Raw genomic sequence first — 55,850 nt, 5'->3', positions numbered from 1 at the left:
GGCTGTGATCGAGGTGGGGTTATAACATGGCAGGCGGCGAAGCCGGTCCTCAAATGCGCCGCCGCTGGCAAGTGAATGCGGCCGAGCTGGGCCGGGCACTCCCTACAGCGCCGACAGCTTCAGCTCCACCCGTTCGGCCGGGAAGCGCGACTCGGAAAACTGGATCGGCTGGCCGTCCGGCGTGACGTTGACGGCGACCGTGACCAGCACGATGGCGCCCGGCTGCAGGTCGAGGTCGGCAAGGTCCGCCGCATCGGCATGGCGCGCCGACAGCACGGTCGATTGCCTGAGGTAATCGTCTATGCCGAACCGCGCCAGCGAGGCGGTGATCGAGCCGGTCTCGGCCATCGCGGCATCGATGCCGGCAAAGCGCCGGGCTTCGAACCAGCCCGCCGCGCGCGACACCGGCCGTCCATCGGCTTCGCCGCGTGTTTCCAGGCGGATCACATCGGCTCCCCTGGCAAGGCCAAGGCCCTGGGCGACGCGCTGGCTGGCCGGCTCGACCGACGAGGCGAGCAGGACGATGTGCCGTTCCGTCGTCTGCGCTTGCAGCCCTGTCGAAAACCGTGTGCGCGCCCCAATCGGATAGGACAGCCGCTTGCGCGACAGCACGAAGGTGCCGCGCCCCTGCTCGGCCCGCAGCACGCCTTCCCTTACAAGGGCTGATATGGCGCTGCGCACCGTGTGGCGATTGACGCCATAGCGCTCTGCCAGCGCCACCTCCGGCGGCAGCGCTGCATTCTCCGTGAAATCGCCGATGGCGATCGCATGCAGCATCTTGTCGGCGATCTGCCGCCACAGCGAAACGCCACTGCGCCGCTCGATGCTGTCCGCCGCCAGCCGCCCGACCATCATTGCCCCCAACCTTCCAGCGCCCAGTCTTCTATCGCTGTCATCCACCCGTCATGGACACCCGTTAGATAATAGGTATAATTTGTATAGTTGTCTATATCAATAGACAAATTTAGCCACGAGGACCACAGCTCATGCGAGGACAGGAAGCCCGCGACCAGGCCGAGCGCAAGGCCGCCATGGCAACCCTTGCGCAATCCAGCGGCGATGACATCGTCCGGCTCTGGAATGAGGCCGGACTGCCTTCGGACGCCGAGCTGCTGCGCGGCCCCGAAACCGGACTGGTCACCCTGCGCGGCCGCATCGGCGGCGGCGGCGCGCCCTTCAATGTCGGCGAGGCGACCGTCACCCGCGCCACGGTCAGGCTACCCACCGGACAGGTCGGCCATTGCTATGCCCTTGGCCGCGACAAGCAGAAGGCGAAGCTGGCGGCTATCGCCGACGCCCTATGGCAGGACCCTGCCCGCCGCAATGAGGTCGAGACCGGACTGATAGCGCCTCTGCGGTCGGCTCTGACCATGGCGCACGAAAAACGCCGCGCCGAGACGGCGGCAACGAAGGTCGATTTCTTCACCATGGTTCGCGGAGAAGACTGATGGACATTGCAGCGCAATCGATCGAGGGCGGGTTCGCCGATCCGGTCTTCAACGCCCAGACCGTGTTCCGCGCCGTGATGGACGCAATGGCTCGGCCGGGCAGCGTGCAACCGCTGCCGGCCTTCGCCCGCCCGCCGGTGCCGCTCTCGGCTACCGCCGGCGCCATCGCACTGGCGCTGTGCGACAATGACACGCCGCTCTGGCTCGACCCGGCTTTGCAGGCCTCCACCGCGATCAGATCATGGCTTGGGTTCCATACCGGCGCGCCATTGGCCAACACACCGGCCGATGCGCATTTCGCCTTGATCGCAGCACCTGCCGAGATGATGGCGCTCGATGGCTTTTCGCAGGGCACGCAGGATTATCCCGACCGCTCGACCACGCTGATCCTGCAGGTCAGCGATCTGGTCTCCGGCACGCCGCTATTGCTCGAAGGTCCTGGCATCGAAACCAGCGCCACGATCGCGCCGGCGCAGATGCCACGCCATTTCGTCGAGCAGTGGAAGCAGAATATCAAGCGCTTTCCGCGTGGCGTCGACATCATCCTCGTCACATCAGGCGGCATTGCCTGCCTGCCGCGCACGACGCGCATCAAGACGATGGAGGCGTAAGATGTATGTCGCGGTAAAAGGTGGCGAAGCCGCAATCGCCAACGCCCACAGCCTGCTTGCCGACCGACGCCGCGGCGACCGTTCGGTGCCGGCGCTTCGCCTCGACCAGATCGTCGAGCAGCTGGCGCTCGGCGTCGACCGGGTGATGAGCGAAGGCTCGCTCTACGATCGGGAGCTGGCCGCCCTAGCCATCGTCCAGGCGCGCGGCGACATGATCGAGGCGATCTTCCTGGTGCGCGCCTATCGCACCACGCTGCCACGCTTCGGCTACTCCAAGCCGATCGACACCGCCACCATGCTGGTCGAGCGACGTGTGTCGGCGACCTACAAGGATCTGCCCGGCGGCCAATTGCTCGGGCCCACCTTCGACTACACGCACAGACTGCTCGATCCCGAGCTTGCCGCGGGGGCCGAGGTCGCCGAGCCCTTGCTGCGCGAGACGGAAGCGCAAGCCATGCCGCGCGTTTCGGCCATCCTCGCCCGCGAAGGCTTGATCGAACCGGATGGCGACATGCCGCAGGACCATGTCCCCGGCGACATCACCCGCGAGCCGCTGGAATTCCCAATGGCGCGCGACATCCGGCTGCAGGCGCTGTCGCGCGGCGATGAGGGGTTTTTGCTGGCGCTCGGCTATTCCACCCAGCGCGGCTATGCCCGCAACCATCCCTTTGTCGGCGAGATCCGCATCGGCGAGGTCGAGCTCGAGCTCGACGTTCCCGAACTGCCCTTCGCTGTCCCGCTCGGCACTGTCCGTGTCACCGAATGCCAGATGGTCAACCAGTTCAAAGGCTCAGCCAAGGCGCCGCCGCAGTTCACCCGCGGCTATGGCCTCGTCTTCGGCCAGAGCGAGCGCAAGGCGATGGCGATGGCGCTCTGCGACCGGGCGCTGCGCGCGAAGGAGCTCGGCGAGGATGTCGTCGCCGCGGCCCAGGACGAGGAGTTCGTCATCTCACACTCCGACAATGTCCAGGCGACCGGCTTCGTCGAGCATCTGAAGCTGCCGCACTATGTCGATTTCCAGGCCGAACTCGACCTCGTGCGCCGCATGCGCGCCGAACACGACGCCCACCAAAACCCCGTGAAGGTCGAAGAGAAGCGGGAGGCCGCGGAATGATCGAAGGGCTTTCCCACATGACCTTCATCGTCCGCGATCTCGAGCGGATGACCAAGATCCTCGAGGGCGTATTCGACGCACGCGAAATCTATGCCAGCGATGCCGAGCAGTTCTCGGTGTCGCGCGAAAAATTCTTCCTGATCGGCGACATCTGGGTCGCCATCATGGAGGGCGAGCCCTTGCCGGAGCGCAGCTACAACCACATCGCCTTCAAGATCGATGACGCCGATTTCGACCACTATGCCGAGTGCATCGGCAAGCTCGGCCTCGACATGCGCCCGCCGCGCCCGCGCGTCGAGGGCGAGGGCCGCTCGATCTATTTCTACGACGACGACAACCACATGTTCGAACTGCACACCGGCACGCTCAATGAGCGGCTGGCGCGCTACGCCAAGGGATTTGAGGTCGCATCATGACCGACATCGCCACCTACAACTTCGCCTATCTCGACGAACAGACCAAAAGGATGATCCGCCGCGCGATCCTCAAGGGCATCGCCATCCCGGGATATCAGGTGCCGTTCGCCTCGCGCGAAATGCCGATGCCCTATGGCTGGGGCACTGGCGGCGTCCAGGTCACCGCTTCGATCATCGGCCCAGACGATGTGCTCAAGTTGATCGACCAGGGCGCCGACGACACCACCAACGCGGTCTCGATCCGCGCCTTCTTCAAGAAGGTCGCCAACGTCGCGGTGACGACTGACACCGCCAGCGCCACCATCATCCAGACCCGTCACCGCATTCCCGAGCATCCGCTGACGGCGGGCCAGGTGCTGGTCTACCAGGTGCCGATCCCCGAGCCGCTGCGCTTCCTTGAACCGCGCGAGACCGAAACCCGCAAAATGCACGCGCTGGAGGAATACGGCCTCATGCACGTCAAGCTCTACGAGGACATCGCCAAGCACGGCCGCATCGCCACCACCTATGCCTATCCGGTCAAGGTCGAGGGCCGCTATGTGATGGACCCCTCGCCGACGCCGAAATTCGACAATCCCAAGATGCACCGCTCGCCGGCCCTGCAGCTGTTCGGCGCCGGCCGCGAAAAGCGAATCTACGCGGTGCCGCCTTTCACCGAAGTGGTCAGCCTCGACTTCGAGGATCATCCGTTCGAGGTCCAGACCTTCGACCAGCCCTGCGCGCTGTGCGCGGCCGAGAACGTCTATCTCGACGAAGTCATCCTCGACGACCATGGCGGTCACATGTTCGTCTGCTCCGACACGGACCATTGCGAGAAGCGGCGGGCGGACGGCCATCGCGGCCACCTTGCTCCAGAAAGCCATCTTGCCTCGGGAACAAGGGAGCCGGCGCAATGACCGACGAACCGCTGCTGCGTGTCGCAGCACTTTCTAAATTCTACGGTTCGCGCGTCGGCTGCGACAACGTCTCCTTCGACCTGTGGCCGGGCGAAGTCCTGGCTGTCGTCGGCGAATCCGGCTCCGGCAAGACGACGCTGCTCAACTGCCTGTCGACCCGGCTGCTACCGAGCTCCGGCACCGCCAGCTACCGCATGCGCGACGGCCAGTTCCGCGAGCTCTACCGCATGAGCGAGGCCGAGCGCCGCTTCCTGATGCGCACCGACTGGGGTTTTGTCCATCAGAACCCCGCCGACGGCCTGCGCATGACGGTGTCGGCGGGCGCCAATGTCGGCGAGCGGCTGATGGCGGTCGGCGACCGTCACTACGGCAGGATCCGCGCCACCGCCGTCGACTGGCTATCGCGCGTCGAGATCGACGAGGACCGCATCGACGACGAGCCCCGCGCCTTTTCCGGCGGCATGCGCCAGCGCCTGCAGATTGCCCGCAACCTCGTCACCGGGCCGCGCCTGGTGTTCATGGATGAGCCAACAGGCGGCCTCGATGTCTCGGTGCAAGCCCGCCTGCTCGACCTGCTGCGTGGTCTGGTCACCGATCTCGGTCTGGCGGCCATCGTCGTCACCCACGACCTTGCCGTGGCGCGGCTCTTGTCGCAGCGCATGATGGTGATGAAGGACGGCCGCGTCGTCGAAAGCGGCCTCACCGACCGCGTGCTCGACGACCCGCGCGCGCCTTACACGCAATTGCTTGTTTCCTCGATTTTGCAGGTTTGACGATGGCGCCAAAGCACCCCCCTCTGGCCTGCCGGCCATCTCCCCCTCAAGGGGGGAGATTGGCTATCGTCCTCGGTTTCGCCACTCTCCAACGTCGCAGAACAAGCGCAACGAGAAAGCTGCCGATCTCCCCCCTTGAGGGGGAGATGCCTGGCAAGGCAGAGGCGGGCGTTGGCCCGCAAACGAACGACAATTGGAGGCCCTTCTGATGGCAACCCCCCTCGTTGTCTCCGACGTCGCCAAGAGTTTCACCATGCACCTGCGCGACGGCATCAAACTGCCTGTTGTCGCCGGTGTCTCGTTCTCGATCAGGGCTGGCGAATGCACCGTGCTCGGCGGTCCTTCCGGTGCCGGCAAGAGCTCGATCCTGAAGATGCTCTACGGCAACTACGCCGTCGACGAAGGCCAGATCATCGTCACGCATGATGATGGGCTGATCGACCTCGCCACCGCCAGCCCGCGCACCGTGCTGGCCATACGCCGGCAAACGATCGGCTATGTCAGCCAGTTCCTGCGCACCGTGCCGCGCGTCTCGGCGCTCGACGTCGTCGCCGAACCGCTGGTCGAGCGCGGCGAGGATCGCGAAGCCGCAAGGGACAAGGCCCGCGCCTTGCTGGCGCAGCTCAACCTGCCGGAGAAACTCTGGGCCTTGCCGCCTGCGACCTTCTCCGGCGGCGAGCAGCAGCGCGTCAACATCGCGCGCGGCTTCATCACCGAGCATCCGATCCTGTTGCTCGACGAGCCGACAGCCTCGCTCGATGCCAGGAACCGCGATGTCGTGATCGAACTCATCGCCGCCAAGAAGGCTGCAGGTGTCGCCCTGCTCGGCATCTTCCATGACCACGATGTGCGCGAGGCGGTTGCCGACCGCATCATCGACGTCACCGCTTTCGCGCCCGGAAAAATCGCCGCATGACCAGGAAATTATCCGAGACGCCGTTGATCCATCCGACGGCGGAGGTGCAGAACTCGACGCTCGGCCGTTGGACCGAGATCGCCGACCGCAGCCGGGTCTCGGAAAGCGAACTCGGCGACTATTCCTACATGATGCAGGACTGCGCCGTCTGGTGCGCGACGATCGGCAAGTTCGCCAACATCGCGGCCAGCGTGCGCATCAACGCCACCAACCACCCGACCTGGCGGCCGACGCTGCACCATTTCACCTATCGCGCCTCCGACTACTGGGACGATGCCGAGCACGAAAGCGAATTCTTCGCCCAGCGCCGCGCCAAGCGGGTCACCATCGGCCACGACACCTGGCTCGGTCACGGCTCGACCATCCTGCCCGGCGTCACCATCGGCGATGGCGCCGCGGTCGGCGCCGGCGCTGTCGTCTCGAAAGATGTCGCGCCCTATACGATCGTCGCCGGCGTGCCGGCAAAGCCGATCCGCGAGCGCTTCGATCGCCGCACGGCCGAACGCTACCAGGCGCTGGCCTGGTGGGACTGGGACCATGCAAGGCTGCGGGCCGCGTTGGATGACTTCCGGGAGCTCGAGGCCGAGGCGTTCTTGGAGAAATATGGCGGATAGCGACGCCAGGAACGGGCTGTCACTGACGCTGGGCAGCGGGGGCAAACCGCCCCCGCCCCTGCTATCCGCATGACGTGCCTCTCGACACCGGCATCGACGCCATGACGGCCCTTGTCTGGAACGCCTGAAGGACGGCCTCGCCATCGCCGGCGCGCGACGGGCGAGTATATGCGCATCAAGTGGTGCCGTCTGGCCACCGGCGCCAGCTCGCCAGGCCTGCATTCCACATCACCTTCGACTGCTGATCCTGGGCCGGCCGCAGACTCCGGCCTGTGGAGCGTAACAAAACTGACATCAACGCGACACGGCAGGTTCATGTGGCTGCGCTAGGCGAATGCCTAACGATCAATGGTCCCGGACTGGAACCTGCCCCCATGCCAGCAAATTCCGCCACGCTCGAAATCCGCGGTGTCACCCGACGATTTGGCAAGAACACTGCCGTCAGCGACATCAACATCGCGATCCCGCAGGGTCAGATGGTTGGCATTATCGGCCGTTCGGGCGCCGGCAAATCAACCCTCCTTCGCATGATCAACCGTCTCATCGATCCCAGCCAGGGGTCGATTTTTTTTGACGGCGCCGAGGTCTCGAAGCTGAGCGGCTCGCCGCTGCGGCGCTGGCAGCGCGACTGCGCCATGATCTTCCAGCAGTTCAACCTGGTGCCGCGCCTCGACGTGCTGACCAATGTGCTGCTCGGCAAGCTGAACCACCGCTCGACCATCACCAACCTGTTCGGCATGTTCTCGCGCGCCGAATGCGCCGAGGCGATCGCGGCACTCGAGCGGCTCGACATCGCCCGCACCGCGCTGCAGCCCGCCGGCACCTTGTCGGGCGGCCAGCAGCAGCGCGTCGCCATCGCTCGCGCCATGATGCAGCAGCCCCGGGTGATCCTCGCCGACGAGCCGATCGCCTCGCTCGACCCGCTCAACGCCAAGGTGGTGATGGATTCGCTGCAGGACATCAATCTGCGCGAAGGCATCACCGTCGTCACCAATCTGCACACGCTGGACACCGCCCGCACCTACTGCAACCGCATCATCGGCATGGCTGCCGGCAAGGTCGTCTTCGACGGCCCGCCGGAAGAGCTCAACCGCGAGGCGGTGCGCCTCGTCTACGGCGCCGACAGCAATGGCCAGGGAATCTCCGAGGCCATCACCTCGACCAGCGTTGCCTTCAGCCGAAAGATCGCCGCATCCGCCGGACCGCTCGAGCCCGCATTCCCGGGATATTGAGAGCGGTTGGGATCGCCAGCCCACGTCAAGGGCACCTGTCAAAATCGATAACGCTGCCGGCGCGGGGCCGGAACCTACAGGAGAAATATCCAATGTTCAGGAAGATGGTCTTTGGCGCCGTTTCGGTGCTCGCCATGGCGACCAGCATGGCCCATGCCGCCGACATGAAGGAATTTCGCGTCGGCATTCTCGGCGGCGAAAACGAAACCGACCGGCTGCGCAACTACCAGTGCCTCGCCGACCATTTGAAGACCGAATTCGGCTTCGAAAAGGTCTCGCTGTTCCCCGCCGCCGACTATGACGGCGTCATCCAGGGCCTGCTCGGCGGCACGCTCGACTTCGCCGAACTCGGCGCTTCCGGCTACGCCAGCGTCGCTCTCAAGGACCCGAAGGCGGTCACCCCGATCCTCACCACCCAGCAGACCGACGGCGCCACAGGCTATTATTCGATCGGCCTGGCGCTGAAATCCTCCGGCATCACCGACATCAAGTCGGCCAAGGGCAAGAAGCTCGGCTACGCCGATCCGGATTCGACCTCCGGCTACCTGATCCCGCTGACCCAGATCCCGAAGGATACCGGCGCTTCGAACGAAACCTTCTTCGCATCGACCCAGTTCAACGGCGGTCACGAGAACAACGTCCTGGCCGTGCGTGACGGCAAGGTCGACGTGGCGGTGGACGATTCTTCCGGCATCGGCGACTTCAAGGACGGCTACACCTCGGGCACCTTTCACAAGGAAGTCGCCAAGGGCGCCGTCGACCCCAACGACTTCGTCGAGGTCTGGCGCTCGGGCCTAATCCCGAACGGCCCGCTGGTCGTGCGCACCGCGCTCGGCAGTGAAATGACGGCCAAGCTCGCCGACTTCTTCACGCAGTTGCCGAAGAAGGACAAGGCTTGCTTCGAAGGCGTCGAGGGCGGCGACTTTACCGGCTACGTCCCGGTTAAGGCGGACTTCTACAACGTCATCGTCGAAGCCCGTAAGGCAGCCATCGGCGGCTAACGGCGAAATCAGGAAGGGCGGCGTCGAGAAAACGCCGCCCTTCTTGCATGTCCGATCATGACCCTTTCCGTGACAGCCCCTTCCGGCGCCACTCATCAGATGGCCGACGCCTGGCGTCGCCAGACGTCGCTGCGCCGGCTCTACACCGCCATTGGCGTCGGCCTGCTCATTGTCGCGCTCGGCAGCACCATGTGGTTCGCCGACGAGGCCAATGCCGGGCATTTCTTCGACCGGTTGCCGCATTTGCTGGATTTCCTGAGCTGGCTCGTCCCCAAGGATTGGAACGATGTCTGGCGGGCGATGTTCGACATCGCTTCCCCGCATGACACCGGTACCCAGGAATTCAATTTTCCGCTTGGCCGCTCCTATGTCTGGGGCAGCTTCTACATCCCCGAATATTTCGAGCTGATGCTGACCACGCTCAACGTGGCCCTGGTCTCGACCTTCATCGGCTTCGTCTTCGCCGTGCCGTTCTCCTTCATCGCGGCGCGCAATTTGACGCCGCATCCGGTGCTGCGGCTGATCGTCAAGCGCCTCATGGAACTGCTGCGCGCCTTTCCCGAGATCGTCATCGCCGGCCTGTTCGCCGCCATCGTCTCGATCGGCCCGATCGCCGCCATCATCGCCATCGGCCTGCATTCGATCGGCGCGCTGGGCAAGCTGTTCTACGAGATCAACGAGAACATCGACATGCGCGCCGAGGAAGGCCTGAGGGCCGTCGGCGCCAACTGGTTCGAGCGGGTGCGCTTCGCCGGCCTGCCGCAGGTGCTGCCCAACTTCATGTCCTACACGCTGCTGCGTGTTGAGATAAATGTCCGCATTTCCACCATCATGGGCGCGGTCGGCGGCGGCGGTATCGGCGAGGAGTTGAAGCTGTCGATCTCGCGCGGCTTCGGCGCCAAGACGATAGCCCTCGTGCTGCTCCTGTTCACGACGATCTTCATCGTCGACCAGTTCTCCGCCTGGCTGCGCCGCAAGCTGGTCGGCGAGCAGGCTTTCGTGATGAGCGCTTGACCATGGCCACCATGACCGCCGATCAGATCCAGTCGATCGAAGAGCGCTTCCCGCAGGTGTTCCAGCGGCCGTTCCACAAGCGCTTCGGGCCGCTGATGCTGCTTGGCGGCATCTTTCTCTACCTGCTGTACGCCTTGTGGTTCTTCAACCTGCCGCAGGTCATGCGGGAATCGCACTGGGAGCGCCTGCCGCTGTTCCTGACCCAGTGGATCAGCTACGACGTGCAGCCGATCTTCCGCCTCGATGAACCGCAGATCACTGCCAAATATCCACGCTTCTCCGTGCTCGGCCCGAACCCGGATCCGGACTGGGTCAAGACCAATGCCGATGGTTCGGTGACGATCCTGATCGACGGCACCGCCAAGTCGATTACCTTCACCAAGACGCAAGCGACGATAATTGCCAACGGTGAGACCGTTGCGGTCGCACTCGGCACCGGCAAGCCGCTGATCTCGGGACCGGTTCCCGGCTGGATCACCGCGCATGAGGATGAGGTGGTCGCCGACATGGGCTTTGCCGGCGAGGCCCGCGTCGCCGTTGACCGCGTCAGGATACGCAAGCGGTTTCTAGGCTGGGCAAACTTCATCTTCGACGCGCGTTCGCCTTTCTTCGGCAAGTCGGCAAGCGAAGTCGCTTCGCTGATCGTCTCCGGGCCGGAACTGAAACCGGGCACGTCAAATCTGGCGCTGGCCGGCGACAACATCTGGAACAACGCCCAGTGGCAGCATGGCGATGTCTGGACCAAGCTGCTGCAGACCATCGTTATGGCCTTTCTCGGCACCATGCTGGGCGGCATCGTCGCCTTCCCGCTGGCCTTCTTCGCCGCCCGCAACATCACGCCCAGCCGGCTGGTCAACCAGGTGCTCAAGCGCTTCTTCGATTTCATGCGCTCCATCGACATGCTGATCTGGGCGCTGTTCTTCACCCGCGCCTTCGGGCCGGGACCGCTGGCTGGCAGTGCGGCGATCTTCTTCACAGAGGTCGGCACGCTCGGCAAAACCTATTCCGAGGCGCTGGAGAACATCGACGACAAGCCGCGCGAGGGGATTACCTCGACCGGAGCCAACGGCCTCCTGGTGCAGCGCTACGGCGTGCTGCCGGAAGTGGTGCCGGTGTTCATCAGCCAGACGCTCTATCAGTGGGAATCCAACACCCGCGGCGCCACCATCATCGGCGCTGTCGGCGCCGGCGGCATCGGCCTGAAGCTGTGGGAAGCGATGCGCACCAACTCCAACTGGGCCAACGTCTTCTACATGGTGCTGCTGATCCTGCTCGTCGTCTTCATCTTCGACAACATCTCCAACTTCCTGCGCCGCCGGCTGAGCCGGACCATCCACGACTACAACAGGATCCAGGCTGAGCAGGGGTAGGCTTGCGATGCAGACGCGCAAGTCGTCTCGACCGGCGCCAAAGGATCGACCCCCACTCCGTCGAGCTTCGCTCGACACCTCTCCCCCGATCGACGGGGTAGAGGAAAGCGCCAGGCTGTCCGAGCCGACGCCTGTCCTCTTAGGCCGAGTGTCCCCCAGGCCGAGGCTTCCTTCCTCTCCCTCCGGAGGGGGGAGAGGTGGCTCGGCGAAGCCGAGACGGAGTGGGGGAACCACCTGGCAACCGCCGCAAACGCAAATAGAAAATGGGCCAGGGCGCCTAAGCCGCCTTCTTCCACCCGCTCTTGATATGCCTATACCCCTCCCGATAGACCGCGTCCGGCGTCTCTGAGAAATCCCGCCACACCTTGGTCGCCGCCGCCAAATCCTTGAGTGAGCGGCCGAACGCCTCGATCGTCAGCCAATCGTCATAGCCGCTCTTGCGGATGGCGGAAAACGTTTCGGTCCACGGAATGTTGCCGCGCCCCGGCACGCCGCGATCGTTCTCCGAGATATGGATATGCACGACATTCCTGCGGTGTTTCGTGTAGGCGCCGATCGGGTCGGCCTCCTCGATATTGGCGTGGAAGGTGTCGTACATCGCCTTGATGTGCGGCCGGTCGATGGCGTCGATATGCTCCGACAGGTCCGCCATCGTGTTGAGCAGGTAGCATTCGAAGCGGTTCAGCGCCTCGAGCCCGATGGTGACGCCCTTGTTGCCGGCATGGTCGCCGATGGCGCGCTGCGAGCCGACGGAGCGCTTCTTCTCCGCGGCCGTCGGCCCAGAGCCGGAAAAGGACCCGAGCGTCGAATGCAGAGGGCCGCTCAGCGTGCTGGCGCCAAGCGCCTGCGCGCAGTCGATCGCCCATTTCATGTAGTCGACACCGGCCTTGCGGGTTGCCGCGTCGGCCGCGATCAAATTCATCGCCGGATCGCCCATGGCCGAAACCGCAGTCCGCTCCAGCCCGATGCGGTCGAGCAGATCGCCGAGCTTTTTATAATCGTCCGGCGTGCCGGCGAAGATCGGTATCTCGACGCCATCGAAACCGGTCGCCTTGATGTCGCGCAGCAGCGGCTCGTGTTTCTTCGACACCGCCGTCGTCCACAAGAACATGCACATGCCGATTTTCATCGACGACCCCTCCCTTTGACGGCGCACTGGCTGTTCCGCCGCTTCGCGCCATGCCCCCTCATCCGGCCGCTTCGCGGCCACCTTCTCCCCGCTGGGGAGAAGAGACTTGGCGTCGCGCCATCTCCTCCTCCTCTCCCCTCGGGGAGAGGTCGGATTGCCCCGAATTGCCCTTCGCAATTCGGTTGGCAATCCGGGTGAGGGGGCCTTCGCTACCCGCCGTGCGACTACAGCTTCGTCCACGCCCCATTTTTCTTCGACGATTTCACGCAGGCCTCGATGAAGGCCATGCCCTCGACGCCGTCCTGGATGGTCGGGAAGACGACGTCCTTGGGCGGCTTGCCGCCCTTGCGGCGCGCTGCCCGGATGGCGCGCGCGGCCTCCTGGTAGATGTTGGCGAAACCTTCGAGATAGCCCTCGGGATGGCCCGACGGGACGCGGCTGACACGGCCCGCCACCGGCAGCGCGCCGGCGCCATTGCGGGTGATCAGTTGCTTTGGCTGGCCGAACGGCGTGTACCAGAGATAGTTCGGGTCGGCCTGCACCCATTCCAGCCCACCCTTCGAGCCATAGATGCGCAGCTTCAGCCCGTTCTCATGGCCGGGCGCCACCTGGCTTGCCCAGATCATGCCCTTGGCCGGGTGCGTCTTGCCGGTAGGCTTGAAGCGCAGCATGACGTTGACGTTGTCATCCAGTAGCCGTCCCGGCACGAAGGCGTCGAGATCGGCCGACAGGGAGTCCAGTTCCAGCCCCGAGACGAAGCGGGCGAGGTTGTAGGCATGCGTGCCGATATCGCCCAGCGCACCGCCGGCACCTGCCTGCTTGGGGTCGGAGCGCCACGCCGCCTGCTTCTGGCCTGTCGCCGCCAAATCCTCGGTCAGCCAGTCCTGCGGATATTCGGACTGCACGATGCGGATGTCGCCGAGCACGCCCTTGGCGACCATTTCGCGTGCTTGCCGCACCATCGGATAGGCGGTGTAGTTGTGCGTCAGCACGAACACCTTGCCGGTCTTCTCGACTATCGCCGCAAGCTTTTTCGCCTCGGCCAGCGTCGTCGCCAGCGGCTTGTCGCAGATGACGTGGATGCCGGCCTCGAGGAAAGCTTTTGCCGCTGGCACATGCACATTGTTGGGCGTGACGATGGCCACCGCCTCGATGCCGTCGGGGCGCTTCGCCTCGGCCTTGGCCATCTCGGCATAGGATGCGTAGCTGCGTGAGGGGTCGAGCCCCAGTTCGGCGGCCGAGGCCTTGGCACGGGCCGGGTCGGCTGACAAAGCGCCGGCAACCAGCACGAACTCGTTGTCCAGCCGCGCCGCGATCCGATGCACCGCGCCGATGAAGGCGCCTTGCCCGCCGCCGACCATGCCGTAGCGGATCGGGCCGCCTCCCGTTTCCGACTTCGATGCGCCGACCATATCTTGCTCCTCGCTGTTGCTTACCCCCCTTGAGGGGAGGTCGATCCGCGCAGCGGATCGGGTGGGGTCGTTGAGGCAGAGCGCGGTGTGAACCGACCCACCCGGCCTTTGGGCCACCCTCCCCGCGAAGGGGAGGGAAAATCGAGCTAGATTCCCATCATGGCGCGCAGCAACTTCTTGTCGGTGGTGCCAGCGGCGAAGTCGTCGAATGCCTTTTCCGTCACCCGGATGATGTGGTGCTCGATGAAAGGCGCGCCTTCGGCCGCACCATCCTCCGGATGCTTCAGGCAGCACTCCCACTCCAGCACCGCCCAGGAATCATAATTGTACTGCGTCAGCTTGGAGAAGATGCCGCCGAAATCCACCTGTCCATCGCCCAGCGAACGGAAGCGCGCGGCGCGGTTGGTCCAGCTCTGATAGCCGGAATAGACGCCTTGCCGGCCGGTCGGGTTGAACTCGGCGTCCTTGACGTGGAACGCCTTGATGCGCTCGTGATAGATGTCGATGAATTCGAGATAGTCGAGCTGCTGCAGCAGGAAATGCGACGGATCGTAATTGATGTTGCAGCGCTTGTGGCCGCCGACCGCGTCGAGGAACATCTCGAAAGTGGCGCCGTCGAAAACGTCTTCAGACGGGTGAATTTCATAGCCGACATCGACGCCGTTGTCCTCGTACACGTCGAGAATCGGCTTCCAGCGTTTGCCGAGCTCGCCAAACGCTTCCTCAATGAGTCCAGCCGGCCGCTGCGGGAACGGATAGAGGTAAGGGAAAGCCAGCGAGCCGGTAAACGACACTGAAGCATTCAGGCCTAGATTACGCGATGCTTTGGCGCCGAACTTCATCTGCTCGACAGCCCACTTCTGCCGGGCTGCGGGATTGTTGTGCACCGATGGCGGCGCAAAGCCATCCATCTGCGCGTCATAGGCAGGATGCACCGCCACCAATTGCCCCTGCAGATGCGTCGACAATTCCGTGATCTCGACGCCGGCGTCGGCGCAAATGCCTTTCACCTCGTCGCAATAGGCCTTGGAAGAGGCCGCCTTCTTGAGATCGAACAGCCGCGCGTCCCAGGTCGGGATCTGCACGCCCTTGTAGCCGAGACCGGCCGCCCATTTGGTGATCGACGCCAGTGAGTTGAACGGCGCGGCGTCGCCCGCGAACTGCGCCAGAAACAGCCCCGGGCCCTTCATTGTCGTCGGCATCGGCATCCTCCCTCATTTCTCTCGCGACCGAGCATAGCGCCGATTGGAAACAGGGCCAGCCACTTTGGTCTTTTCTCAACGGGCGCTTGCACGCACCACCATTCTGGTATTACCAAATGTGGAATTTTGGTCAAGCCTTGCAATGCGCCATCATGACCCCAAAACCACCCGGCGCAGGCATATATATCTCAATATAATCAAGGAAATACTCCACAGCGAAAGTTGCATCCCGGCGCTTCTTGCCGATCCGGATAATTTGCTGTAGACCTCGCTTCAGGCCCAATTGGTCGAACCAGTTTGCGAGAAAAGGCTGGGAACGCCTTGGGGAGGAACCTTTGTGTCGCCTTTTGGCGATGCATGTCGCAGGCGAACCATAGAGACGAGTTGGGAAGGACAGACCATGCATCTTTCGACGCACAACTGGATGCGCGCGGAACCCTTGGAAACGACGCTCAAGCGCATCAAGAAATTCGGCTATGAGTCGATCGAGATTTCCGGCGAACCCGAGCAGTACAAGACCAGGGAGACCCGGGCGCTGCTGAAGGAGCATGGCATTCGTTGCTGGGGCGCGGTGACCCTGATGCTGGGCGAGCGCAACCTTGCCGCCAGGAACCAGGGCCAGCGCGAGCGTTCCGTTCAGTATGTCAAGGACGTGCTGACCATGGTCAGCGAACTCGATGGCGAGATCATCACGCTGGTTCCGGCGACCGTCGGCAAGGTCGTGCCTGACGGCACCGAGGAAGAGGAATGGAAGTGGGTCGTCGACGCCACCCGCGAATGCTTCACCCACGCCAAGAAGGTCGGCGTCAAGATCGCTGTTGAACCGCTCAACCGCTTCGAGACCTATCTGTTCAATCGCGGCGCCCAGGCGCTGGCTTTGGCCGACGCGGTCAGCCCCGAATGCGGTGTCTGCCTCGACGCCTACCACCTCCATATGGAAGAATTTAACGTCTATGACGCGATCCGGCAGGCCGGAAAGCGCCTGTTCGACTTCCATGTCGCCGACAACAACCGCTTCGCCGCCGGTCTCGGCCAGATCGACTGGCCGAAGATCGTCGCTACCTTGCGCGAGATCGGCTACGACGGCGCGCTGACCAACGAGTTCGTCGCGCCCGTCGACCGGACGCCGGCGGCCCCCTATCCCGACATGGTCGAGCGCAATCCGGTCGATATCTCGCCCGAACAGCTGAAGTTCATCCAGGACCACGGCTCCAGCGTGCTCACCGAGAAATTCTACACCGACCAGATGCGCATCAACGCCGAAACGTTGCTGCCGCTGATCAAGTAGTCGACTGCCTCAGGGAAATTCGCCCTTCCGCCCTGACCGGCGCAGGGCTGGGGAAGAATATGCGTATCAAGTCCGTCCAAGCCTGGTGGATCCGCGTTCCGATCGAAGCCGCTCGGCAGCACCGCAGCGACTTCGGTCAGGTGACGACCTTCGACGCCGCCATCCTGCGCATCGAGACCGATGACGGGCTGGTCGGCTGGGGCGAAGGCAAGAACGCCGCCGGCAGTGCCGGCAGCTACGGTGCACTCGTCCACATGCTGAACCATGAAGTCGGGCCGCAGCTGGTCGGCCGCGATCCGGCCGACATCGGCATCATCTGGGAGATGCTCTACAATGGCGTGCGCCACGACAGCGCCGCACGCGGCGGCCACGCCATGCCGCAGCTGGCGCGGCGCGGCATGAGCATCGCCGCGATCAGCGCCGTCGACATCGCGCTGTGGGACATTCTTGGCAAATCGCTTGGCGTTCCTGTCTGGCGGCTGCTCGGCGGCCGCAAGCTCGATCGCATGCCGGCTTACGCGTCCGGCGGCTGGGCGGCCGCCGACGCCATCGGCGAGCAGTTGAAATCCTATATCGCCAAGGGCGGTTTCAAGGCACTGAAGATGCGGGTTGGCGCCATGGACGGCGCGGCACACATTTCCGCCACCCGCGTGCGCGCCGCACGGCAGGCGCTCGGCCCCGATGTCGAACTGATGGTCGACGCGCACGGCACCTACACGGTGGCTGAAGCCAAGCGCTTCATCCACCTTGTCAACGATTTGGACCTCGCCTGGTTCGAGGAACCTATCATCGCCGACGATAAGCCGGGCATGGCCGAAGTGCGGGCAAGTGGCGCCGTTCCGATCGCCACAGGCGAAAGCGAGGCGACCCGCTACGCCTTCCGCGACCTTGCCGTGCTCAAAGCCGCCGACATCTTCCAGCCCGATCCCGCCTTCTGCGGCGGCATCAGCGAGGCGATGAAGATCGGCACCATCGCCAGCGCCTTCAATCTGCGCTTTGCGCCGCATTTGTGGGCCGGCGCGCCCTGTTTTTTCGCAGGCTTGCATGTCTGCGCCGCCTCGCCGTCGAGTTTCACCGTCGAATATTCGCTCGGCGCCAACCCGATGATCCATGATCTGGTCGAAGAGACTGTCGAAGCCAGGGACGGCATGATAGCGATCCCGGAAAAACCGGGTCTGGGATTCACCATTTCGGAGCGGTTCCTGGAGGCGCACGCGCAACGCGGTTGACTATGAAAGAAAAGAACCTTCTCGCGGAACTCGCTGCCTACCTGTTCTCCCATTCGGACAAGGAGAGCGGCCGAACGCCATCGGAGCGCGAACTGGCGGAGCATTTCGCCGTCAGCCGCGGTCAGATCCGCGAGGCGCTGGCCATCCTGGAGGCCATGCGCATCGTTGAGCGCCGGGCCAAGTCCGGCATCTACATCGACACCAAGCAGGCCAGTGTGGAGGCCATGGCGCTCTTTGCCCGCGCGGGCCTGCCGCTCGACCCGATCCAGATCTACGAGACGGTCGAACTGCGCAAGATCCATGAGATCAAGGCGGCCGAACTTGCCTGTTCGCGTGCCACAGAGGAGAATTTCGAGCGGCTGCGCGAAATCCTGAAGGCTTCGGAAGAGCGCATCGCCGCCGGCGAAGGGCTTGCCAGGGAAGACCGCGAATTCCACCTCGAAATCGTGCGCGCCACCAAGAACAGCGTCTTCCACAATGTCTGCAGCGTCTACTACATGATGGGCGAGCAGCGCCTGCCGATCTATTTCAACGACCCCGAGCGCAACGTGCGCTCGCATGCCGAGCATATCCAGATCTATGAGGCGCTGCTGCGCCGCGACGGCAATCTCGCACAGGCGCTGATGAGCGCCCATCTGCAGGGCGCTGAGAGCTACTGGAAGGGCCTGATCGAGGGCCATGGCGAGGAGCCGCAAAGCCCGGCGCTCGAAAAAGCCTGACCGACATGGCTCGTATCCTCACGACGCACCCTCTGCACCCGCGCGCCTCGGCTATGCTCTCCGGCGCCGGCGAGCTCGTCGTCGCCTCCGCCATCGATCCGGCCACGCTGGCCGCCGAGGCGAAAAATGCCGACATCGTCATCGTGCGCGCGCCGCTGCCCCCACAGCTTTTCGACGGCGCAAAGCTGCTGCGGGCGGCAATCCGTCATGGCGCCGGGCTCGACATGATCCCGATGGAAGCAGCGACGGCCGCCGGCGTGCTGGTGGCGAATGTGCCGGCGGTCAATGCCCGATCGGTGGCCGAACACGTCATGTTCGTGGCCCTCGCCTTGCTGCGCAACTTCCGCGTCGTCGACCGCGACCTGCGCGCCAAAGGCTGGCTTGCCGGCCGCGAGCACGCCAACGCCAACAGCGAGCTTGCCGGCAAGACGATCGGCATTGTCGGCCTCGGCGCCGTCGGCCAGGCGGTCGGCCATATCGCCGCGCACGGCTTCGACGTGAAAGTGGTGGCAACGACGCGCAGCATGCAGCCGGCGCCGGACAAGGTCGGCTTCCTGTCGATCGACGCTCTCGTCGAGCAGAGCGACATCATCGTTCTGTGCTGCCCGCTGACGCCGGAAACGCGCGGCCTGATCAACCGTGAGCGGATCGCCCGCATGAAGCCGCAGGCGCTGCTGATCAACGTGTCGCGCGGACCGGTCGTCGACGACGACGCGCTGATCGAGGCCTTGCAGAAACGGCGCATCGGCGGCGCCGCGCTCGACGTGTTTGCGACGCAGCCGCTGCCGTCGAACCATCCCTATTTCGGCTTCGACAATGTCATCATCACGCCGCACATGGCGGGGATCACCGAGGAATCGATGATGCGCATGGGCGTCGGCGCGGCGGGCGAAGCCCTGCTGGTGCTGGCGGGCAAGCTGCCGGTCAATCTGCGCAATCCAGAAGTGGTCGATCACTATCGGCGGCGGTTTCCGGCGAGCCTGTAACCCATCGCGGTTTCGCCCCAATTCTCCGCGACGTTGAGAGCCATGCCCGGTCTCGCCTTCCTCTTTGTCGCTGCCTGTTCGCTCTGTGCCATGCCGGCATTCGCGGCCGAGAGCAGTTATGTCTATTGCGACAACGGGCTGCGCTGCTTCAAGGCGCCCTGCCCGTCCAACAGCGCACTCGACCTTGCCACCGGGGCGATCATCAAGGGCGTGTCGATCGACCCCAGCGGATTGCCGCAGGCCGACAAGGCGATAACCGATCTTTCCGACGCGCTTCATGCTGGCAAGATCGTCGTCAGGGGCTCGATCGAGCACCGCACCCAGACGATCGCCGGCAAGGAGTACAATTTGCCCTGGCTGGTCGCGACCCGTATCGTACGGACCGCCAAGGACAGCGAACGCAAGCGCTGCTCGTCGCGCTGATGGGCGGTTCAGCCCTACTCACGCGCCAAGCAGCTGCTCCACCTCTGCTGCTATGCGCAGCAGGCGTTGGTCATGGCCGTTGCGCGCCACCAGCATCAAGCCGGCGGGCAGCTGAGTGCCCGGCATCGGCAGCGAGATCGCGCAGAGATCGAACTGGTTGGCAACCTGCGTGTTGCGCAGCAGCAGGCCTTCGGTGCGGTCACGCAACTCAGGGTGGTCAGCCATCGAGACGATAGTCGGCGCCGTCACCGGTGTGGTCGGCAAGGCCAGCACATCGACCGAGGACAGCCGCTCGTCCATGGCGGCGGCGAGCGCTGTACGACGGCGCATTGCCCTGATGTAGACAGGCGTCGGCAGCATGGCTGCCCGCGACAAAGGTCCGCTGACATGCGGGTCGACCGGCACCGATGCCCCTGTCGCCAGCCAGTCGGCATGCACTTCGGCCCCCTCCATCGCGGCGATCGAACCACGCTTGGTGGCCGCGCGCAAATCGGCAAGCAGATCGTCGATCGACAGATCCTCGATCCGCGCGCCCGTCTGCTCGATCTTGCCAAGGCAGCGGTCGAACGCGGTCGCCACCTCGTCTTCCGTCTCTTCGAAAAGGACGCCGCGCGGAATGCCTATGCGAAGCCCTGCCAGGGCAATCGGCGTCAGCGCGGTCGGCACCTCACCGGCCATCACGGCGTCGGCGGCGGCACACTGGGCGACGGTTCGGGCAAGCGGACCGATCGAGTCCAGCGTGGCCGACAGTGGGAACGCGCCGGCGAGCGGCACACGTCGCGCCGTCGGCTTGAAGCCGACGACACCGTTGAGTGAAGCCGGAATGCGTATCGAACCGCCGGTGTCGGAACCGATCGATATTTCGCTCGTGCGCTCGCCGACGGAAACGCCGGCGCCTGAGGAAGAACCGCCCGGAATGCGATTGGTGTCCACGGCATTGCCAGGCGTGCCGAAATGCTGGTTGTCGCCGATCGCGGTGAAGGCGAATTCGGTCATGTTGGTCTTGCCGGTGATAACCGCGCCGGCCTGCCGCAGCCGGCTGACGATCGCGGCATCGCCCAGCGGAGGTGCTGTGGTCTTGAGCATCAGCGAGCCGGCCGTGGTTGGCTCGCCGGCGACATCGAACAAATCCTTGATCGAGACGATGGTGCCGTCGAGCGGCCCGAGCGTCACGCCGGCTTGGCTGCGCGCATCGCTGGCATCGGCCGCGGCCCTCGCGGCTTCGGCATAGAGCTTCGTGAACACACGCTCTTCGCCGGCACGGGCGGCGAGGCGCGCAAGGATGATTTCCAGATGATCACGGACGGATTGCATTTTCGGTGTCGGACTCCGGACGCCTTGAACGTCTTAAGGGATAGCGGCCAGTGCCTGGCTTGCCGAGACTTAACCCGGCGCAGACGGTTTTGCACCCTGTCGAATGCGAGGAAAATCCGATGCTCTACAAAGGCAGCTGCCACTGCGGCAAGGTCGCCTTCGAATTCAAGGCCGAACTGACCAGTGCCATCAGGTGCAATTGCTCGATCTGCTCGCGCAAGGGCGCCCTGTTGTGTGCCATCCCGCACGGGACCTTGCGGGTCCTGGCCTGGGGCGACGATTTGGGCACCTACACATTCGGCAATCATGCCATCGCGCACCGGTTCTGCCGGGCCTGCGGTATCCATCCCTTTGCGGAGGATGTCCGCGAGGGCCGTGAACGCAGCGCCTACATCAACATCAACTGCGTGGCCGATCTCGACCCCTCGATCCTGTCGGTCTTCGATTTCGATGGGCGGTCGGCCTGAGTTCGTTCGTCGCTGCCGTCACAACGGCGTCGGCCCGAAAACCGTGATGGTTCTCGGGCCGACGCGCAGGTGTCAGGGAAGCCTGATTGCGGCGAGGCTACTCGGCCTGCTTCGGGCCGCAGGAACACCACGCTGGCCGCCAGCAATGTCGCCGCGCCGCAATAGGCGAAGGCACTGGCGACGCCGGTGTGGTCGACCAGCAGGCCGCCGAAGACGGCGCCGAGCGCGATCGCCACCTGGAACGTCGCCACCATCAGTCCGCCGGCGCTTTCTGCCTGGTCGGGTGCTGCCCGCACCAGCCAGCTCTGCAGCCCGACCGGAACCGCGCCGAAAGCAAAGCCCCAGACCGCAACGGCGGCAGCGGCGATCGTCGGCGAAGCTCCGAAAACCAGCATCGAGGCGGCGGCCGGTGCGATCAGCAAGGGCGCCAGCCCAACGGCTGCCTTGAGGCTGCGCTCGGCCAGGATGCCGCCGGCGACATTGCCGAAGAAGCCGCCAATGCCATAGGCCAGCAGCACCAGCGAGATCGTCTCGATGTCGAGCACGGGGACCTTCTCGAGGAAGGGACGGACATAGGTGAAGCCGGCAAAGTGTCACGAAGCGACCAGCAGCACGACCAGCAGCGCCACCCGGATCGACGGACGCTTCAGCACGTCGAGCAAGGTGCGGAAGCTTGCCACACCCACGGGGGGCAATTTCGAAATGGTGGCCAGCTGCACCAGCAGCGCCAGGGCGGCGACCACGGTCGCAATCATGAAGGCCGTGCGCCAGCCCCAGATGTCACCGACATAGGCGCCGACCGGCGCCGCACAGACGGTCGCCAGCGAAACGCCGGTCAGGATGATCGACATGGCGCGCGGCATCAATCGCATCGGCACCAGCCGCAGCGTGGCCGTGGATCGCCGAGTCTGGATGAATTGCCAAGCCTTCCGGACGCAATGCCATTGCCGGGCCACCCGCATGCAATAGCTTGCCAGAACCAGGCAGCGAGAGGCCGGCGGCAAGCCGGTCCGAAGAGGAGAACCAATGCCAAATCATCCGAAGCTCATCGCACTCGCCGTCATGCTTGCGGTTCCCGGGCGCGCCTTTGCCCTCGAGGACAGCTACCTGCCGGCCGACAAGATCCCCTATGTGGCGGAAGTACCCGACCAGCCGCATCGTCTTGGCCCTTTGTGGGGCGAGCGGGCCAAGGGTCCGGCAGGCACGTTGCTGAAGGTTCCCGGCAACTGGCGCGCACCGGTCCATGCGCACACCGCGGATTATCGTGCGGTGGTCATAAAGGGGATGTGGGCGCACTGGCAGATGGATGGCGGCGAGGCGACCAAGGTCGAACTGCCTCCTGGATCCTACTGGACCCAGAAAGCCAATGAGATGCATGACGACGCCTGCGTCTCCGACACGGAATGCGTGATCCTGCTGATCAACGACACGCCCTACGAAACCTACTTCCAGAAATAGGCTGGGATGCGGCTACGAGGCGTGACGCAAGCTGACGCCGCTGCCCTTGTCGAACAGCACCACCTTGTCGGGGTTCCAGGCAAAGCGCACCGCCTGCTCGATGGCGACGTCGGTCCTGGCCGGCACGGTTGCACGCAGTGTCGCGTCGCCGACGCGCAGCGTCAGGATCTTTTCGACGCCGTGGTTCTCGACGTCGTGGACACGCGCCTCGACCGGCGCGCCGCTCTCGAGATAGACGTCCTCGGGACGAATGCCGAAGACGAGCGGGCGACCGTCGGTCGCCCCGCCCGCTTTGGCTCCCCCTGAAAAAGGCAATTCGAAATTCAGCGGCGCCATCACCGCGCGGCCGTTCACGAGCTTGCCGTCGATGAGGTTCATCGGCGGCGAGCCGACGAAGCTCGCCACATAGGTGTCGCGTGGATTGTTGTAGATCTCATGCGGTGTGCCGGTCTGGACGATTCGGCCATGGTTGAGCACGCCGACCTTGTCACCCATCGACATCGCCTCGATCTGATCGTGGGTGACGAACAGGAAGGTGGCGCCGAGCTGTATCTGCAGGTTCTTCAGTTCAGTCCGCAGCGCCTCGCGCAGCTTGGCGTCGAGCGCAGACAGCGGCTCGTCCATCAGGAACACACGCGGCTTGCGCACAATGGCGCGGCCGATCGAGACGCGCTGCATCTCGCCGCCGGACAGCCGATCCGTCTTGCGGTCGAGCAGATGCTCGATCCGCAGCGTACGGGCGGCACGGTCGACACGGTCCTTGATCTCGGCGTCGGGCAGCCGGCGAATTTTCGGCTTCAGCGGGAATTCGAGATTTTCGCGCACCGTGTAGCGCGGATAGAGCGAATATTGCTGCAGCACCAGCGCCACGTCACGCTCGGCCGCACCCCAGTCGGCAACGTCGACGCCGTCGATGAAGACCTGGCCTTCGCTGGGCTTTTCCAAGCCGGCGATAAGCCGCAGCGTCGTCGTCTTGCCGGCGCCCGTCTCGCCCAGCAGCACGAAGAACTCGCCATCGGCAATATCGAGATCGAGCCCGGTGAGCGCCGTGTGGTTGCCGAAGGTCTTCGAGATGTTCTTGAGCTGGATATGGGCCATCAGAGTCTCACCTCGAGCGACTTGCCGCTTGCCTTGTCGAAGAAATGCGCCTGGGTCGGGTCGATCCTGGCGAAGACCCTTTCACCGGGTCCGGCAACGAAGCCGCTCTTGGTGCGGGCCCGCAGCAACTCGGTTCCGACCTTGAGATCGACGATGTCGAAGGAGCCGAGCGGCTCGACGATATGTGTGTCGACAGGCACGAAGCCCTCGGTCGCCTCGCGCCGGATGAGCACGCCTTCCGGCCGTATGCCAAGCGCCAACTGGCCGCCGGCATGGCCGTTGAGCTTCGACAGCAATGCCTGCGGAAATTCGAAGCCAGAAGCCGCGCCGCCGACCGTTACCGAGACCGCGGATCCGGTCTCGGCGACTGCGGCATCGGTGACATTCATCACCGGGCTGCCGACGAATTGCGCCACGAACAGATTTGCCGGTTGCGAATAGACCTCGTCGGGCGTGCCGACCTGTTGCAAGACGCCTGCGTGCATGATGACGATGCGGTCGGCCAGGCTCATGGCCTCGATCTGGTCGTGCGTGACATAGATGGTGGTCGAGCCCTGCTTGATGTGCAGCCGCTTGATTTCCGCGCGCATCTCCTCGCGCAGCTTGGCGTCGAGCGCGCCGATCGGCTCATCCATCAGCATGGCTTTCGGCCGCCGCACCAGAGCGCGGCCAATGGCGACGCGCTGCATGTCGCCACCCGAGAGCGCCGACGGCTTCTTGTCCAGCAGGTCGGTGATCTGCAGCGTCTTGGCGACGGAGCGCACCTCGCTGTCGATCTCCGTCTTGCTCTTGCGCGTGGCGCGCAAGGGGAAGGCGATGTTCTCGTAGACGCTCATATGCGGATAGAGCGAGAACGACTGGAACACCATGGCGATGTCGCGGTCGGCGGCCTTCAAATGCTGCACCGGCTTGCCGTCGATGAAGATGTCGCCCTCGTCGATGGTTTCCAGCCCGGCGATGGCGCGCAGCGTCGTCGTCTTGCCGCAGCCCGATTGGCCGAGCAGCACGATGAACTCGTTGTCGGCGATCTTGAGGTTTAGGTCCTTGATGACCTGGACGGCGCCGAAGAATTTCTGGACGCCGCGAAGCTCGATCTGGGTCAATGCTGTGCTCCCGGATTGCGCACCTGGCCGGTGCCGGCCTTCTCCTCGGGCGCGATCTTGGAGGTTACGTTGAAGCCGACGAGCCCGATCAGGATGATGGTCAGGCCATAGCTGTGCAGCAGCATGTTCCAGGGCTGGCAGAGCGCGACGATGCCGAGCACCATCAGTATCTGCGACCCAGGCTCAAGGTATTTCTGGTTGAAGGCGCGAAAACTCATTTGCGGATCGCTCCGAAGGACATGCCGCGCAGCAGATGATTGCGAAGCAGGAAGGTGAAGATGGCGACCGGCAGCAGGAACAGGAAGGTTCCGGAGGCGATCACCGTCCAGTCCGGCAGGCCCGAACCGACCTGGCTCGGGATGAAGGGAGGCGCGGTCTGGGCGCGGCGGTTGGTCATGATCAGCGCAAAGGCGTATTCGTTCCATGCGGTGATGAAACAGAACACGGCGGTGGCGGCGATGCCCGTGGCGGCCTCCGGCAGCACGATCTTGAAGAACGCCTCCATGCGCGTGTAGCCGTCGACAAGCGCGGCCTCCTCATATTCCTTCGGAATCTCGTCCATGAAACCCTTCATCAGCCACACGGAGAAGGACAGGTTGAAGGCGGTGTAGAGAATGATCAGGCCCAGATGCGTGTCGTTGAGCCCGACTGCCCGGTACATCAGGAACATCGGGATGGCGACCACCACCGCCGGCAACATGCGCGTCGACAGGATGAAGAAGAGCAGGTCCGCCTCCCCCTTCACCTTGAAGCGCGAGAAGCCATAGGCGGTGAATGTCCCCATGCCGACCGCCAACACCGTCGAGGTGATGGCGATGATGAGCGAGTTCAGGAAGCGGCTCGGATATCCCGACCATTGCACCTGGCCCTTGCCGTCGCGCACGATCTTCTCGCCGCCGTCGAACACGACGCGTTCCCACCACGGGGCGGCGGCATATTCTTCGGCCGACGGCGGGCTGCGCAACTGTGAGCGCTTTGTGAAAAGTTTGACGAAAGGCGAGATGGTCGGCTCGAACATCACCGTCGGCGGGATCGTCGTGGCCAGGTTGCGTGGCTTGAACGAGGTCGCCACGATCCAGTAGATCGGCGCCAGGAAGATGATCGTCACCAAGAGGACGACGACAATAGCGACCTTGTTGAGCGCCCGTTCACCCGAAGTCTGGACGGCCGCCATCTCAGCGCTCCTTAACTTTGTTGAGGTATTTCACATAGATGTTGGTGATCGCCAGCACCATGATCAGCACGATATAGGCAAGCGCGCAGGAGCGCCCCGTCTGCCATTCCTGGAAAGCCATCTTGTAGAGACGGATGGAAATCACCTCGGTGCTCGGCTGCGTCGACAGCACATAGGCAAGATCGAAAGTCTTGAAGGCTTCCATGGTGCGGAAGATGACCGCGATCATTAGGATCGGCGCGACCAGCGGCAGCGTGATGCGGAAGAAGGTATAGAACGGCCCGGCGCGGTCGATCGCGGCAGCTTCGTAAAGATGCTTCGGCACCGCCGAAAGCCCGGCGAGCGACAACAGCATGACGAAGGGCGACCACATCCAGATGTCCGTGAACGCGACCGCGTAGAGCGCCATCTTCGGGTCGCCGAGCCATTGGAATTTGCCGAGGTCGAGCACGTAGTTGATGACACCCCAGGACGGATCGTAGAGCAGCTTCCAGAACAGGCCGACCACCGCCATCGAGAGCATCATCGGCAAGAGCAGCAATGTCGTGATCAGGCCCTTGAGCGGAATGGTGCGATTGAGCAGCATTGCCGTTCCAAAGCCGACGACAACCTGACCGACGACCGAGACGATGACGTATTTCGCGGTCACCGCGAAATTGTTCCAGATATAAGGGTCGCTGAGGAGCTCGCGATAATTCTTCAGTCCGACGAAATTGGCCGGCGCATTGGTCGATGCGCGGAAGTCGGTGAAGGAATAGCCGAGCGAATAGATCAGCGGAAAGATGTTGAAGACGATCAGGAACACGATCGTCGGGATGATGAAGAGGTTGCGTATCGAAATGTCGCTGAGGCCGCGAGAGGCGGCTCTGGAGGAGGTATTCAGCGGTGTGATCATTGTGGTCGCCAAGACCTGCTCCCATTCCTGAAAAAGAAAACGGAGGAGGCGCAGGCCTCCTCCGCACTACATGTCGGTTATTGGCCGCGGCCGTATTTCTTGAACGTGGCGTCCCAATCCTTCGCCAGCGCATCCAGCATTTCCTTGGCCGTACCATCGCCGTTTACGATGTACGGATAGACACGCTGGTTGAGCTGCTGCAGCAGTTCCGCATACTCCGGCACCGCCCAGAAGTCCTTGACCTTGAACATCGTGTCGTAGAAGGCCTTGTTGTAGGGCGTGGCGTTCTGGAACTCGGCCGATTCCAGCACGGCCTTGTTGCAGGTGTAGCCGCCGAGGGCCGCCCACTTCTTCTGCGTATCGTCCTGGATGAACCACTTCAGGAATTTCATCGCCTCTTCCTTGTTGTTGGAATAGGAGACGACGGAAATGCCCTGGCCGCCGAGCGCGGCGAACTGCTCGCCACCTGGACCTGCCGGGTTGGCGAAGAAGCCGGTGTTCTTGGCGTTCGGGTTCGACGCCTCGTTGATCAACGAGGGGAAGAAGGCGAAGTAGTTCATGCTCATCGCCGCCAGGCCTTCGGTGATGGCCTGGTTGTTCTCGACGAAAAAGGCGTTGGTCCAGCCCGGAGGCGTGAAGCCGAACAGCTTGCGGTAGTTTTCCGCCGCGGCCACCGCCTTGTCCGAGTTGATGATGCCGTCGACCTTGTAGGTACCGAAGTCGCCGAGCTCACCGCCATACGAGAACAGCGCGTTCTCGAAGCCCATCGCCAGGCCGTCATACTGGTTCTGGGTGTAGATGGCGATGCCGTAGCGGTTCTGGTCGGGCCTGTTGAAGAACTCCGCGATGTCGGTCATTTCCTTGAAGGTCTTCGGAACGGCAAGGTCGTAGCCATACTTGGCCTTGAACGCTTCCATTTCCTTCGGATCCTCGAACCAGTCCTTGCGGTAGGCCCAGCCCACGGCGTCGCCCTCGGCCGGGATCGACCAGTACTTGCCGCTGTTGCCGGGATATTCGGAGTAGAACTTGACCGTCGCCGGAGCCATCTTGTCGAGAACCTTGTTCTCTTTGACGAAGTCGGTGAGGTCGACATAGTGACCGCCCTCGGAGGCGGCACCAAGCCATTGCGAGTCGCCGACGACCAGGTCATAGGCGCTGCCCTTGGCGTTGAACTCGGTAAAGGCCTTGGTCTGGAAATCGGCCCACGGGGTGGTTTCCACCGTGATCTTGACGCCGGTTTGCTTCTCGTACTCGTTGCCGAGCTCCTGCAGATAATTTGCGGGATCCCATTCAGCCCAGAAGATGGTGAGTGACTTTTCCTGCGCGTAAACGGACGTTCCGCAGGCAAGCGTTAAGCCGATACCAGCAAGTACGCTGGTCACTAACTTGCGCATAATGATTTCCTCCCTTGTGCGCGTTCTACCTTATCGTGCGAGCCGGCAACGTGGCCGGCCCTGGTAGTTCCTCCCGTGATCGCACCTTTCCGGTTTCGAGCCTCCTCGCCCCGCCGGAAAATGGATCGCAGCCCTCACTTTCGATCCGCTTTTCTGATCCAATCTGGTATTACCAATTTTGCATGCGCGTCAAGCCCTTTCTTGGCAGCTTGACGCGGCCATTTCCATCGGATTACCGCTTTATCTGCCTGTTTTACCAAGATTTTCCTACTCAGTGATATGATCGGGTATTGTCCAATACCCCACCCAACCGCTAAGATCAGTAGTGTGCATGCCAATCTGGTCGAACCAGTTAGGCTCTATTTCACGACTGCCTTCGGATCGAGGCTGCCTCCTTCATCGACCGATTCCGCCACTGCCGCACGCACCAGCGCCCCGGCCGCCCACTGTGCGACCGACATCGTCCGGCGGCTGTCCAGCCCCCAGATATCCTTGAGCACGATCAGCACCTCGACGCCGAAGATAAGCGACAGCGCCTGTGCCAGCCGCTTGAAGTCGCGCGGCGGCAAACGGCCCTTGAGCGGCGCGATCGCATCCTTCAGCAGGTCGATGCGGTGGCCACGCGTAAAGGCGGGCTCACCGCCCAGCGTGCCGGCCTGACGCCGCGCCCATTGATCGAGCGACAGCTTCAGTGCTGCCTTGAACGTAGCCTCGAAGGCCTCGATGCGCGGCATGGCCGTGTCGAACAGCTCGGCGACCCGGCGCTCGGCATCGGCGGAGGTCGATTGCCAGGTGAGGATTGGCCCCAGCCCCTCGTCGACGACGGCCTGCACCAGTGCCGACTGGCTCGGGAAGTAACGATAGGCGGTGGCGCGGGAAACCTCGGCCGCCTCGGCGACCTCGCTGACTGAGGGCGTGACGCCCGCCTGCATCAGCCTTGTTGCCGTCTCCAGCATCAGCCGTTTGGTCCGCGCGCGCGGCCCACGTTCGGGCACTGGGCCGGTTGCCCGTTCAGCCTCGTCGCTCGCAGCGGATTGTTGACGTGAGACATTCATACCAATACGATACGCGCGTCTCAAAAATTTGCAATGGCGTCCGCATCGTCGAGTGGCCCGGGCAATGAGCGATGGGGGCGGCATCGCGCCTGCCAAGATTGGGAGAGCGCAATGAAGCGTATTTATGTGGTGGGTACCGCGGACACCAAGGGCGAGGAACTCGCCTTCCTGGCCGATGCAATCACGGCTGCGGGCGCCCTCGTTTGTCGTGTCGATGTCGGAACGCGCGACGCAACCATCCCCGTCGATATCAGCGCGAGGGAAATCGCCGACCATCATCCCGGCGGCAGTGAAACCGTGCTCGGCGGCAATGATCGCGGCGCCGCGGTCGCCGCAATGGGCATCGCCTTCGCCCGCTTTGCCCAATCGCGCAACGACATCGCGGCCATGATCGGCATTGGCGGCGGTGGCGGCACATCGATCGTCACGTCGGGCATGCGCGCCCTGCCGCTCGGCCTGCCCAAGATCATGGTCTCGACGCTCGCCTCCGGCGATACCGCACCCTATGTCGATGTCTCCGACATCATCATGATGCCGGCGGTGACCGACATGGCCGGGCTGAACCGGCTCTCCCGCGTCGTGCTGCACAATGCCGCCCAGGCGATATCAGGCATGGCGGCGAGGCCGGCGCCGGCGCCCGACGGCAGGCCGTCGATCGGCCTTACCATGTTCGGCGTCACCACGCCTTGCGTGACGGCTATCGCCGATCAGCTCCGCTCGACCTATGATTGCATGGTCTTCCACGCCACCGGCACCGGCGGCCGCAGCATGGAGAAGCTGGCCGACAGCGGCCTACTGTCCGGGATCATCGACATCACCACGACCGAAGTCTGCGATCTGCTGTTCGGCGGCGTGCTGCCGGCGACGGAGGATCGTTTCGGCGCCATCGCCCGCACCGGGCTGCCCTATGTCGGCTCCGTCGGCGCGCTCGACATGGTGAACTTCTGGGCGCCTTCGACCATCCCGGAACACCATCGCGGCCGGCTGTTCTACGAGCACAATCCCAATGTCACGCTGATGCGCACCACGGCGGACGAATGCCGCGCGATCGGCGAGTGGATCGGCACTAGGCTCGCCCGTTGCGGGGGGGCGGTGCATTTTCTGATCCCGGAAAAAGGCGTCTCGGCGCTCGACATCGAAGGCGGCGCCTTCTTCGACCCGGAAGCCGACGCCGTTCTGTTCGAAGCCATCGAGCGCACCATCCAGCCCAACGGCAAGCGGCGCGTGACGCGCCTGCCGCTGCATATCAACGACCCGGAATTCGCAAGGGCTGCAACAGCGGCCTTCCTCGACATCGCCAGACAGTGAGAGACCTCAAAAAATGCCCGCCATACCGCGCAAGGACATCTTGAAGAAATTCAGGGGAATGATCGACAAGGGCGTGCCGATCGTCGGCGGCGGCGCCGGCACCGGCCTGTCGGCGAAGGCCGAGGAGGCCGGTGGCATCGACCTCATCATCATCTACAATTCCGGCCGCTACCGCATGGCCGGGCGCGGCTCGGCCGCCGGCCTGCTCGCCTATGGCAATGCCAACGAGATCGTCAAGGAAATGGCCTACGAGGTGCTGCCGGTGGTCAGACACACGCCGGTGCTGGCCGGCGTCAACGGCACCGACCCGTTCGTCATCATGCCGCTGCTGCTGGCCGAGCTGAAGACGATGGGCTTTTCCGGCGTGCAGAACTTTCCCACCATCGGTCTGTTCGACGGAAGCATGCGGCAAAGCTTCGAGGAAACCGGCATGGGCTTCGGCCTCGAGGTCGACATGATCGCCGAGGCGCACAAGCTCGACCTCTTGACCACGCCCTATGTCTTCAACCCCGACGAGGCCCGCGCCATGACCAAGGCCGGCGCCGACATCATCGTCGCCCATATGGGTGTGACGACGGGCGGCTCGATCGGCGCGACATCGGCCAAGTCGCTCGACGACTGCGTCGTCGAGATCGACGCCATCGCCAACGCGGCGCGCTCGGTGCGCAAGGATGTCATCCTGCTTTGCCATGGCGGCCCGATTTCGATGCCCGACGACGCCCGCTACATCCTCTCCCATGCCAAGGGCCTGCACGGCTTCTATGGCGCAAGCTCTATGGAACGGCTGCCGGCGGAAGCCGCGATCGCCAAACAGACGGCCGATTTCAAGGCGGTGACACTTGGTGGTGACAAGACCACGAAGAAAAAGAAGGGATGATGAGACGATGACTGACACGAGCAAGGTATTTGTCTACCCGAAGGACGTCAGCGCCTTCGGCTTCGACTGGGGCAGACTGGCGCTGACGGTGGCGCCCGAGGTGAATGGTGCGACCCGCTTTTCCGGCGGCGTCGTCGACCTGCCCTCCGGCAAGGGTCACACACGCCACAATCATCCCGGTGCCGAGGAAATCATCTTCGTCATTTCGGGCCATGGCGAACAGATGGTCGAGGACGAGAAGGGCAATCCGGTGATCGAGAAAGTCGGTCCCGGCTGCACCATCTATGTGCCGGAAAGCCGCTTTCATTCGACACTCAACACCGGCGACGGGCCGATGCAGCTTTTCGTCGTCTATTCGCCGGCAGGGCCTGAACTGGTTTTGCGCGAGCTGCCGGATTTCAGGCTGATTCCGCCGGGACAGTGATGAACTCGTTCTAGGGCAGCGCTGCCCCTCATTGTCCTGCCGGACATTTCTCCCCGTATAGTGGCGGGGAGAAAGACGCAGTCATCGGCGCTTTCGCTAGTTTTCAACGCCGCAAATAGGCGCCGAGGGCGCGGCTGCCCTCTTCTCCCCGTCACTATACGGGGAGAAGGTGCCGGCAGGCGGATGAGGGGCAGCGCCAGCCTTGGGTTCTATAAAATCCCACCCTGGTTCCACCCCCGCCCCCGATCACCGAACATCACATAGCCGGTTTCGGTGACCGCCAGCGTATCCTCCAGCTTGATGAAGCCACGCGTCGGGTGGAGCATGGTCGTCTCCACCGACAGCACCATGTTCTTCTCCAGCGGCTTGGCCGCATAGGTGCCTTCATAGGTCACCGGATGGTTGGTCATCAGGAATGGCGCTTCATGCGTGATCAGCCCCATGCCATGGGCGAAGAAATCCGTGTAGGGCGCGACCTTCGAAGCCTTCAGCACGCCCTCAGCGTGCGAAATCATGTCGCCGCCCAGCGTGCCCGCTTTGACTTTTGAGAAGGCCGCCTGCTGCACCGTCTCGACCTCGGCCAGCAGATCTTCCAGTTCGGCATCCGGTTCGCCGAGAATGCCCATCCGGCAGAGGTCGCCGATATAGCCATGATAATTGCCGCCGGAATCGATCGACAGCACCTCGCCTTTCTTCCACGCCTGCGGTGAAGCGGCGCGGTTGTGGCTGGCGCCCAGCGTCAGCAGGCAATATTCGAAATGAATGCCGCGATTGGTTTCCTCGCGCCGCAGATGCTCGATGATCTCGCTCTTGGTCGTGCCTTCGCGCGCCCAGGCAATGGTCGCCAGCATGGAATCGGTGATCAGTTCGGAGGCCGTGCGCAGCTTCTCCAGTTCGGCATCGGTCTTGATCGCGCGCATGCGCTCCAGCATGTCGGTCGCGTCGATCAGCCTGGCGTCCGGCAACGCCTTGCGGATCAGCGTATAGGCGTCCGACGGCAGGAAGCCGGGCTCGATGCCGATGCGGGCGCCCGCCTTGCCGATCTTCTGCAGATGCTCGACAGCGAGATTGGCGGCGTCGAGCGTGCCCCAGCAGGCAGCGTGCAGCGTCGGCGTCCAGAACGGGTTGTTCTGATGCTCGCCGCCCTCCATGCGGTTGCCGATATAGGCGGCATGGTCCGGCCCGCCCTTTTCGTACACGACGATCGGCAGGTATCGGCTGTGGCCGATCGCATCCATGGCGGCGAAGAAGATGAACTTGTAACCGCCCAGCAGATATTGCGTGTTGTGCTTGGAGGTGGCGAGCAGCACATCGATGCCGGCCTCCTCCATCAGCCGGTCGACCCTTGCCTGGTCGAACGGGATATTGCCGACGGCATTCTTGCCCGGAGCAATGTTCATCTCTCTCTCCCTGAATTGCCTGGGATCGCCGGCCGTTCCGCTCGCGATCCCCTGGCTATGGCTCAAATCTGCACCATTTTGCCCGTTCTGGTCCAGCCAGAAATAGGACAAACAGCACTGTTCGATGTCATCATATGGTCGCCCGACGCATATTCAATCAATCTGGTCCTACCAGATTGATTGAATTGAGCCGCATGTTCCAAACTGGTCCAGCGGACGAAAATTTCAAAGCCAAGCGAGGATGCGCCAATTCCGTCTCTGGCGAAACCCTCGGCAAGGCTCATAATCGCCGCCGCAAGGGATGCTGGCGGGCTTGCCGGCGTCCGAGGGGTATTGGCGCACCCGACCGGGTCGCGGAGAGGACGGAGTTCGATCATGTCAGGTTTCACGATTTCCAGACGCACGATGCTTGCCGGCTCGGCAATGCTGCTGGCCTCCACCGCCATGCCGGCACCGAGCTGGGCGCAGACGCCGAAGAAGGGTGGACGGCTGGTGCTTGCCGCCGATTCCGAACCACGCAACCTCAACCCGGCGATCGTCGCCTCCAACGGCGTCTTCTTCATCTCCAGCAAGATCGTCGAAACGCTCGCCGAAGCCTCCTACGACGGCAAGGACGGGCTCGCGCCACGGCTGGCGCTGAGCTGGGAGGGTGCCGCCGACGGGCTCTCGGTGACGTTCAAACTGCGCGACGGCGTCAAATGGCATGACGGCAAGCCGTTCACCTCGGCCGACGTCGCCTTCTCGGCGCTGCAGATCTGGAAGCCGCTGCAGAATCTCGGCCGCACCGTGTTCAAGGATCTGGCCAGCGTCGACACCCCGGACGATCTCACCGCCGTGTTCAAATTCGCCAAGCCGACGCCGTTCCAGCTGATCCGCAACGCGCTGCCGGCGCTGAGCAGCGTGGTGCCGAAGCACATCTACGAGGTTGGCAAGATCGAGGACAACCCGGCCAACAACGCGCCCATCGGCACCGGACCGTTCAAATTCGCAGAGTACAAGGCCGGCCAATATTACCGGCTGACCAAAAACACCGACTACTGGGGCAAGGACGAGCCCTATCTCGACGAGATCATCTATCAGGTGCTGCCGGATCGCACGTCCGCGGCGAGCGCGCTGGAGGCCGGAGAGATCCAGCTCGCGGCCTTTTCCGCCGTGCCGCTGGCCGACCTCGACCGCATCTCGAAAGTGCCGGGCCTGAAAGTGATCACCAAGGGTTACGAAGGGCTGACCTATCAACTCGTCGTCGAGATCAATCATCGCCGCAAGGAACTGGCCGACGTCAAAGTGCGGCAGGCGATCGCACATGCCATCGACAAGGATTTCGTCGTCAAGACGGTGTTCCTCGGCTATGCCGCGACAGCCACCGGCCCGGTGCCGAAGAACGATCCACAATTCTACACCGCCGATGTGCCGACCTATGCCTTCGACGTCGCCAAGGCCAACGCGCTGCTCGATGAAGCCGGCTACAAGAAAGGCCCGGACGGCAAGCGCTTCACGCTGAAACTGCTGCCTGCGCCCTATTTCAACGAGACAAAACAGTTCGGCGACTATCTGCGCCAGGCGCTCGCCGCCATCGGCATCGACGCTGAGCTGGTCAACAACGACTCGGCCGCGCACATCAAGGCGGTCTACACCGACCACGCCTTCGATCTCGCGGTCGGTCCGCCGGTGTTCCGCGGCGATCCGGCGATCTCGACCACCATCCTGGTGCAGAGCGGCATTCCGGACGGCGTGCCGTTCTCCAACCAGGGCGGCTACAAGAACGATGCGCTCGATGCGCTCATCGCCAAGGCATCGGAGACGCTCGACGCATCAGCCCGCACCGACCTCTACAAGGAATTCCAGAAGGCGGTGGCTGCCGACCTGCCGCTGATCAACGTCGCCGAATGGAGTTTCATCAGCGTCGCGCGAGACACCGTCGGCAACATCGCCAACAACCCGCGCTGGGCGGTGTCGAACTGGGCGGACACGTATTTGGAATCGTGACAGAATTGCGCGGATGAAAATTCGCGAAATCATCGTAGGCTTTGAGTTCTACGAGGCCCCCCTCTGTCCTACCGGACATCTCCCCCTCAAGGGGGGAGATTGGCCGCTTGTCTGTCCCGCGAATTCTTCAACGTTGGAGATTGGCGAAGCCAAAAGAGACAGCCGATTTCCCCCCTTGAGGGGGAGATGTCCGGTAGGACAGAGGGGGGTGCCTAGGCGCGGTCCTAATCAACGTATCGCCAACCCATCGACGCCCCCATGAACCGCGCCCTCACCCTTCTCCGCCGCCGCCTCGTCGGCAGCGTCTTCGTGCTGCTGATCGTCGTCATCGGCACGTTCCTTTTGCTCGAGGCCGCCCCCGGCGACGCCGTCGACGCCTACATCGTCTCGACCGGCGGCGACGCCGGCATGATCGAATTGCTGCGTCATCGCTGGGGCCTCGACCAGTCGGAGCTGACGCGGCTGGCTAACTATCTCTGGGCGCTGTTGCATCTCGACCTCGGCCAGTCGGTGACCTTCTCCCGACCGATCCGCGATGTGATCCTCGAACGCCTGCCCAACACGCTGCTGTTGATGGTCAGCGCCACCGTGCTCTCCTTCGGGCTCGGCTCGGCACTCGGCATCTATGCCGGCGCCCGGCCGGGCAGTTTCCGCGACCGCTTCCTGTCGATCGGCTCGCTCGGACTCTATGCCGTGCCGGGTTTCTGGCTCGGACTGGTGCTGATCGTCGTCTTTGCCGTCGACCTGCGCTGGCTGCCGATCGGCGGCATCGAGACCCTGGCTTCCGACAAGACCGGCCTTGACCGCGCAGCCGACATCGCCGTCCATCTTATCCTGCCTGTTTCGGCCCTCGGCTTCATCTACCTGGCGCTCTATCTGCGCATGATGCGCGCCGGCATGGCCGAGGTCTGGCGACAGGATTTCGTCTTGGCCGCGCGCGCCAAGGGATTATCACGCCGCCGCATCGTGCTCGCCCACGTCGCCCGCAATGCACTGCTGCCGCTGGTCACCATGCTCGGCCTGCAGTCGGCGCAGATGCTCGGCGGCAGTGTCGTCATCGAGAGCGTCTTTTCCGTGCCCGGCCTCGGCCGGCTGGCGCAGGAGGCAGTCGCCTCCCGCGATACGCCGCTTCTGCTCGGCATTATTCTCACCAGCGCCGTCCTGGTCATTGTCATCAACCTTGCCGTCGACATCGCCTATGCCTTCCTCGACCCGCGCGTCGGCGCCAGCGAGGCCGGCGCATGAGTGCCCTCCGCCGCTTTCTGCGCACGCCCGAGGCGGTCGCCGGCGCCATCCTCCTGGCGGCGCTGATCGCCATGGCGCTGTCGGCGTCGCTGCTGTTCCCCGGCGATCCGCAAGCGATTGCCGGGCCGGCGCTGCTGCCGCCGTTCCAGGACTGGTCGCTCCCGCTTGGCACCGATCGGCTTGGCCGCGACGTGCTGGCCGAGCTTTTTCATGGCGCCCGCACATCGCTGGCTGTCGGGATCGCCGCCGCGGCCGCCGCACTTGTCGTCGGGGCAGTGGTCGGCACATTGGCCGGCTTTGCCGGCGGCCTCGTCGACGAGGTGCTGATGCGCATCACCGACGCCTTCCAGACCGTGCCGAGTTTCCTGCTGGCACTGGCCTTCGTCAGCGTCGTCGGACCGTCGCTCGGCATCGTCGTGATCGCCATCGCGCTCGGCACCTGGACCGGACCAGCCCGTGTCGCCCGCGCGGAAGTCCTCTCCATTCGCGAACGCGATTATGTCGCCGGCGCCAGGGTCATCGGCATGCACCCGCTGGCGATCGCCTTTCGCGAGGTGCTGCCCAATGCCTTGCCGCCGGTGCTGGCGATGTCGTCGGTGATCGTCGCCGCGGCGATCCTCACCGAGGCGGCCTTGTCGTTCCTCGGCCTGGGCGATCCCAACCGGGTCACCTGGGGCGGCATGATTGCCGAAGGCCGCGCTGTCCTGCGCACCGCGCCCTTCTTGTCGATCGTCCCGGGCATAGCGCTGGTGCTGACCGTGCTCGGCGTCTATCTCGCCGGTGAAGGCCTCGTCGAGACGACGGCGGTCAGGAGAGGCCTGTCGTGACCACCCTGGCTTCGATCCGCGACCTGACGGTGACCTACCGCCGCGACGGCAGCGAGGTGGCGGCGCTGAAGGATGTCGGCCTCGACATAGAGGCTGGCGAGCGCTTGGCCATCATCGGCGAAAGCGGTTCGGGCAAGAGCACGCTGGCGCTGGCGATTGCAGGGCTGCTGCCGGCAAGCACCAAGACTGAAGGAAAGATCGATTGGTTCCTACCGTCGACGTTGGGCGCCAAGGCACCCCCCTCTGTCCTGCCGGACATGTCCGGCAGGACAGAAGGGGGCCTCGTAGAGCATAGACCGCAAATGCTCTTCACCAGATCAAGTCACCCTCCCCTCGGTGGCCGCGATATCGGTTTCGTCTTCCAGGACCCATCCGCCAGCCTCGACCCCGTAATGCCAATCGGCAAACAAATCGCCGAAGTCGCCCGCACCCATCTCGGCCTCACCTGGTCCCAGTCCTATGCCAGGGCCAAAACCCTGCTCGAACGCGTCCGGCTGCCCGATCCTGACTCGGCCCTGCGCGCCTTCCCGCACCAGCTTTCCGGCGGCCAAAAGCAGCGTGTGGCGATCGCCGCCGCCATTGCGGCCGGTCCGAAATTGCTGATCGCCGACGAAGCGACCGGCGCGCTCGATACCATCGTGCAGGCCGAGATCGTCGCCTTGATCCGACGCCTGGTGACCGAGGACGGCATGACGCTGCTGTTCATCAGCCATGACATCGCGCTGGCGGCCGAGCTTGCCGGGCGCATCGCCGTTTTCCGCCATGGGCAGTTGGTCGAGCTTGGCATGACGGCGCAGATTGTCGGCGCCCCGGCCCAGCCCTATACGCGCGCATTGCTCGATGCCCATATCGGCCTCGACACCAAGCCGCTGCTGAACCGAGCCGGGCTCCACGCATGAGCCTGCTGGCGGTGTCCAATCTCACCAAGCGCTACCGTCGAGGCGACAACACCATCGCTGCAGTCGACGATGTCTCCTTTCACATCGAGCCGGGCGAAACGCTGGCGTTGGCCGGACCCTCCGGCAGCGGCAAATCGACGATCGCGCTGGTGGTGCTGCGATTGATCGAGCCGGACGACGGACGCATCGAGTTCGAAGGCGACGATTTCCTGGCCCTGCGCAGCGCAGCACTGCGTGCCCGCCGCGCGCGCCTGCAAATGGTGTTCCAGGACCCGCTTGCCGCCTTCAACCCGCGCGCCACAGTGGCGCGTGTGCTCGACGATCCCTTGCGCATCCATGGCATCGCTTCCCGCAGCGAGCGCCCGCGCCGCATCGCCGCCTTGCTGGAGCGCGTCGGGCTGACGGCGGACCTCGCCCCGCGTGCCATCCACGAAATCTCAGGCGGTCAGCGGCAGCGCGTCGCCATTGCCCGCGCCATCGCCACGAAGCCGTCGCTGATCGTGCTCGATGAAGCGGTGTCGGCGCTCGACGTTTCCGTGCGCGGGGAGATCCTCGAGCTTTTGCTCGACCTGCAGCGCCAGGAAAAGATCGCCTATCTCTTCATTTCACATGATCTCGGCGTCATCCGGTCGGTCGCCCACCGCGTCATCCTTCTCGACGCCGGCCGGGTTGCCGAGAACGGCGATGCCCGAACCGTCATCGACGCACCGCAATCGGCCATCGGCAAGGCGCTGGTGGCGGCAGCACCGAGATTGAACCGGGCCCTGATGCGGCTGGCGTCGGCCGGCCACGATTGAGACCCGGCCGCTACCACCCGTCCGCTCAATAGCCGACGGTGAAGCGCTGCCTGATGTGGGCCGGCTTCTCGATCTCGTCGACCATGACGATCGCGTAGTCCTCGAAGGAAATGCTGCTGCCCTTGTCGGAGGCGAGAAGCGTGTCCTTGCCGAGGCGGAATTTGCCGGTGCGCTCGCCAGGCACGAACATGGCGGATGGCGACAGGAACGTCCAATCGAGGTCGTCGACCGTCTTCAATCTGTCGAGAAAGTCGGCGCCCTTCTGCGCTTCTGCCTTGTAGATCGCCGGGAAGTCGGGGCTATCGACCAGCCGTTTGCCGGGCGCGACTTCGAGACTGCCGGCGCCGCCGACGACGAGATAGCGCTTCACGCCGGAGGCGCGAACCGCCTCGATCAGCGTATCGGCATCGCTGTCCAGGAAATGCACGGAGCTGATCACCGCGTCATGGCCGCGGAGCAGGTCCGCGAGACCTTGTCTGTCGAAGACATCGCCCTTCCTCGCCGTCACGCCCGGAAGCGCGACGATCTTTTCCGGGTTGCGCGCAATGCCGGTGACGGTGTGGCCGCGATCGGAGAGTTCCTTGAGAAGGCGCGAACCGACGGCGCCCGATGCACCAATGAGAGCGACTTTTGCCATGTCTGTTTCCTTGTTCCTTGTGGAGGTTTTCTGGGAGGATGGGATCACGCCGCCGCGATGTGGGCGACGAGATTGTCGAAGCTGCCGAACAGCGCGTTCGAACCGATGAGCCGGGGCGCATCGTTGCGGATGACCGCGAGCGAAGGCACGCCATCGGCATGTAGGCGCTGGAACAGCGCACGGCCACGGCCAACCTGATCGCGGTGAGCCGCCAGCAATGTTTCGGTCGGCGCCTTGAGCATTTCGGCGGCGTCCGCCATGCCGTCGGCGGCGAGCACCTCGGCCACACCGCCGATCGTCACGACATCGCGTCCTTCTACATAGCGCGCATGCTGGATCGTCTTCAGCGCCGCAAACCGGCGGCTAGGGTCCTCCAGGCCAGCGGCAGTGATGCCGAGTGTGGCGGCATGTGAGTCGAGCAGGGTGCCACGGACATTGAGGACATTGTGCCGGTAGGCCGGCGTGAACGATTGTCGGGTCAGGCGCTCGATGCGCTGGTCGTTCGCCCAGGCGTGCGCCGCAAAACCTTCATCCATCGGACGCGCGCCGGCGCCGGAAAACAGGCCGGTCGGCAGCAGCTCGACGCGCACGCCGGCGGCCGACAACCGGCCGAGCATCCGGGTGGCACCATAGCACCAGCCGCAGAGGGGATCGAAAAGATAGGTCACTTCTGAATTGTTCATAATCGCTGCTACCCATGATCCGGCTGCCGGCTTGATCGAATGCCGTTGGCTGATATGTGGCAGGTGGGGGTCTTGCGATAAATGGCACCCAATAATACAAACTGTATGATCCAATCAGACAAAGGGCAGCCAGCTTGGCCGAACTTCTGAACCTCAATCGGCTCGCCTACTTCACCACGGTGATGGAAACCGGCTCGTTCACGGCCGCAGCCAACCGGCTTGGCGTCGCCAAGGCCGTGGTCAGCCATCAGATCGGCAAGCTCGAAGAGGAACTGGGCGCAACGCTGCTGCAGCGCACGACCCGGCGTGTCACGCCGACCGAAGAGGGGCGCCTCTTCTATGACCGCGCGATGATCATCCTGCGGGAAGCGGAGGCCGCCTATGGCGAAATCTCGCGCGGGACCGTCGAACCGAGCGGAACGCTGAGGCTGACGGCGCCGCTCGACTACGGCACCAAGATGGTGGCTCCGGTCATGGCGGCCTATCTCAGAACCTATCCGCAGATGCGCGTCGAGGCGATCTTCGACGACGCCGTCAGCAATCTGGTGGACGAGCAGATCGATCTCGGCATCCGCGTCGGCTGGCTCACCGATTCCTCGAACCAGGCGCGGCGGCTGGGGACGATCCGGCAAATCGTGGTGGCGAGCCCTGGCTTCGCGGCGAGCCTGCCGCCGGACCTGACGCCGCGCCAGGCAAGATCGCTGGCCTGGGTCGGCAACACCCAGTTGCGCGGCATCGGCCAATGGCTGTTTTCCAGGGATGGCGAAACGGTGCTGACCGAGCTCAATCCGGTCCTCATGTGCGACAAGAGCCCCGCCGCCCTTGCTTGCGTGCTCGTCGGCATCGGGCTGGGCGTCTTTCCGGACTACAGCGTCAGCGACGATATCGCCGAGGGGCGGCTGGTGCCGGTATTTGCCGACTGGAGCCTGCCGTCAGGCGGCATCCACGCAGTCTTTCCGCCGGCCCGGTTCCGGCCCGCCAAGGTGCGCACCTTCGTCGATCTGCTCGCGGCGGCCGAGAAGCGGCGATCGCGCGGTGTTGCCACGGCTTGAAGCCGATGGCGGTCAGCGGGCCTCTTGCAGGATCATCTCGGCTGCCTTCTCCGCGATCATGACGACCGGCGAGTTGGTGTTGCCCGAGACGATTGTCGGCATGATCGAGGCATCGACCACGCGCAGCCCGGCAAGCCCGTGAACACGCAGGCCGTCGTCGACCACCGCCATCGTATCCGAACCCATCTTGCAGGTGCCGACGGGGTGGAAGATCGTCGTGCCGATATCGCCGGCCTTGCGGATGAGCTCTTCATCGCTGTCATACTGCGTGCCGGGCAGCATCTCTTCCGGCGCAAAGCGCGCCACCGCCCGAGCCTTCATCAAACTGCGGACATGGCGCAACGACGCGACGGCCACGCTGCGGTCTCCCTCGGTGGAAAGATAGTTCGGCCGGATCTTCGCCGTCTCCCGCGCGTCGGACGAACCCATGTGCACGCTGCCCCGGCTTTCCGGACGCAGATTGCAGACCGAGACGGTGACCGCGGGAAAGCGATGCAGCGGCTCGCCCAGACGGTCGGTGCTCAGCGGCTGCACATGATATTCCAGATCGGGCGTTGCGAGGCGCGGATCGCTCCTGGCGAAGATACCGAGCTGGCTTGGCGCCATCGACAGCGGCCCGCTGCGCTTGAGCGCGTATTCCAGCCCCATCGACGCACGGCTGACCAGATTGTGGTAACGCTGGTTGAGCGTGGCAGTGTTGGCGACCTTGAAGACGGTGCGGATCTGCAGATGGTCCTGCAGGTTTTCTCCGACGCCTGGCAAAGCATGACGAACATCCACGCCGATGCCCGAGAGCAGGTCGGGGCGCCCCACCCCCGACAGTTCGAGCAGCTTGGGCGAGTTGATGGCGCCGGCCGCAAGGATCGTCTGTCCAGCGCGGACCTGATGCAGGCGGCCGCCTTGGCGGAAAACCAGTCCGGTGACGCGCCGGCCGTCGAATTCGAGCCGTTCGGTTTCCGCGCCGAGCACTACGCGCAGGTTCTTGCGCCCCGCTATACCGCGCAAAAACGCCTTCGATGTGTTCCAGCGGACGCCCTTCCTCTGGTTGACCTCGAAATAGCCCGAGCCTTCATTGGTGCCGGTGTTGAAGTCTTCGGTGCGCGGAATGCCGAGTTCCTCGGCCGCGTCTCGGAAGGCGTCGAGGATCGGCCATGAAAGCCGCTGCCGTTCGACCCGCCACTCGCCGCCGCTGCCGTGCATGGCGCTCTTGCCACCATGGAAGTCTTCCGACTTGAGGAAGTAAGGCAGGACATCGTCCCAGCCCCAGCCTGCATTGCCGGCCTGGCGCCAGCCATCATAGTCGGCAGCCTGGCCGCGCATGTAGATCATGCCGTTGATCGATGAACAGCCGCCAAGCACCTTGCCGCGCGGATAGTTGAGGCTGCGTCCGTTGAGACCGGCTTCCGGCTCGGTCTTCATCATCCAGTCGGTACGCGGGTTGCCCATGCAGAAGAGGTAGCCGATCGGGATATCGACCCAGTGATAGCGGTCGCTGCCGCCGGCCTCGAGCAGCAGCACCTTGTTGCGCGGATCGGCCGAGAGCCGGTTGGCGAGCACGCAGCCGGCGGAGCCGGCACCGACGATGACGTAGTCGTAACTGCCGAACGGAGACGGTGAAGCTTCGGTCACGTGCGCGCCTGCTGTCCGGCGATGCGCTCCCACATCGGGGTCATCGCCTGGTTGATCTCGCCATAGAGTCGATACCGCCGTGCGTATGCGTGAGCAACCGTCTCGTTGGGTACAAAATGTCGGGCGGCCGCTGTCATGGCGGTTGCACCGGCACTGTAGTCCGCGAAAATGCCGACGCCGGTGCCCGCCGCGATCGCCGCTCCCAGCGCGCCGGTTTCGCGGCTGCGCGCCACGGTGACGGGCACGCCGAGCACATCGGCGAAAATCTGCGGCCAGACGCTGCTGCGCGAGCCGCCGCCGGACAGCACCACCTGGTCGAAATCGGCGCCCGCTTTGTGCAAGGTCTCGACATGGCGCTTATGCTCGAAGGCGACCCCCTCGAACAGCGCACGCAGCAGATGGGCTCGGCTGTGCCAGCCGGCGATGCCGTAGAAGCCGGCGCGCGCATGGCCATTCTGCTGCGAGCCATAAAGGAAGGGATGATAGATCGGGATGTCGCTGTTGGGATCGACGGACGCCACCAGTTCGCTGCACAATTCGAATGGCGACTTGCCGGCTTCGCCGCCATGTTCGAGGAATTCGCGAACGATCCATTCGAGATTGGCGGCCGAGGTGGCACTGGATTCGATCGCCAGATAGCGCTGGCGATCGAAAGTCGACAGCATGAAGATCGAAGGGTCGCGGATCGGCTTGTCGGTGATGACCTGGTTGATGCTCCAGGTTCCGGCGATGACCGAGGCGGCACCGGTTCTGGTCACGCCCGAACCGACCGCGCTGGCGACGACATCGAACAGCCCGGCGACGACCGGCGTGCCGGCGCGCAGTCCCGTCAGGGCCGCCACCTCCGCGCTGACATGGCCGGCAATGTCGGCCGATTCCAGCACTGGCGGCAGCAGGTCCATGCAATCGCCGAGCCCATAGGCGGCAAGCAGGTCCGGCTCGTAGCGGCGGTCCTGCATCTGCAGCAGGCCGCAGCCCGACATATCTGAAGTATCGCTGCTGCGCGCACCTGTCAGGCGGTTGACGACGAAATCCTTGCACAAGAACACAGTTCCAATGCTGGCAAACAAAGCCGGCGAAAAGCGCTTGAGCCAGGCAAGCAGGGTCGGCGTCTGCGCCGCCCACGGCCGCTGCAGGCAATGTGCGTAGGTGCGGTCGCCGACATTCTGTTCTGCCCATTCGGCAACGATGTCGACGGCGCGTGTGTCGAGCGACTGGATGCCGATCAATGGCGCGCCCGCACGATCGAGCGCGTAGAGCCCGTTGCCATGGCCGGCGCAGCCGATGGCGACGATCTCGCCGGCGTCGATACCGGCTTCAGCGATGCATTGACCAATGACCGAGACCGCATTGCGCCAGAGTTCGTCGAGGTCGCGTTCGACATGTCCGGGCTTTGGCATGGACGAGCGGCCGTCACGGGCGGCGAATGCCAGTTCGCGGCCCGACAGGTCGAAGAGAATGGCCTTGATGACGGTGTTGCCGGCATCGAGACCGAGGATATAGCTTGCCATTGGCGCCTCCCGAGGCCGCAGCCTATGCCTGGTTGTACAGATCCCAGGCTGCGCCGCCATCGGCATCGTCGTGAATGATTGCCATCAGCCCGCGCACGACAGCGCTCGGGTTGGCATGCTGGTAGATGTTGCGCCCATAGACCATGCCAAGCGCACCCTGTGCCATCAAGGCGGCCGACTTGTCGAACACGGCACGCAGATCCTCCTTGCCGCCGCCGCGCACCAGCACCGGGCAGCGCGCCGCCTCGACGACGCGGTGGAAGTCGTTGGGATCGGTGGTCGGGTCGGCCTTGACGATATCGGCACCCATCTCGCGGGCAAGCCGGGTCAAGGTGACGATCTTATCGGCGTCGCCGTCGACCATGTAGCCGCCATGCTCGGTGACCGGCAGCATGGCCAGCGGCTCGATCATCAGCGGCAGGCCGTATTTCTCGCAATCGGCGCGCACGCGGGCGATGTTCTGCACGCATTGGCGGAACAGGTCCGGCTCGTCGGGTAGCATGAACAGATTGACCACGACGCAAGCCGCATCCATCTCGATGGCGCCAAGCAAGGGCTCGGCTTCGTTCTGCAGCACCGCCCACATCGCCCGGTGGCGTATCCTGTTATAGGGATTGCCCATGTCGATGCGCATCACCAGCGCCGGCTTGTCCTTGCCAGGCCCGGCCTGCAGCAGGTCGGCCTGGCCGTAGTTCATCTGGATGGCGTCGGGGCCGGCCTTGACCAGCTGGTTGACCACGCTGGCCATGTCTTCCAGCCCGGCAAGGAAACTCGGCTCGTTGCAGACGCCATGATCGATGGCGACGTCGAGGCAGCGGCCGCCGCCGAACAGCCGGTTCATACGGACTTTCTTGTTTACGCGCATAGGGCGCTCCTTTGATGTGTCTGGAGGTCGATGCCGTGCCGGTCGGCCAGCAAGGCGAGGAAGGTCGAGCGCTCGGTGGCAGCCTCGCTGGCGCTCCAGTCCTTGTGCGCCGCCAGCATGTCGAGAACGGCGTTGACGAGGTCGAAGCTGAGACCGCCTGAAATGGCGATGGTGGTGCGGCGCAAGAACAGGTCGGCAAGGCACTCGATCTGCTCGCGCTCGATGATGCGCCCTATCTCGCTTGCCGAATAGTCCGACAGTGGCAGCATCTGTTCGCCCGCCGGGTGCGAAACGAAATCCCTGGCCGACGTGCCATAGCGCTGCAGAAGCGTTTGCGCGCGCTCGACCGTCAGGCCATGCTCGGCGGCGAATGATGCGCACCAGGCGTCCGGATCGGCCGGAAAATCACGGCCGCCACCGATGGCCATGTCCTGCGTGCCCTGGCTGCGCGCGAGGCCGAGCCGCTTCAGTGCCATGTCGGCGGCCAGCGCTCCAAACGAACGGAAGGTGGTCCACTTGCCTCCGATCATGCACAGTGTCGCCGGCAGGTGCCCGCTCGCTTCTACGAACTCGCAAAAATGATCGCGCGGTATGCGGCTGGTAAAACTGTCCTCGCTGGCGGGCAAGGGTCGCACGCCGGCGAAGCGGAACACGATCTGGTTTTCAGCTACTTTGATCGAGGGGAATACAAAGGCGAGCGACTGCAGGATGTAGCGCTGCTCGTCCTCCTCGCAACGCACCTTGTCCGGATCGTCGACCCGGATGTCGGTCGAGCCGATCAGCACCTTGCCGAGATAGGGAAACAGGATGCAGATGCGCCCGTCCTCGTTCTCGTAATAGACCATATGGCCGCCGAGCGCGTCGAACAGTTCTGCATTGTCGACGATGAGATGCGAGCCCTTGGTGCCGCCCATCATCGTCTGCGCCGCCGCCCCGACGGCCTTGTTGGTCAGGTCGATCCAGCCGCCAGTGGCGTTGATCACCAATTGCGCCCGTACCGGCAGTTGTTCGCCCGTCAGCGTGTCGGTAATGGCGAGGCTATCACCTGTCGACGATACCTGAGCGTAGTTCAAGGCGCGGGCGTTCGCCGCGCTTGCCGTGGCGTCCAGCAGCATCTCCAGGCCGAGGCGTTCGGGCCGGCTCACCCAGGCGTCGTAGTAGGTCGCCGAATTGCGGATCGCCGGATTGATCGCCGGCCATTTTTTCAAGGTTTCAGCGCGGCCCCTGAACCTGTGCGTCGGCATCAAACGCCGTGCGGCGGTGAACAGGTCGTACATGGCCAGGCCGGTCTTGATGACCAGCGCACCACGCCGGCTCGGCCGCCGCGTCAGACCCAGGAAACGCACCGCACCGTTGGCAAGGCCGGAGAAAATGTCGAAGATCGGCACCGTCGTCGGCAACGGGGCCACATAGTGCGGGGCATTCCTCAGCAGCCGGTCACGTTCGAGCAGCGATTCGCGCACCAGTTTGAATTCGCCGTTTTCGAGATAACGCAGGCCGCCATGCACCATGCGTGAAAGGGCGGCGCTGGCGCCGCTGCAATAATCGCCCTTTTCCGCCAGTACGACATCGACGCCTTGCAGCGCCAGTTCGCGAAAGACGCTGATGCCGTTGATGCCGCCACCGATGACGAGCACGGCGATATCAGGCCGGTCGCGCAGACCGGCTAACGTATGGCTACGGTTCATCGGGGCTGTTGCCTTTTTTTCTCAGGCATCCATCGCGGTGAGATGCGCGGCTGCCGCGGCGTCGATTGCCGCAAGCTCGCCTGCCGCAAGCGTGATCTCCCCGGCCCGTGCATTGTCGAGCGCCTGTTCGGGATTGCGCGCGCCGCACAGGGCGAAGGTGATGCCCGGCTGGGCGAGCGTCCAGGCGATGACGATCTGCGCCGTCGACGCCTGGTGGCTCTCGGCGATAGGGGCGATGGCCTCTTTCAGCTTTGCCACCTTCTGCCGGTTGGCCGTGGAAAAGCGCGGGTTGTCCTTGCGCTGGTCGTCGCCGCCGAATGTGCGGCCGGGGTCGACCGTGCCGGTGAGCAGCCCCAGCGCCAGCGACGAATAGCTGAGCGTGGCGATGTCATGGCGGCGAGTGATCGGCAGCAGGCTGCTCTCGATGTCGCGGTCGATCATCGAATAGCGCTCCTGGATCGCATCGAGCTGGCCGGCATCGATATAATGGCCGAGATCCTCGGCGCTGATATTGCTGGCGCCGATGGCGCGGATCTTGCCGGCTGCCTTGAGCTTTTCCAATACCGCCATCGTCTCGGCGATCGGCGTCGTCGGGTCCTGCCAATGGGTGATGTAGAGGTCGATATGATCGGTGCCGAGACGCCGCAGGCTCTGCTCGACCTCATAGGCGATGCCGTCGGCGCCGAGATAGCGATGCACTGGCTTGTCGTCCTGGTCGAAGAAATGCCCGCCCTTGCCCGAATGCCAGTTCAGCCCGCATTTGGTCGCGATCACCACCTTGTCGCGCTTGCCTTTGATGGCGGTGCCGACGATCGCCTCGCTGCGGCCAAGACCGTAGGCCGGCGCTGTGTCGATCAGGCTGAGGCCGGCATCGATCGAGGCTTCGATCGCCCGCACCGACTCCTTTTCGTCGGTGCCGCCCCACATCCATCCGCCAATCGCCCAGGTGCCCAGGCCCACGGCCGACGCCGATATGCCGGACTTGCCGATCTGCCGCTGGATCTGTCGAGAATTCATGCTGCCTCCTGTTCGGCCAGCTCGAGGATCTGGAGCCCCGTGGCCTCGTCCGTGACGATGGTGTCGAGATGATTTCCGCGCATTGCGGCGAGGATCGGCGCGACCTTGCTGGCGCCACTTGCAATGCCGATCGAGCGCGGGATGGTCGCGAACTCGTCAAGCGTCAGCGAGACCAACGAACGGTTGAGCGAGTAGTTGCAAAGCTTGCCCCGGCGATCGATGAGATGGGCGAGCAGCTCGCCTGTTGCCCCGGACTTCTCGATCGCCTGGCGATCGGCATTCGAGGACGGATGCAAATCGTAGTAACTGGAATCGTCGGTCAGGATGGAGCCGACACCCACCACCGCGACATCGGCCTCGCGCGCCTTGCGAAACACGTCTGCGACGGAGCTGATGCCCATCAGCATCTCGCGCTGCTGCGCGGTGTCCGCAAACAACGGCGCATGGATCTGGTAGGCGCGGCCGCCGAGCTTGTCGGCCATCAGCGAGGCGACGTGGTTGACATCGGTGTAGTGCTTGCCCTGCACCAGCCCGGTGGCGGGAATGATTTCGACGTCGTAGCGGCGCCCCGGCTTGAGACCGGCGACCAGCGCGCTGACGCCCTTGCCGCCGGTGATCGAAATGGTGTCGCCGTCCTTGATGGTGTCGAGCAGCAGCCCAGCCGCCGCCTCGCCGACCCGCTGCAGGGCGGTGTGCGGATTTTCGGAGACCGACGGCACCACCATCGCCCGCTCGATGCCGCCCAGCGCCACCAGCCGCGCTTCCAGCTCGACCAGATGATCGATCGGCGACTTGATCTTGATCTCGACGAGACCGAGCTGGTGACCGCGCTTGATCAGCCGGTTGACGGTCGCGTGCGAGATGCCGAGTTCCCCGGCGATCTCGGCCTGGGTCTTGCCTTCGACATAATGCAGGACAAGCGCCTGGTGCATCTGACGAACAGCGGCGATGTCGTCGCGGGTGTTGGGAGGGGCCATGGTCTTGTTTCGCCGCCTTTGAGGTTCAGGACTTCTTGCGGTGCAGGAAGTGATCGATCGACACCGCTGCCAGCAGGATGCATCCCTTGATCATGTCCTGCCAATAGACCGAGACATCGAGCAGGATAAGCGAGCTCGTCACCACCGACAGCAGAGCCATGCCGAGGATCGCCCCGAAGATGGTGCCCGAGCCGCCATTCAGCGAGGCGCCGCCGATGACGGCCGCGGCGATGATGTTGAGCTCCATGCCGGCGCCGAAGGTCGGCGTCGCCGCGCCGAAGCGCGCCATGTAGATGACGCCGGCCACTCCGGCGAGGGTCGAGCACAGCACCGTGACCCAGAACTTCACCTGATTGGTCCTGATGCCGGAGAACTGCGCGGCCTTCTCGTTGGAGCCGGTGTAGAAAACCTTGCGGAAGGCCGTGGCGCGACGCAGCAGGAAGTCGAAGATCGCCACCACGACGATGAAGATCAGGATGACATAGGGGATGTTGTTGAAACTGCCCTGGCCGATGGCCTTGAAGGCCGGCGGCAAGGTGAACAGCGACAGCGGCGTGCCCTTGGTGACCACCAGGCACATGCCGCGCACGATGACCATGGCGGCCAGCGACGTGATGAAATGATTGAGCCCTATCACGGTCACGAAGAAGCCCATGGCCGCGCCGATCAGCGCGCTGACGCCGATGCCGATCAGGCTTGCCGTCCAGGGATCGAGCCCGGCGAGGAACAGCGCACCCGAGACCACCATCGAGAAACACACGACGGAGCCGACGGAAAGGTCGATGCCGCCAACGATGAGCAGGACGGTCATGCCGACGACGACGATGCCTTCGATGGAGAAGCTCATCAGCATGGCGCGGAAATTGCCCCATGTCAGGAAGTGCGGCGAGGCGAAGCTCATGGCGATGCACAGCGCCAGGATGATGACGATCAGCCCGGCCTCGCGCATCGAGGCGAGGTGAGCGAAGTTGATGCGCCGCCCGGCGGACTTGATTTCGGCGTGCACGAGCGCTTCTCCTGATTCCCTAGGCGACATTCTGGGACTGCCTTTGAATTGAACTGTCCTGGACGCCCGAGGCGAGCATGATGATGGCTTCCTCGCCGAGCTCGCTGGCGGCGAGTTCGCCGGCGATCCTGCCTTCGCGCACCACAAGAACGCGGTCGCACAAGCCAATCAGCTCCGGCAGTTCGGACGAGATGATGATGACGCCGACACCGCTGCCGGCTAGCTGGCGCAGCAGCCGGTGAATCTCGACCTTGGCGCCGACATCGATCCCGCGCGTCGGCTCGTCCATGATGATGACCTTGGGACTGACGGACAGCTGCTTGGCGATGGCAACCTTCTGCTGGTTGCCACCGCTCAGCGTCGACACAGTGGCCTCGATGCCGGCCATGCGCACGCCGAGCCTGCCGGTCAGCTCCCGCGCCTGACGATCCTCGGCCTTGCGGTCGAGCAGGCCGAGGCGCCCGGTGAGCCGGCCGAGGTCGAGCGCCGATATGTTCGCCGCGATCGGCAGATCGAGGAACACGCCGGAGCCTTTGCGATCCTCAGAGAGATAGACCAGCCCCGCCTTGACCGCATCGCCATAACTGCGCAGCCGCAGCTGCTTTCCGTCGAGCGCGACGGTTCCAGAGATCATTGGCCTGAGGCCGCAGACCGTCTGTGCGATCTCGCTGCGGCCGGCGCCGATCAGGCCGCCTATGCCCAGAATTTCGCCAGCGCGAAGCTGCAGATCGACGTCGGCGAAGCGGCGCCCATCGGAAAGCCCCTCGACCGACAGGAGAAGGCGCCCAGGCTCTTGCGGCGCCAGCTTGTCGGGATAGAGCTGGGTGATTTCGCGGCCGACCATCTTGCGCACGACATCGTCGGGTGAAACGGCGGCTATCGCATCGGTCGCCACGTAGCGGCCGTCGCGGAAGACGGTGACGCGGTCGCAGAGCGAGAAGATCTCGGCCATGCGGTGGCTGATATAGACCACCGAAATGCCACGTTCCCTAAGCCCGCGCACGATCGAGAACAGGCGTTGCGCTTCGCTTTCGGTGAGTGCGGCGGTCGGCTCGTCGAGCATCAGCACCTTGCAGTCGAGCGTCAGCGCCTTGGCGATCTCGACGAGCTGCTGGTTGGAAATGGAGAGGTCGGCGACCCTGGTGCGCACCGGAATGGGCGCGAGCAGGTCCATGACCTTCTGGGCGTCAGCGTAGAGCTTCTGGAAATTCATCAGCGGCGCGCGCCGGCAGTTGATCGCGGCCATGTAGATGTTTTCGGCAACCGTGGCGTCCTGACACAGCGCGATCTCCTGGTGGACGAGCGCGATGCCGAGACGTTGGGCGGCCGCAGGCGAGTGAATCGAAATGCGCTCACCATCGATCAGGATGTCGCCCTCGTCGGGCTGCAATACACCGGCGATCATGTTCATCAGCGTCGACTTGCCGGCGCCGTTCTCACCGCACAGCGCATGGATTTCGCCGCGCCGCAGCTCGAACCGCACGTCGCTCAGTGCCTTGACCGGGCCGAACGCCTTGGACAGGCCGCGGATTTCAAGAATGGGCGCCTGGGTCACGCCATGCTCCTGCGATGCTTGCGGGGGAGGAAGGAGGCCGAAGCCTCCTTCCCGGTTGGTCCGGCCTTGTGGAGGCCGGGGCGGCGATCGAGACTATTCCTCGATGCCCTTGGTGCCGCGACGCTTGAGGTACTTGTCCCAGTAGAAGTCGTCCGCATTGTCCTTGGAGACGATGGAGAAGCCATTGTCGACGAAGGGCACGCTCATCGGGTTGAAACCCGAACGCTTGGCGTCGTTCATCGGATCGATCAGGCCGGGATGCTTGGCCATCCACAACAGCATGAAGCCCATATAGCCCTGCATGCCCTGGTTGGGATTGACCGAGCCGAAGATCTCGCCGGCCTTGATCATGTCGAGGATCTTGGCGTTGACGTCGGCGAGCATGACGCGGATCTTGCCGCCACCTTCCTTGGCGGCCTGGGCAGCACCGATGGCCGAGTTGGCCTCCGGCATGAACACGGCGCCAAGATCAGGATGCGCCTGGGCCAGGCTCAAAACCGCCTGATAGGCCTTGGTCGGATCCTGGTTCGAAGCGGCGCGGCCGACGAGCTTCATGTCAGGCCATTTGGCTTCCATGCGGGCAACGAAGGCGTTGACGCGCTTGTCGTGGTTGTCCTGGCCGGGATTCTCCAGCACCGCATATTCGCCCTTGCCGTCCATCGCCTTGGCAACGGCGTCGGCGGCATAGGTGCCTTCGGCATTGTTGTCGGAGGTGATGTAGGAGACGCGCTTGGAATTCGGCGAGTCGGCGGCGAAGGTCACCACCGCGGTGCCCTGCTCGATGGCGCGGTTGATCGGCTCGATGAACGGATCGGAGTTCATCGGATGCACCAGTATACCCGCCGGCTTCTGCGCCAGTGCCTGGTCGAAGGTGGCGATCTGCTTGTTGACGTCGTATTCCGGCGTACCCGTATAGGCGGTCTCGCAGCCGAATTGCTGGCCGGCCTGCTTGAACATTTCATAGACCGGGAACCAGTATTCGACGCCCGAGACCATCACGTTCATGACGTATTTTTCACCCGGCTCGCATTTGAACGGGTTAGGGGTTTCGGCGCGTACCTGCATCGACCCAAAGCAGGTCGATGCAGCCGCCGCGATTGCGAGCGTGCTCAGAAATTTGCGCAAGTTTCCTCCCTTGGCCGAAGCCATCCTCAATGACCGTCGCAGGCACTCAGTGAGCGCTGCCGTATGGATTTGATGATGCCGACCTTCCTCCGAAAGCCGACGATCGGGACATTACAGCCCGGGCGCGCATTGTCAATATAATTCACATAGTGAAATATATTTCATAGTCTCCTTCAAGGGGATTTCTACGCTCCGGTCGACGAGGCTGGTCGCGGCCGCCAAGATGCCGTACGGGCTGGGCAAGGCCTTACCGGCCTTTGGCCGCGAAACCGGAGAGGGTGGTGGAGTATCCGCACGGGGGCTCGCATGGTACCCTCCCGCCGGCCGCTTGCCGGCACCATTGTCCCTTGAACGCGAACAGCCCGCCGGCTGATGCCAGGCGGGCTGTTGCTTAGTGAAGTTTGGTTTGCGGGACGGGATTTGGTTCTTTTGTCCCGCAGCTTCGGCTTCGCTTTCGGGGGCCTGAGCCTGGGCAGATCGATGGCCACCCCAGCCGCATATCAAAACGGCGCGCGGGCATTTGTGGCTGGCGGGCTGTTTTTGATGTTGGTTTTGGGGAGAGGATTTGCGTTTTCTGTCTGGCGGCTTGGCTTGGCTGGTTGCGGGCGCCTGATGACAGGCCGGCAGCACAGCACAGCACAAAACAAAAAGCCCGCACGATGGCGGGCTTTTTTGAATTTGGTTGCGGGGACAGGATTTGAACCTGTGACCTTCAGGTTATGAGCCTGACGAGCTACCGGGCTGCTCCACCCCGCGTCAATTTTTGTGTAAGCCGAGGCCTACAGATAGGTATATGGCTGACCAAATGAAAGGGCCGCTTACGCGGCCCGTGATCCCTTGGCGGGCCATTTCATAAAGAGAAGATTTTTCTCCATCCGATTTGGATGTGAGATCAACGTGCGTTTGGCAGACCTGGCAGCGACCTACTCTCCCGCGTCTTGAGACGAAGTACCATCAGCGCTGGAGCGTTTCACGGCCGAGTTCGGAATGGGATCGGGTGCAGCCGCTCCGCCATAACCACCAGGTCGGCAAAACGCACGTTGTTCGAGAAGCTTTTGAGCGAAGGCGCACAAAGAGACATCGGCAGCGGAGCTGTCGGGTGCCTCTCGGGGCTGTTCGCTGGTCTTTGTGTGCCTTTACGGTTCTTGGTCTGGCGCCTTTCGAAGCGAAGCTTCGCAAGGTCGACCGACCGTCGGCGCTGATGCGCCGCACCCACGTAGCGCCGCCCGCAGGGCGGAACAAGCGTGAGTGAGAACAGACCATCTGACTTTGTCAGATGGGCATAAGGAATGAGAACGATCAAGCCGATCGAACTATTAGTACCGGTAAGCTTCAAGCGTTGCCGCTCTTCCACACCCGGCCTATCAACGTGGTCGTCTTCCACGGTTCTCAGGGAATACTCGTTTTAAGGTGGGTTTCCCGCTTAGATGCCTTCAGCGGTTATCCCGTCCGGATATAGCTACCCTGCTATGCGGCTGGCGCCACAACAGGTCCACCAGAGATCCGTCCATCCCGGTCCTCTCGTACTAGGGACAGATCCTTTCAATATTCCTACACCCACGGCAGATAGGGACCGAACTGTCTCACGACGTTCTGAACCCAACTCACGTACCGCTTTAAATGGCGAACAGCCATACCCTTGGGACCTGCTCCAGCCCCAGGATGCGATGAGTCGACATCGAGGTGCCAAACAACCCCGTCGATATGGACTCTTGGGGGTCATCAGCCTGTTATCCCCGGCGTACCTTTTATCCGTTGAGCGATGGCCCTTCCACGCGGGACCACCGGATCACTATGACCGACTTTCGTCTCTGCTCGACTTGTCAGTCTCGCAGTCAGGCAGGCTTATGCCATTGCACTCAGCGAACGATTTCCGACCGTTCTGAGCCCACCATCGCGCGCCTCCGTTACTCTTTAGGAGGCGACCGCCCCAGTCAAACTACCCACCATACATTGTCCCGGACCCGGATAACGGGCCGCGGTTAGACATCCATAGTAATAAGGGTGGTATTTCAAGGGTGGCTCCACCTGAGCTGGCGCCCAGGCTTCAAAGCCTACCACCTATCCTACACATGCCACTACGAATGCCAATGTAAAGCTATAGTAAAGGTGCACGGGGTCTTTCCGTCTAACCGCAGGAACCCCGCATCTTCACGGGGAATTCAATTTCACTGAGTCTATGCTGGAGACAGCGGGGAAGTCGTTACGCCATTCGTGCAGGTCGGAACTTACCCGACAAGGAATTTCGCTACCTTAGGACCGTTATAGTTACGGCCGCCGTTTACTGGGGCTTCGATTCAGAGCTTGCACCCCTCCTCTTAACCTTCCAGCACCGGGCAGGCGTCAGACCCTATACGTCGTCTTGCGACTTCGCAGAGCCCTGTGTTTTTGATAAACAGTCGCTACCCCCTGGTCTGTGCCACCCTCCTCTACTTGCGTAGAAAAGGGTCACGCTTCTTCCGAAGTTACGCGTGCAATTTGCCGAGTTCCTTCAGCATAGTTCTCTCAAGCGCCTTGGTATACTCTACCAGACCACCAGTGTCGGTTTCGGGTACGGTTTATAAGGAGGAGCTATTTCCTGGAACCACGCA

54 protein-coding genes, 1 tRNA gene, 2 rRNA genes and 1 pseudogene (2 of these 58 running past the window's edge) are annotated in these 55,850 nt (G+C 63.7%); 29 read left to right on the top strand and 29 right to left on the bottom strand.

Features of this window, described 5'->3' with window-relative positions:
* On the top strand, window positions 1-25 hold the 3' portion of the coding sequence (locus AC0L2D_RS09500; RefSeq protein ID WP_127368882.1) for a zinc-binding alcohol dehydrogenase family protein. 995 nt of this gene lie to the left of the window's left edge; only the last 25 of its 1,020 coding nucleotides appear in the window; the start codon falls outside the window, past its left edge; it ends in the stop codon at window positions 23-25.
* A 77-nt stretch (window positions 26-102) separates the two neighbouring features.
* On the opposite strand, the gene phnF is transcribed toward AC0L2D_RS09500, so the two are convergent.
* Window positions 103-852, bottom strand: coding sequence for a phosphonate metabolism transcriptional regulator PhnF (phnF, locus tag AC0L2D_RS09495; protein ID WP_473541013.1), 750 nt, complete (start codon window positions 850-852; stop codon window positions 103-105).
* A 134-nt stretch (window positions 853-986) separates the two neighbouring features.
* On the opposite strand from phnF, the gene phnG reads away from it, so the two are divergent.
* The 12 genes from phnG (at window position 987) to phnE (AC0L2D_RS09435) (ending at window position 11,405) form a co-directional block, all read left to right on the top strand.
* Window positions 987-1,448 carry a phosphonate C-P lyase system protein PhnG gene (phnG, locus tag AC0L2D_RS09490; RefSeq protein WP_064995659.1) on the top strand — a complete coding sequence of 154 codons (462 nt, stop codon included), beginning with the start codon at window positions 987-989 and terminating at the stop codon, window positions 1,446-1,448.
* Window positions 1,448-2,059: a phosphonate C-P lyase system protein PhnH gene (gene phnH, locus AC0L2D_RS09485; protein ID WP_473540889.1), complete on the top strand. Its 612-nt coding sequence runs from the start codon at window positions 1,448-1,450 to the stop codon at window positions 2,057-2,059. The genes phnG and phnH overlap by 1 nt, the downstream gene beginning before the upstream one ends.
* 1 nt (window position 2,060) lies before the next feature.
* The gene (locus AC0L2D_RS09480; RefSeq protein ID WP_128307404.1) at window positions 2,061-3,173 is read left to right on the top strand and encodes a carbon-phosphorus lyase complex subunit; all 1,113 of its coding nucleotides are present in this window, start codon (window positions 2,061-2,063) and stop codon (window positions 3,171-3,173) included.
* Complete coding sequence (fosX, locus tag AC0L2D_RS09475; protein ID WP_127267990.1) at window positions 3,170-3,589, top strand: FosX/FosE/FosI family fosfomycin resistance hydrolase; 420 nt, start codon at window positions 3,170-3,172, stop codon at window positions 3,587-3,589. The genes AC0L2D_RS09480 and fosX overlap by 4 nt, the downstream gene beginning before the upstream one ends.
* Window positions 3,586-4,485 (top strand): alpha-D-ribose 1-methylphosphonate 5-phosphate C-P-lyase PhnJ, encoded by a 900-nt coding sequence (locus AC0L2D_RS09470; RefSeq protein WP_473540888.1) that lies wholly within the window; start codon window positions 3,586-3,588, stop codon window positions 4,483-4,485. The genes fosX and AC0L2D_RS09470 overlap by 4 nt, the downstream gene beginning before the upstream one ends.
* A complete protein-coding gene (phnK, locus tag AC0L2D_RS09465) occupies window positions 4,482-5,258 on the top strand; it encodes a phosphonate C-P lyase system protein PhnK (RefSeq protein WP_013529518.1) in 777 nt (258 codons plus the stop codon). The genes AC0L2D_RS09470 and phnK overlap by 4 nt, the downstream gene beginning before the upstream one ends.
* Window positions 5,259-5,466: 208 nt before the next feature.
* Window positions 5,467-6,174 carry a phosphonate C-P lyase system protein PhnL gene (gene phnL / locus AC0L2D_RS09460; RefSeq protein ID WP_473540886.1) on the top strand — a complete coding sequence of 236 codons (708 nt, stop codon included), beginning with the start codon at window positions 5,467-5,469 and terminating at the stop codon, window positions 6,172-6,174.
* Entirely contained in the window at window positions 6,171-6,788 is a 618-nt protein-coding gene (locus AC0L2D_RS09455) for a DapH/DapD/GlmU-related protein (RefSeq protein ID WP_224620210.1), read from the top strand. Before phnL ends, AC0L2D_RS09455 begins: the two co-directional genes overlap by 4 nt.
* Window positions 6,789-7,162: 374 nt before the next feature.
* Entirely contained in the window at window positions 7,163-8,020 is an 858-nt protein-coding gene (gene phnC, locus AC0L2D_RS09450) for a phosphonate ABC transporter ATP-binding protein (protein WP_473540885.1), read from the top strand.
* A 92-nt stretch (window positions 8,021-8,112) separates the two neighbouring features.
* Complete coding sequence (phnD, locus tag AC0L2D_RS09445) at window positions 8,113-9,021, top strand: phosphonate ABC transporter substrate-binding protein (protein WP_473540884.1); 909 nt, start codon at window positions 8,113-8,115, stop codon at window positions 9,019-9,021.
* Between the two features lie 57 nt (window positions 9,022-9,078).
* Entirely contained in the window at window positions 9,079-10,035 is a 957-nt protein-coding gene (gene phnE, locus AC0L2D_RS09440; RefSeq protein WP_473540883.1) for a phosphonate ABC transporter, permease protein PhnE, read from the top strand.
* A gap of 2 nt (window positions 10,036-10,037) precedes the next feature.
* On the top strand, window positions 10,038-11,405 hold the full coding sequence (phnE, locus tag AC0L2D_RS09435; RefSeq protein WP_473540881.1) for a phosphonate ABC transporter, permease protein PhnE: 1,368 nt from the start codon (window positions 10,038-10,040) through the stop codon (window positions 11,403-11,405).
* Between the two features lie 277 nt (window positions 11,406-11,682).
* Here the strand turns inward: phnE (AC0L2D_RS09435) and AC0L2D_RS09430 are convergent, their stop codons facing one another.
* The 3 genes from AC0L2D_RS09430 to AC0L2D_RS09420 form a co-directional block, all read right to left on the bottom strand.
* Entirely contained in the window at window positions 11,683-12,534 is an 852-nt protein-coding gene (locus AC0L2D_RS09430) for a sugar phosphate isomerase/epimerase family protein (protein ID WP_473540880.1), read from the bottom strand.
* A gap of 224 nt (window positions 12,535-12,758) precedes the next feature.
* Window positions 12,759-13,946, bottom strand: coding sequence for a Gfo/Idh/MocA family protein (locus AC0L2D_RS09425; protein WP_127366248.1), 1,188 nt, complete (start codon window positions 13,944-13,946; stop codon window positions 12,759-12,761).
* Between the two features lie 146 nt (window positions 13,947-14,092).
* On the bottom strand, window positions 14,093-15,148 hold the full coding sequence (locus tag AC0L2D_RS09420; protein ID WP_224620204.1) for a sugar phosphate isomerase/epimerase family protein: 1,056 nt from the start codon (window positions 15,146-15,148) through the stop codon (window positions 14,093-14,095).
* 400 nt (window positions 15,149-15,548) lie between these two features.
* On the opposite strand from AC0L2D_RS09420, the gene AC0L2D_RS09415 reads away from it, so the two are divergent.
* The 5 genes from AC0L2D_RS09415 to AC0L2D_RS09395 are packed head-to-tail and all read left to right on the top strand — an operon-like array spanning window position 15,549 to window position 19,793.
* Entirely contained in the window at window positions 15,549-16,436 is an 888-nt protein-coding gene (locus tag AC0L2D_RS09415) for a sugar phosphate isomerase/epimerase family protein (RefSeq protein WP_013529508.1), read from the top strand.
* A 59-nt stretch (window positions 16,437-16,495) separates the two neighbouring features.
* On the top strand, window positions 16,496-17,665 hold the full coding sequence (locus AC0L2D_RS09410; RefSeq protein ID WP_013529507.1) for a mandelate racemase/muconate lactonizing enzyme family protein: 1,170 nt from the start codon (window positions 16,496-16,498) through the stop codon (window positions 17,663-17,665).
* A gap of 2 nt (window positions 17,666-17,667) precedes the next feature.
* Window positions 17,668-18,384 (top strand): FadR/GntR family transcriptional regulator, encoded by a 717-nt coding sequence (locus tag AC0L2D_RS09405; protein ID WP_013529506.1) that lies wholly within the window; start codon window positions 17,668-17,670, stop codon window positions 18,382-18,384.
* Window positions 18,385-18,389: 5 nt separating this feature from the next.
* Window positions 18,390-19,370: a hydroxyacid dehydrogenase gene (locus AC0L2D_RS09400; protein WP_473540879.1), complete on the top strand. Its 981-nt coding sequence runs from the start codon at window positions 18,390-18,392 to the stop codon at window positions 19,368-19,370.
* 42 nt (window positions 19,371-19,412) lie between these two features.
* Window positions 19,413-19,793: a hypothetical protein gene (locus AC0L2D_RS09395; protein ID WP_473540878.1), complete on the top strand. Its 381-nt coding sequence runs from the start codon at window positions 19,413-19,415 to the stop codon at window positions 19,791-19,793.
* Window positions 19,794-19,811: 18 nt separating this feature from the next.
* On the opposite strand, the gene AC0L2D_RS09390 is transcribed toward AC0L2D_RS09395, so the two are convergent.
* Window positions 19,812-21,107 (bottom strand): amidase, encoded by a 1,296-nt coding sequence (locus AC0L2D_RS09390; RefSeq protein WP_473540877.1) that lies wholly within the window; start codon window positions 21,105-21,107, stop codon window positions 19,812-19,814.
* A 119-nt stretch (window positions 21,108-21,226) separates the two neighbouring features.
* Here AC0L2D_RS09390 and AC0L2D_RS09385 point away from each other — a divergent pair, with 119 nt between their 5' ends.
* Window positions 21,227-21,574 carry a GFA family protein gene (locus AC0L2D_RS09385; protein WP_473540876.1) on the top strand — a complete coding sequence of 116 codons (348 nt, stop codon included), beginning with the start codon at window positions 21,227-21,229 and terminating at the stop codon, window positions 21,572-21,574.
* A 97-nt stretch (window positions 21,575-21,671) separates the two neighbouring features.
* On the opposite strand, the pseudogene AC0L2D_RS09380 reads toward AC0L2D_RS09385, so the two are convergent.
* A pseudogene (locus AC0L2D_RS09380) lies at window positions 21,672-22,461 on the bottom strand (MFS transporter); the annotation flags it as partial.
* Window positions 22,462-22,600: 139 nt separating this feature from the next.
* On the opposite strand from AC0L2D_RS09380, the gene AC0L2D_RS09375 reads away from it, so the two are divergent.
* The gene (locus AC0L2D_RS09375; RefSeq protein WP_013529500.1) at window positions 22,601-23,032 is read left to right on the top strand and encodes a DUF4437 domain-containing protein; all 432 of its coding nucleotides are present in this window, start codon (window positions 22,601-22,603) and stop codon (window positions 23,030-23,032) included.
* A 12-nt stretch (window positions 23,033-23,044) separates the two neighbouring features.
* Here the strand turns inward: AC0L2D_RS09375 and AC0L2D_RS09370 are convergent, their stop codons facing one another.
* The 7 genes from AC0L2D_RS09370 to AC0L2D_RS09340 all read right to left on the bottom strand — a co-directional run bounded on the left by AC0L2D_RS09370 (window position 23,045) and on the right by AC0L2D_RS09340 (window position 29,751).
* Complete coding sequence (locus AC0L2D_RS09370) at window positions 23,045-24,130, bottom strand: ABC transporter ATP-binding protein (RefSeq protein WP_013529499.1); 1,086 nt, start codon at window positions 24,128-24,130, stop codon at window positions 23,045-23,047.
* Window positions 24,130-25,233 (bottom strand): ABC transporter ATP-binding protein, encoded by a 1,104-nt coding sequence (locus tag AC0L2D_RS09365; protein WP_473540875.1) that lies wholly within the window; start codon window positions 25,231-25,233, stop codon window positions 24,130-24,132. The genes AC0L2D_RS09370 and AC0L2D_RS09365 overlap by 1 nt, the downstream gene beginning before the upstream one ends.
* Window positions 25,230-25,451: a hypothetical protein gene (locus tag AC0L2D_RS09360; RefSeq protein WP_013529497.1), complete on the bottom strand. Its 222-nt coding sequence runs from the start codon at window positions 25,449-25,451 to the stop codon at window positions 25,230-25,232. Before AC0L2D_RS09360 ends, AC0L2D_RS09365 begins: the two co-directional genes overlap by 4 nt.
* Window positions 25,448-26,407: a carbohydrate ABC transporter permease gene (locus AC0L2D_RS09355; protein WP_473540874.1), complete on the bottom strand. Its 960-nt coding sequence runs from the start codon at window positions 26,405-26,407 to the stop codon at window positions 25,448-25,450. The genes AC0L2D_RS09360 and AC0L2D_RS09355 overlap by 4 nt, the downstream gene beginning before the upstream one ends.
* A 1-nt stretch (window position 26,408) precedes the next feature.
* Window positions 26,409-27,314: a carbohydrate ABC transporter permease gene (locus AC0L2D_RS09350; protein ID WP_013529495.1), complete on the bottom strand. Its 906-nt coding sequence runs from the start codon at window positions 27,312-27,314 to the stop codon at window positions 26,409-26,411.
* Window positions 27,315-27,379: 65 nt separating this feature from the next.
* Window positions 27,380-28,696 carry an ABC transporter substrate-binding protein gene (locus AC0L2D_RS09345; protein WP_013529494.1) on the bottom strand — a complete coding sequence of 439 codons (1,317 nt, stop codon included), beginning with the start codon at window positions 28,694-28,696 and terminating at the stop codon, window positions 27,380-27,382.
* A 359-nt stretch (window positions 28,697-29,055) separates the two neighbouring features.
* Window positions 29,056-29,751 (bottom strand): TetR/AcrR family transcriptional regulator, encoded by a 696-nt coding sequence (locus AC0L2D_RS09340; RefSeq protein ID WP_013529493.1) that lies wholly within the window; start codon window positions 29,749-29,751, stop codon window positions 29,056-29,058.
* A 111-nt stretch (window positions 29,752-29,862) separates the two neighbouring features.
* On the opposite strand from AC0L2D_RS09340, the gene AC0L2D_RS09335 reads away from it, so the two are divergent.
* From AC0L2D_RS09335 to AC0L2D_RS09325, 3 genes are read left to right on the top strand one after another with little or no spacing between them, the layout of a single operon-like run.
* Window positions 29,863-31,059 carry a Tm-1-like ATP-binding domain-containing protein gene (locus AC0L2D_RS09335; RefSeq protein WP_473540873.1) on the top strand — a complete coding sequence of 399 codons (1,197 nt, stop codon included), beginning with the start codon at window positions 29,863-29,865 and terminating at the stop codon, window positions 31,057-31,059.
* Between the two features lie 13 nt (window positions 31,060-31,072).
* Entirely contained in the window at window positions 31,073-31,936 is an 864-nt protein-coding gene (locus AC0L2D_RS09330; protein ID WP_473540872.1) for a phosphoenolpyruvate hydrolase family protein, read from the top strand.
* A gap of 7 nt (window positions 31,937-31,943) precedes the next feature.
* Complete coding sequence (locus AC0L2D_RS09325; protein ID WP_473540871.1) at window positions 31,944-32,360, top strand: cupin domain-containing protein; 417 nt, start codon at window positions 31,944-31,946, stop codon at window positions 32,358-32,360.
* A 209-nt stretch (window positions 32,361-32,569) separates the two neighbouring features.
* Here AC0L2D_RS09325 and AC0L2D_RS09320 read toward each other — a convergent pair whose 3' ends face one another.
* Both AC0L2D_RS09320 and AC0L2D_RS09315 read right to left on the bottom strand, forming a co-directional pair.
* Window positions 32,570-33,760 (bottom strand): M24 family metallopeptidase, encoded by a 1,191-nt coding sequence (locus tag AC0L2D_RS09320; RefSeq protein ID WP_473540870.1) that lies wholly within the window; start codon window positions 33,758-33,760, stop codon window positions 32,570-32,572.
* A 62-nt stretch (window positions 33,761-33,822) separates the two neighbouring features.
* Window positions 33,823-34,137, bottom strand: coding sequence for a hypothetical protein (locus AC0L2D_RS09315; protein ID WP_473540869.1), 315 nt, complete (start codon window positions 34,135-34,137; stop codon window positions 33,823-33,825).
* Here AC0L2D_RS09315 and AC0L2D_RS09310 point away from each other — a divergent pair.
* From AC0L2D_RS09310 to AC0L2D_RS09290, 5 genes are all read left to right on the top strand, one after another.
* A complete protein-coding gene (locus tag AC0L2D_RS09310; RefSeq protein ID WP_473540868.1) occupies window positions 34,136-35,746 on the top strand; it encodes an ABC transporter substrate-binding protein in 1,611 nt (536 codons plus the stop codon). The two genes, AC0L2D_RS09315 and AC0L2D_RS09310, sit on opposite strands and share 2 nt — an antisense overlap.
* A 258-nt stretch (window positions 35,747-36,004) precedes the next feature.
* Window positions 36,005-36,991 (top strand): ABC transporter permease, encoded by a 987-nt coding sequence (locus AC0L2D_RS09305; protein WP_473540867.1) that lies wholly within the window; start codon window positions 36,005-36,007, stop codon window positions 36,989-36,991.
* Complete coding sequence (locus tag AC0L2D_RS09300; protein ID WP_473540866.1) at window positions 36,988-37,818, top strand: ABC transporter permease; 831 nt, start codon at window positions 36,988-36,990, stop codon at window positions 37,816-37,818. Before AC0L2D_RS09305 ends, AC0L2D_RS09300 begins: the two co-directional genes overlap by 4 nt.
* Window positions 37,815-38,717, top strand: coding sequence for an ABC transporter ATP-binding protein (locus AC0L2D_RS09295; protein WP_473540865.1), 903 nt, complete (start codon window positions 37,815-37,817; stop codon window positions 38,715-38,717). The genes AC0L2D_RS09300 and AC0L2D_RS09295 overlap by 4 nt, the downstream gene beginning before the upstream one ends.
* On the top strand, window positions 38,714-39,514 hold the full coding sequence (locus tag AC0L2D_RS09290; protein ID WP_473540864.1) for an ABC transporter ATP-binding protein: 801 nt from the start codon (window positions 38,714-38,716) through the stop codon (window positions 39,512-39,514). Before AC0L2D_RS09295 ends, AC0L2D_RS09290 begins: the two co-directional genes overlap by 4 nt.
* A 25-nt stretch (window positions 39,515-39,539) precedes the next feature.
* Here AC0L2D_RS09290 and AC0L2D_RS09285 read toward each other — a convergent pair whose 3' ends face one another.
* The gene (locus tag AC0L2D_RS09285; protein WP_473540863.1) at window positions 39,540-40,151 is read right to left on the bottom strand and encodes an NAD(P)-dependent oxidoreductase; all 612 of its coding nucleotides are present in this window, start codon (window positions 40,149-40,151) and stop codon (window positions 39,540-39,542) included.
* Between the two features lie 44 nt (window positions 40,152-40,195).
* A complete protein-coding gene (locus AC0L2D_RS09280; protein ID WP_473540861.1) occupies window positions 40,196-40,834 on the bottom strand; it encodes a DsbA family protein in 639 nt (212 codons plus the stop codon).
* A gap of 134 nt (window positions 40,835-40,968) precedes the next feature.
* On the opposite strand from AC0L2D_RS09280, the gene AC0L2D_RS09275 reads away from it, so the two are divergent.
* The gene (locus tag AC0L2D_RS09275; RefSeq protein ID WP_013529480.1) at window positions 40,969-41,886 is read left to right on the top strand and encodes a LysR family transcriptional regulator; all 918 of its coding nucleotides are present in this window, start codon (window positions 40,969-40,971) and stop codon (window positions 41,884-41,886) included.
* A 12-nt stretch (window positions 41,887-41,898) separates the two neighbouring features.
* Here AC0L2D_RS09275 and AC0L2D_RS09270 read toward each other — a convergent pair whose 3' ends face one another.
* The 12 genes from AC0L2D_RS09270 to AC0L2D_RS09215 form a co-directional block, all read right to left on the bottom strand.
* Complete coding sequence (locus tag AC0L2D_RS09270; RefSeq protein WP_275954548.1) at window positions 41,899-43,515, bottom strand: GMC family oxidoreductase; 1,617 nt, start codon at window positions 43,513-43,515, stop codon at window positions 41,899-41,901.
* A complete protein-coding gene (locus AC0L2D_RS09265) occupies window positions 43,512-45,026 on the bottom strand; it encodes an FGGY-family carbohydrate kinase (RefSeq protein WP_063169059.1) in 1,515 nt (504 codons plus the stop codon). Before AC0L2D_RS09265 ends, AC0L2D_RS09270 begins: the two co-directional genes overlap by 4 nt.
* Window positions 45,027-45,048: 22 nt before the next feature.
* Window positions 45,049-45,891, bottom strand: coding sequence for a class I fructose-bisphosphate aldolase (locus AC0L2D_RS09260; RefSeq protein ID WP_473540860.1), 843 nt, complete (start codon window positions 45,889-45,891; stop codon window positions 45,049-45,051).
* Window positions 45,882-47,579, bottom strand: coding sequence for a glycerol-3-phosphate dehydrogenase/oxidase (locus tag AC0L2D_RS09255; protein ID WP_473540859.1), 1,698 nt, complete (start codon window positions 47,577-47,579; stop codon window positions 45,882-45,884). Before AC0L2D_RS09255 ends, AC0L2D_RS09260 begins: the two co-directional genes overlap by 10 nt.
* A gap of 21 nt (window positions 47,580-47,600) precedes the next feature.
* Window positions 47,601-48,596, bottom strand: coding sequence for an aldo/keto reductase (locus AC0L2D_RS09250; RefSeq protein ID WP_027161269.1), 996 nt, complete (start codon window positions 48,594-48,596; stop codon window positions 47,601-47,603).
* The gene (locus AC0L2D_RS09245; protein ID WP_473540858.1) at window positions 48,593-49,573 is read right to left on the bottom strand and encodes a sugar-binding transcriptional regulator; all 981 of its coding nucleotides are present in this window, start codon (window positions 49,571-49,573) and stop codon (window positions 48,593-48,595) included. Before AC0L2D_RS09245 ends, AC0L2D_RS09250 begins: the two co-directional genes overlap by 4 nt.
* A gap of 25 nt (window positions 49,574-49,598) precedes the next feature.
* Window positions 49,599-50,522, bottom strand: a complete 924-nt coding sequence (locus tag AC0L2D_RS09240; RefSeq protein WP_224674565.1) for an ABC transporter permease — start codon at window positions 50,520-50,522, stop codon at window positions 49,599-49,601.
* A gap of 76 nt (window positions 50,523-50,598) precedes the next feature.
* Window positions 50,599-52,134: a sugar ABC transporter ATP-binding protein gene (locus AC0L2D_RS09235; RefSeq protein ID WP_473540857.1), complete on the bottom strand. Its 1,536-nt coding sequence runs from the start codon at window positions 52,132-52,134 to the stop codon at window positions 50,599-50,601.
* Between the two features lie 93 nt (window positions 52,135-52,227).
* A complete protein-coding gene (locus AC0L2D_RS09230) occupies window positions 52,228-53,259 on the bottom strand; it encodes a substrate-binding domain-containing protein (protein WP_013529471.1) in 1,032 nt (343 codons plus the stop codon).
* Between the two features lie 679 nt (window positions 53,260-53,938).
* Window positions 53,939-54,015, bottom strand: a tRNA-Met gene (locus AC0L2D_RS09225).
* Window positions 54,016-54,169: 154 nt separating this feature from the next.
* A 5S ribosomal RNA gene (rrf, locus tag AC0L2D_RS09220) occupies window positions 54,170-54,284 on the bottom strand.
* Between the two features lie 270 nt (window positions 54,285-54,554).
* Window positions 54,555-55,850, bottom strand: a 23S ribosomal RNA gene (locus tag AC0L2D_RS09215) (it continues 1,526 nt past the right edge of the window).

The organism is Mesorhizobium sp. WSM4833 (assembly GCF_055811095.1).
Note: the sequence above shows the minus strand (reverse complement) of the source record. Positions and strands in the feature narration are given on the sequence as shown.

Excerpts from the sequence above, each read along its gene's own strand:
- phnF (WP_473541013.1), bottom strand. The coding sequence starts at position 852 with ATGGTCGGGCGGCTGGCGGCGGACAGCATCGAGCGGCGCAGTGGCGTT.
- phnG (WP_064995659.1), top strand. The coding sequence starts at position 987 with ATGCGAGGACAGGAAGCCCGCGACCAGGCCGAGCGCAAGGCCGCCATG.
- phnH (WP_473540889.1), top strand. The coding sequence starts at position 1,448 with ATGGACATTGCAGCGCAATCGATCGAGGGCGGGTTCGCCGATCCGGTC.
- AC0L2D_RS09480 (WP_128307404.1), top strand. The coding sequence starts at position 2,061 with ATGTATGTCGCGGTAAAAGGTGGCGAAGCCGCAATCGCCAACGCCCAC.
- fosX (WP_127267990.1), top strand. The coding sequence starts at position 3,170 with ATGATCGAAGGGCTTTCCCACATGACCTTCATCGTCCGCGATCTCGAG.
- AC0L2D_RS09470 (WP_473540888.1), top strand. The coding sequence starts at position 3,586 with ATGACCGACATCGCCACCTACAACTTCGCCTATCTCGACGAACAGACC.
- phnK (WP_013529518.1), top strand. The coding sequence starts at position 4,482 with ATGACCGACGAACCGCTGCTGCGTGTCGCAGCACTTTCTAAATTCTAC.
- phnL (WP_473540886.1), top strand. The coding sequence starts at position 5,467 with ATGGCAACCCCCCTCGTTGTCTCCGACGTCGCCAAGAGTTTCACCATG.
- AC0L2D_RS09455 (WP_224620210.1), top strand. The coding sequence starts at position 6,171 with ATGACCAGGAAATTATCCGAGACGCCGTTGATCCATCCGACGGCGGAG.
- phnC (WP_473540885.1), top strand. The coding sequence starts at position 7,163 with ATGCCAGCAAATTCCGCCACGCTCGAAATCCGCGGTGTCACCCGACGA.
- phnD (WP_473540884.1), top strand. The coding sequence starts at position 8,113 with ATGTTCAGGAAGATGGTCTTTGGCGCCGTTTCGGTGCTCGCCATGGCG.
- phnE (WP_473540883.1), top strand. The coding sequence starts at position 9,079 with ATGACCCTTTCCGTGACAGCCCCTTCCGGCGCCACTCATCAGATGGCC.
- phnE (WP_473540881.1), top strand. The coding sequence starts at position 10,038 with ATGGCCACCATGACCGCCGATCAGATCCAGTCGATCGAAGAGCGCTTC.
- AC0L2D_RS09430 (WP_473540880.1), bottom strand. The coding sequence starts at position 12,534 with ATGAAAATCGGCATGTGCATGTTCTTGTGGACGACGGCGGTGTCGAAG.
- AC0L2D_RS09425 (WP_127366248.1), bottom strand. The coding sequence starts at position 13,946 with ATGGTCGGCGCATCGAAGTCGGAAACGGGAGGCGGCCCGATCCGCTAC.
- AC0L2D_RS09420 (WP_224620204.1), bottom strand. The coding sequence starts at position 15,148 with ATGCCGACGACAATGAAGGGCCCGGGGCTGTTTCTGGCGCAGTTCGCG.
- AC0L2D_RS09415 (WP_013529508.1), top strand. The coding sequence starts at position 15,549 with ATGCATCTTTCGACGCACAACTGGATGCGCGCGGAACCCTTGGAAACG.
- AC0L2D_RS09410 (WP_013529507.1), top strand. The coding sequence starts at position 16,496 with ATGCGTATCAAGTCCGTCCAAGCCTGGTGGATCCGCGTTCCGATCGAA.
- AC0L2D_RS09405 (WP_013529506.1), top strand. The coding sequence starts at position 17,668 with ATGAAAGAAAAGAACCTTCTCGCGGAACTCGCTGCCTACCTGTTCTCC.
- AC0L2D_RS09400 (WP_473540879.1), top strand. The coding sequence starts at position 18,390 with ATGGCTCGTATCCTCACGACGCACCCTCTGCACCCGCGCGCCTCGGCT.
- AC0L2D_RS09395 (WP_473540878.1), top strand. The coding sequence starts at position 19,413 with ATGCCCGGTCTCGCCTTCCTCTTTGTCGCTGCCTGTTCGCTCTGTGCC.
- AC0L2D_RS09390 (WP_473540877.1), bottom strand. The coding sequence starts at position 21,107 with ATGCAATCCGTCCGTGATCATCTGGAAATCATCCTTGCGCGCCTCGCC.
- AC0L2D_RS09385 (WP_473540876.1), top strand. The coding sequence starts at position 21,227 with ATGCTCTACAAAGGCAGCTGCCACTGCGGCAAGGTCGCCTTCGAATTC.
- AC0L2D_RS09375 (WP_013529500.1), top strand. The coding sequence starts at position 22,601 with ATGCCAAATCATCCGAAGCTCATCGCACTCGCCGTCATGCTTGCGGTT.
- AC0L2D_RS09370 (WP_013529499.1), bottom strand. The coding sequence starts at position 24,130 with ATGGCCCATATCCAGCTCAAGAACATCTCGAAGACCTTCGGCAACCAC.
- AC0L2D_RS09360 (WP_013529497.1), bottom strand. The coding sequence starts at position 25,451 with ATGAGTTTTCGCGCCTTCAACCAGAAATACCTTGAGCCTGGGTCGCAG.
- AC0L2D_RS09355 (WP_473540874.1), bottom strand. The coding sequence starts at position 26,407 with ATGGCGGCCGTCCAGACTTCGGGTGAACGGGCGCTCAACAAGGTCGCT.
- AC0L2D_RS09345 (WP_013529494.1), bottom strand. The coding sequence starts at position 28,696 with ATGCGCAAGTTAGTGACCAGCGTACTTGCTGGTATCGGCTTAACGCTT.
- AC0L2D_RS09340 (WP_013529493.1), bottom strand. The coding sequence starts at position 29,751 with ATGAATGTCTCACGTCAACAATCCGCTGCGAGCGACGAGGCTGAACGG.
- AC0L2D_RS09335 (WP_473540873.1), top strand. The coding sequence starts at position 29,863 with ATGAAGCGTATTTATGTGGTGGGTACCGCGGACACCAAGGGCGAGGAA.
- AC0L2D_RS09330 (WP_473540872.1), top strand. The coding sequence starts at position 31,073 with ATGCCCGCCATACCGCGCAAGGACATCTTGAAGAAATTCAGGGGAATG.
- AC0L2D_RS09325 (WP_473540871.1), top strand. The coding sequence starts at position 31,944 with ATGACTGACACGAGCAAGGTATTTGTCTACCCGAAGGACGTCAGCGCC.
- AC0L2D_RS09320 (WP_473540870.1), bottom strand. The coding sequence starts at position 33,760 with ATGAACATTGCTCCGGGCAAGAATGCCGTCGGCAATATCCCGTTCGAC.
- AC0L2D_RS09310 (WP_473540868.1), top strand. The coding sequence starts at position 34,136 with ATGTCAGGTTTCACGATTTCCAGACGCACGATGCTTGCCGGCTCGGCA.
- AC0L2D_RS09315 (WP_473540869.1), bottom strand. The coding sequence starts at position 34,137 with ATGATCGAACTCCGTCCTCTCCGCGACCCGGTCGGGTGCGCCAATACC.
- AC0L2D_RS09305 (WP_473540867.1), top strand. The coding sequence starts at position 36,005 with ATGAACCGCGCCCTCACCCTTCTCCGCCGCCGCCTCGTCGGCAGCGTC.
- AC0L2D_RS09300 (WP_473540866.1), top strand. The coding sequence starts at position 36,988 with ATGAGTGCCCTCCGCCGCTTTCTGCGCACGCCCGAGGCGGTCGCCGGC.
- AC0L2D_RS09290 (WP_473540864.1), top strand. The coding sequence starts at position 38,714 with ATGAGCCTGCTGGCGGTGTCCAATCTCACCAAGCGCTACCGTCGAGGC.
- AC0L2D_RS09285 (WP_473540863.1), bottom strand. The coding sequence starts at position 40,151 with ATGGCAAAAGTCGCTCTCATTGGTGCATCGGGCGCCGTCGGTTCGCGC.
- AC0L2D_RS09280 (WP_473540861.1), bottom strand. The coding sequence starts at position 40,834 with ATGAACAATTCAGAAGTGACCTATCTTTTCGATCCCCTCTGCGGCTGG.
- AC0L2D_RS09265 (WP_063169059.1), bottom strand. The coding sequence starts at position 45,026 with ATGGCAAGCTATATCCTCGGTCTCGATGCCGGCAACACCGTCATCAAG.
- AC0L2D_RS09260 (WP_473540860.1), bottom strand. The coding sequence starts at position 45,891 with ATGCGCGTAAACAAGAAAGTCCGTATGAACCGGCTGTTCGGCGGCGGC.
- AC0L2D_RS09255 (WP_473540859.1), bottom strand. The coding sequence starts at position 47,579 with ATGAACCGTAGCCATACGTTAGCCGGTCTGCGCGACCGGCCTGATATC.
- AC0L2D_RS09250 (WP_027161269.1), bottom strand. The coding sequence starts at position 48,596 with ATGAATTCTCGACAGATCCAGCGGCAGATCGGCAAGTCCGGCATATCG.
- AC0L2D_RS09245 (WP_473540858.1), bottom strand. The coding sequence starts at position 49,573 with ATGGCCCCTCCCAACACCCGCGACGACATCGCCGCTGTTCGTCAGATG.
- AC0L2D_RS09240 (WP_224674565.1), bottom strand. The coding sequence starts at position 50,522 with ATGCGCGAGGCCGGGCTGATCGTCATCATCCTGGCGCTGTGCATCGCC.